52 protein-coding genes and 1 pseudogene are annotated in these 55715 nt (G+C 68.8%); 39 read left to right on the forward strand and 14 right to left on the reverse strand.

Features of this window, described 5'->3' with window-relative positions; genetic code table 11:
- Window positions 1-170: 170 nt before the first annotated feature.
- On the forward strand, window positions 171-566 hold the full coding sequence (locus tag IEW13_RS03445; RefSeq protein ID WP_188549546.1) for a type II toxin-antitoxin system VapC family toxin: 396 nt from the start codon (window positions 171-173) through the stop codon (window positions 564-566).
- Window positions 567-873: 307 nt separating this feature from the next.
- On the opposite strand, the gene IEW13_RS03450 is transcribed toward IEW13_RS03445, so the two are convergent.
- Window positions 874-1506 (reverse strand): NAD(P)-dependent oxidoreductase, encoded by a 633-nt coding sequence (locus tag IEW13_RS03450; RefSeq protein WP_188549547.1) that lies wholly within the window; start codon window positions 1504-1506, stop codon window positions 874-876.
- A 63-nt stretch (window positions 1507-1569) separates the two neighbouring features.
- On the reverse strand, window positions 1570-2166 hold the full coding sequence (locus IEW13_RS03455) for a TetR/AcrR family transcriptional regulator (RefSeq protein ID WP_188549548.1): 597 nt from the start codon (window positions 2164-2166) through the stop codon (window positions 1570-1572).
- Window positions 2167-2269: 103 nt separating this feature from the next.
- Between IEW13_RS03455 and IEW13_RS03460 the strand changes: the two genes are divergently transcribed.
- The gene (locus IEW13_RS03460; RefSeq protein ID WP_188549549.1) at window positions 2270-3052 is read left to right on the forward strand and encodes an SDR family NAD(P)-dependent oxidoreductase; all 783 of its coding nucleotides are present in this window, start codon (window positions 2270-2272) and stop codon (window positions 3050-3052) included.
- Window positions 3053-3114: 62 nt separating this feature from the next.
- On the opposite strand, the gene IEW13_RS03465 is transcribed toward IEW13_RS03460, so the two are convergent.
- Window positions 3115-3339: a DUF433 domain-containing protein gene (locus tag IEW13_RS03465; RefSeq protein ID WP_188549550.1), complete on the reverse strand. Its 225-nt coding sequence runs from the start codon at window positions 3337-3339 to the stop codon at window positions 3115-3117.
- A 328-nt stretch (window positions 3340-3667) separates the two neighbouring features.
- Between IEW13_RS03465 and IEW13_RS03470 the strand changes: the two genes are divergently transcribed.
- From IEW13_RS03470 to IEW13_RS03510, 9 genes and pseudogenes are all read left to right on the forward strand, one after another.
- Window positions 3668-4096, forward strand: a complete 429-nt coding sequence (locus tag IEW13_RS03470; protein ID WP_188549551.1) for a DUF1801 domain-containing protein — start codon at window positions 3668-3670, stop codon at window positions 4094-4096.
- 106 nt (window positions 4097-4202) lie between these two features.
- Window positions 4203-4547, forward strand: coding sequence for a hypothetical protein (locus tag IEW13_RS03475; RefSeq protein ID WP_188549552.1), 345 nt, complete (start codon window positions 4203-4205; stop codon window positions 4545-4547).
- Window positions 4548-4636: 89 nt separating this feature from the next.
- Window positions 4637-4786: pseudogene (locus IEW13_RS17325) on the forward strand (HigA family addiction module antitoxin); the annotation flags it as partial.
- Window positions 4787-4935: 149 nt separating this feature from the next.
- On the forward strand, window positions 4936-5364 hold the full coding sequence (locus IEW13_RS03485) for a hypothetical protein (protein ID WP_188549554.1): 429 nt from the start codon (window positions 4936-4938) through the stop codon (window positions 5362-5364).
- Between the two features lie 61 nt (window positions 5365-5425).
- Window positions 5426-5764, forward strand: a complete 339-nt coding sequence (locus IEW13_RS17865) for a P-loop NTPase family protein (protein ID WP_188549555.1) — start codon at window positions 5426-5428, stop codon at window positions 5762-5764.
- Between the two features lie 89 nt (window positions 5765-5853).
- Window positions 5854-6348, forward strand: coding sequence for a GAF domain-containing protein (locus IEW13_RS03495; protein ID WP_188549556.1), 495 nt, complete (start codon window positions 5854-5856; stop codon window positions 6346-6348).
- Window positions 6349-6584: 236 nt separating this feature from the next.
- Window positions 6585-7373 carry a GOLPH3/VPS74 family protein gene (locus IEW13_RS03500; RefSeq protein WP_188549557.1) on the forward strand — a complete coding sequence of 263 codons (789 nt, stop codon included), beginning with the start codon at window positions 6585-6587 and terminating at the stop codon, window positions 7371-7373.
- Window positions 7374-7844: 471 nt separating this feature from the next.
- On the forward strand, window positions 7845-8198 hold the full coding sequence (locus IEW13_RS03505; RefSeq protein WP_229744913.1) for a DUF1801 domain-containing protein: 354 nt from the start codon (window positions 7845-7847) through the stop codon (window positions 8196-8198).
- 248 nt (window positions 8199-8446) lie between these two features.
- Window positions 8447-8791 carry a VOC family protein gene (locus tag IEW13_RS03510; protein WP_188549559.1) on the forward strand — a complete coding sequence of 115 codons (345 nt, stop codon included), beginning with the start codon at window positions 8447-8449 and terminating at the stop codon, window positions 8789-8791.
- A 211-nt stretch (window positions 8792-9002) separates the two neighbouring features.
- Here the strand turns inward: IEW13_RS03510 and IEW13_RS03515 are convergent, their stop codons facing one another.
- A complete protein-coding gene (locus IEW13_RS03515; protein ID WP_188549560.1) occupies window positions 9003-9650 on the reverse strand; it encodes a class II aldolase/adducin family protein in 648 nt (215 codons plus the stop codon).
- Window positions 9647-10888 (reverse strand): 3-oxo-tetronate kinase, encoded by a 1242-nt coding sequence (gene otnK / locus IEW13_RS03520; protein WP_188549561.1) that lies wholly within the window; start codon window positions 10886-10888, stop codon window positions 9647-9649. The genes IEW13_RS03515 and otnK overlap by 4 nt, the downstream gene beginning before the upstream one ends.
- Window positions 10889-11021: 133 nt before the next feature.
- On the opposite strand from otnK, the gene IEW13_RS03525 reads away from it, so the two are divergent.
- The 4 genes from IEW13_RS03525 (at window position 11022) to IEW13_RS03540 (ending at window position 16148) form a co-directional block, all read left to right on the forward strand.
- Window positions 11022-12428: a homoserine dehydrogenase gene (locus IEW13_RS03525; RefSeq protein WP_188549562.1), complete on the forward strand. Its 1407-nt coding sequence runs from the start codon at window positions 11022-11024 to the stop codon at window positions 12426-12428.
- Entirely contained in the window at window positions 12421-13806 is a 1386-nt protein-coding gene (locus IEW13_RS03530) for a GntP family permease (RefSeq protein ID WP_188549563.1), read from the forward strand. The genes IEW13_RS03525 and IEW13_RS03530 overlap by 8 nt, the downstream gene beginning before the upstream one ends.
- Window positions 13807-13925: 119 nt before the next feature.
- Window positions 13926-14735, forward strand: coding sequence for a DeoR/GlpR family DNA-binding transcription regulator (locus IEW13_RS03535; protein ID WP_188549564.1), 810 nt, complete (start codon window positions 13926-13928; stop codon window positions 14733-14735).
- A gap of 402 nt (window positions 14736-15137) precedes the next feature.
- Entirely contained in the window at window positions 15138-16148 is a 1011-nt protein-coding gene (locus IEW13_RS03540) for a DUF808 domain-containing protein (RefSeq protein WP_188549565.1), read from the forward strand.
- On the opposite strand, the gene IEW13_RS03545 is transcribed toward IEW13_RS03540, so the two are convergent.
- Window positions 16099-16506: an META domain-containing protein gene (locus tag IEW13_RS03545; RefSeq protein WP_188549566.1), complete on the reverse strand. Its 408-nt coding sequence runs from the start codon at window positions 16504-16506 to the stop codon at window positions 16099-16101. The genes IEW13_RS03540 and IEW13_RS03545 overlap by 50 nt on opposite strands.
- A 182-nt stretch (window positions 16507-16688) precedes the next feature.
- On the opposite strand from IEW13_RS03545, the gene IEW13_RS03550 reads away from it, so the two are divergent.
- The 3 genes from IEW13_RS03550 to IEW13_RS03560 all read left to right on the forward strand — a co-directional run bounded on the left by IEW13_RS03550 (window position 16689) and on the right by IEW13_RS03560 (window position 21959).
- The gene (locus IEW13_RS03550) at window positions 16689-18650 is read left to right on the forward strand and encodes a S1 family peptidase (protein ID WP_188549567.1); all 1962 of its coding nucleotides are present in this window, start codon (window positions 16689-16691) and stop codon (window positions 18648-18650) included.
- 209 nt (window positions 18651-18859) lie between these two features.
- Complete coding sequence (locus IEW13_RS03555; RefSeq protein WP_188549568.1) at window positions 18860-20959, forward strand: M14 family zinc carboxypeptidase; 2100 nt, start codon at window positions 18860-18862, stop codon at window positions 20957-20959.
- 235 nt (window positions 20960-21194) lie between these two features.
- On the forward strand, window positions 21195-21959 hold the full coding sequence (locus IEW13_RS03560; RefSeq protein WP_188549569.1) for an SIR2 family NAD-dependent protein deacylase: 765 nt from the start codon (window positions 21195-21197) through the stop codon (window positions 21957-21959).
- A 303-nt stretch (window positions 21960-22262) separates the two neighbouring features.
- Here the strand turns inward: IEW13_RS03560 and IEW13_RS03565 are convergent, their stop codons facing one another.
- The 3 genes from IEW13_RS03565 to IEW13_RS03575 all read right to left on the reverse strand — a co-directional run bounded on the left by IEW13_RS03565 (window position 22263) and on the right by IEW13_RS03575 (window position 25003).
- The gene (locus tag IEW13_RS03565; RefSeq protein ID WP_188549570.1) at window positions 22263-22832 is read right to left on the reverse strand and encodes a protein-L-isoaspartate O-methyltransferase family protein; all 570 of its coding nucleotides are present in this window, start codon (window positions 22830-22832) and stop codon (window positions 22263-22265) included.
- 151 nt (window positions 22833-22983) lie between these two features.
- Entirely contained in the window at window positions 22984-23454 is a 471-nt protein-coding gene (locus IEW13_RS03570) for an Hsp20/alpha crystallin family protein (protein ID WP_188549571.1), read from the reverse strand.
- Window positions 23455-23818: 364 nt separating this feature from the next.
- The gene (locus IEW13_RS03575) at window positions 23819-25003 is read right to left on the reverse strand and encodes a M20 metallopeptidase family protein (protein WP_188549572.1); all 1185 of its coding nucleotides are present in this window, start codon (window positions 25001-25003) and stop codon (window positions 23819-23821) included.
- A 371-nt stretch (window positions 25004-25374) separates the two neighbouring features.
- Between IEW13_RS03575 and IEW13_RS03580 the strand changes: the two genes are divergently transcribed.
- Window positions 25375-26055 (forward strand): PRC-barrel domain-containing protein, encoded by a 681-nt coding sequence (locus IEW13_RS03580; RefSeq protein ID WP_188549573.1) that lies wholly within the window; start codon window positions 25375-25377, stop codon window positions 26053-26055.
- 19 nt (window positions 26056-26074) lie between these two features.
- Here IEW13_RS03580 and IEW13_RS03585 read toward each other — a convergent pair whose 3' ends face one another.
- The 3 genes from IEW13_RS03585 to IEW13_RS03595 all read right to left on the reverse strand — a co-directional run bounded on the left by IEW13_RS03585 (window position 26075) and on the right by IEW13_RS03595 (window position 28087).
- A complete protein-coding gene (locus IEW13_RS03585) occupies window positions 26075-26605 on the reverse strand; it encodes an O-acetyl-ADP-ribose deacetylase (RefSeq protein ID WP_188549574.1) in 531 nt (176 codons plus the stop codon).
- An 80-nt stretch (window positions 26606-26685) separates the two neighbouring features.
- Window positions 26686-27294 (reverse strand): hypothetical protein, encoded by a 609-nt coding sequence (locus IEW13_RS03590; RefSeq protein ID WP_188549575.1) that lies wholly within the window; start codon window positions 27292-27294, stop codon window positions 26686-26688.
- A 115-nt stretch (window positions 27295-27409) separates the two neighbouring features.
- Window positions 27410-28087 carry an arsenate reductase/protein-tyrosine-phosphatase family protein gene (locus tag IEW13_RS03595; RefSeq protein ID WP_188549576.1) on the reverse strand — a complete coding sequence of 226 codons (678 nt, stop codon included), beginning with the start codon at window positions 28085-28087 and terminating at the stop codon, window positions 27410-27412.
- 84 nt (window positions 28088-28171) lie between these two features.
- On the opposite strand from IEW13_RS03595, the gene IEW13_RS03600 reads away from it, so the two are divergent.
- From IEW13_RS03600 to IEW13_RS03640, 9 genes are all read left to right on the forward strand, one after another.
- A complete protein-coding gene (locus IEW13_RS03600; protein ID WP_188549577.1) occupies window positions 28172-29254 on the forward strand; it encodes an NADH:flavin oxidoreductase/NADH oxidase in 1083 nt (360 codons plus the stop codon).
- Between the two features lie 55 nt (window positions 29255-29309).
- Window positions 29310-30077 (forward strand): MBL fold metallo-hydrolase, encoded by a 768-nt coding sequence (locus tag IEW13_RS03605; RefSeq protein WP_188549838.1) that lies wholly within the window; start codon window positions 29310-29312, stop codon window positions 30075-30077.
- A gap of 293 nt (window positions 30078-30370) precedes the next feature.
- Entirely contained in the window at window positions 30371-32143 is a 1773-nt protein-coding gene (locus IEW13_RS03610; protein WP_229744914.1) for an ABC transporter family substrate-binding protein, read from the forward strand.
- Between the two features lie 131 nt (window positions 32144-32274).
- Window positions 32275-33816, forward strand: a complete 1542-nt coding sequence (locus IEW13_RS03615) for an ABC transporter permease subunit (RefSeq protein WP_188549579.1) — start codon at window positions 32275-32277, stop codon at window positions 33814-33816.
- Window positions 33813-34892, forward strand: a complete 1080-nt coding sequence (locus tag IEW13_RS03620; protein WP_188549580.1) for an ABC transporter permease — start codon at window positions 33813-33815, stop codon at window positions 34890-34892. Before IEW13_RS03615 ends, IEW13_RS03620 begins: the two co-directional genes overlap by 4 nt.
- On the forward strand, window positions 34889-36682 hold the full coding sequence (locus tag IEW13_RS03625) for an ABC transporter ATP-binding protein (RefSeq protein ID WP_188549581.1): 1794 nt from the start codon (window positions 34889-34891) through the stop codon (window positions 36680-36682). The genes IEW13_RS03620 and IEW13_RS03625 overlap by 4 nt, the downstream gene beginning before the upstream one ends.
- Window positions 36683-36889: 207 nt before the next feature.
- Window positions 36890-38848 carry a translational GTPase TypA gene (typA, locus tag IEW13_RS03630; RefSeq protein WP_188549582.1) on the forward strand — a complete coding sequence of 653 codons (1959 nt, stop codon included), beginning with the start codon at window positions 36890-36892 and terminating at the stop codon, window positions 38846-38848.
- Window positions 38848-40206, forward strand: a complete 1359-nt coding sequence (locus IEW13_RS03635) for a PIG-L family deacetylase (RefSeq protein WP_188549583.1) — start codon at window positions 38848-38850, stop codon at window positions 40204-40206. Before typA ends, IEW13_RS03635 begins: the two co-directional genes overlap by 1 nt.
- A 146-nt stretch (window positions 40207-40352) precedes the next feature.
- The gene (locus tag IEW13_RS03640; protein WP_188549584.1) at window positions 40353-42053 is read left to right on the forward strand and encodes a VanW family protein; all 1701 of its coding nucleotides are present in this window, start codon (window positions 40353-40355) and stop codon (window positions 42051-42053) included.
- Window positions 42054-42151: 98 nt separating this feature from the next.
- Here IEW13_RS03640 and IEW13_RS03645 read toward each other — a convergent pair whose 3' ends face one another.
- The gene (locus IEW13_RS03645) at window positions 42152-43363 is read right to left on the reverse strand and encodes a GNAT family N-acetyltransferase (RefSeq protein WP_188549585.1); all 1212 of its coding nucleotides are present in this window, start codon (window positions 43361-43363) and stop codon (window positions 42152-42154) included.
- 99 nt (window positions 43364-43462) lie between these two features.
- Here IEW13_RS03645 and fdxA point away from each other — a divergent pair, with 99 nt between their 5' ends.
- The 3 genes from fdxA to IEW13_RS03660 all read left to right on the forward strand — a co-directional run bounded on the left by fdxA (window position 43463) and on the right by IEW13_RS03660 (window position 46605).
- Window positions 43463-43789 (forward strand): ferredoxin, encoded by a 327-nt coding sequence (gene fdxA / locus IEW13_RS03650; protein WP_188549586.1) that lies wholly within the window; start codon window positions 43463-43465, stop codon window positions 43787-43789.
- On the forward strand, window positions 43786-44943 hold the full coding sequence (dapC, locus tag IEW13_RS03655) for a succinyldiaminopimelate transaminase (protein WP_188549587.1): 1158 nt from the start codon (window positions 43786-43788) through the stop codon (window positions 44941-44943). The genes fdxA and dapC overlap by 4 nt, the downstream gene beginning before the upstream one ends.
- A gap of 369 nt (window positions 44944-45312) precedes the next feature.
- Entirely contained in the window at window positions 45313-46605 is a 1293-nt protein-coding gene (locus IEW13_RS03660) for a citrate synthase (protein WP_188549588.1), read from the forward strand.
- Between the two features lie 284 nt (window positions 46606-46889).
- On the opposite strand, the gene dapD is transcribed toward IEW13_RS03660, so the two are convergent.
- Window positions 46890-47837 carry a 2,3,4,5-tetrahydropyridine-2,6-dicarboxylate N-succinyltransferase gene (gene dapD / locus IEW13_RS03665; protein ID WP_188549589.1) on the reverse strand — a complete coding sequence of 316 codons (948 nt, stop codon included), beginning with the start codon at window positions 47835-47837 and terminating at the stop codon, window positions 46890-46892.
- Window positions 47838-47876: 39 nt separating this feature from the next.
- Here dapD and dapE point away from each other — a divergent pair, with 39 nt between their 5' ends.
- The 8 genes from dapE to exaC all read left to right on the forward strand — a co-directional run bounded on the left by dapE (window position 47877) and on the right by exaC (window position 55703).
- Window positions 47877-49025 carry a succinyl-diaminopimelate desuccinylase gene (gene dapE, locus IEW13_RS03670; protein ID WP_188549590.1) on the forward strand — a complete coding sequence of 383 codons (1149 nt, stop codon included), beginning with the start codon at window positions 47877-47879 and terminating at the stop codon, window positions 49023-49025.
- Window positions 49022-49825, forward strand: a complete 804-nt coding sequence (locus IEW13_RS03675; protein WP_188549591.1) for an LOG family protein — start codon at window positions 49022-49024, stop codon at window positions 49823-49825. Before dapE ends, IEW13_RS03675 begins: the two co-directional genes overlap by 4 nt.
- Window positions 49822-50706, forward strand: coding sequence for a dihydropteroate synthase (folP, locus tag IEW13_RS03680; RefSeq protein WP_229744915.1), 885 nt, complete (start codon window positions 49822-49824; stop codon window positions 50704-50706). Before IEW13_RS03675 ends, folP begins: the two co-directional genes overlap by 4 nt.
- Before the next feature lie 65 nt (window positions 50707-50771).
- Window positions 50772-51134: a DivIVA domain-containing protein gene (locus IEW13_RS03685; protein WP_188549592.1), complete on the forward strand. Its 363-nt coding sequence runs from the start codon at window positions 50772-50774 to the stop codon at window positions 51132-51134.
- Window positions 51118-52338 (forward strand): putative hexosyltransferase, encoded by a 1221-nt coding sequence (locus IEW13_RS03690; protein WP_188549593.1) that lies wholly within the window; start codon window positions 51118-51120, stop codon window positions 52336-52338. The genes IEW13_RS03685 and IEW13_RS03690 overlap by 17 nt, the downstream gene beginning before the upstream one ends.
- Before the next feature lie 164 nt (window positions 52339-52502).
- The gene (locus tag IEW13_RS03695) at window positions 52503-52673 is read left to right on the forward strand and encodes a DUF3117 domain-containing protein (RefSeq protein WP_188549594.1); all 171 of its coding nucleotides are present in this window, start codon (window positions 52503-52505) and stop codon (window positions 52671-52673) included.
- A gap of 67 nt (window positions 52674-52740) precedes the next feature.
- Window positions 52741-54057 (forward strand): GAF domain-containing protein, encoded by a 1317-nt coding sequence (locus IEW13_RS03700; RefSeq protein ID WP_188549595.1) that lies wholly within the window; start codon window positions 52741-52743, stop codon window positions 54055-54057.
- A 122-nt stretch (window positions 54058-54179) separates the two neighbouring features.
- Window positions 54180-55703, forward strand: a complete 1524-nt coding sequence (gene exaC / locus IEW13_RS03705) for an acetaldehyde dehydrogenase ExaC (RefSeq protein ID WP_188549596.1) — start codon at window positions 54180-54182, stop codon at window positions 55701-55703.
- Window positions 55704-55715: the final 12 nt, after the last annotated feature.

Below are 55715 nucleotides of genomic sequence, written 5' to 3' on the forward strand. Positions count from 1 at the left end.
CGAATACGAGACCATCATGAACCCGGCCGTGAGCCTCGCGGCCTGACACCCCCAACTGTCACCTAAATGTGCGGCAGTCCCTGCCGTGGCCCGAGATTGTCGACGGGCCTCGTTATGCGTCCGAGGACGTCGACGCCTTGCTCGACGAGATGAAGGGCGAGCACTGATCCGTGGGCATTGTCTATCTCGACTCTTCGGTGGCGTTGCGGACAATCCTCGACGTTCCCGATCGTGTGCGACTGCAGGGGTGGATGGATGGGGCCGATGCGGACTTCGTATCGTCGCGGTTGCTGCGGACCGAGGTAGTGCGGGTGCTGCGACGCGACGAGAGGTCGCTGGCAGGCGCGGAACCGCTGTTCAGTCGCGTCGGGTTATTCGACATCACTCGTGAGACGCACACGGTTGCGGAGTCGATCGAACGGCACATTAAGACACTCGATGCTTTGCATCTTGCTACCGCTTTGTTGATTGGAGAATCGGTAACGGTCGCGACTCATGACGTGAATATGAAAGTGGCGGCTGAACGTCTCGGACTCGATACCGTCGACCCCGTGGCGTCCAGCTGACCGACCTCGGGTCGGGTGGGGTGAGCGTGGGACCACCTCAGACGTTGCTCTGTGCCTGAACTCGGTGGAATTCCGCTTCAACGTCTGAGCTGACCTCAGCGGGGCTGTGCTGTTACCAGGTCATCCAGCCCTGCGTGCCCTGTTCTTTCTGTGAGGCTTTCTCGTAGTCGTGCTGCTTGAGGGTTTCACGTGCGGTACGACGGCGTAGACGGGTGAGGCGCTTGCGATTCTCCGCGCTCTCTTTTGACATCTCCCGGTATGGGGACCGTTTCTCCGTATGAGCCATGTTCTCCAGGATACTGATGCTTCATTTCGCGGTGAGGACAGCGATGCGTTTGTTCCAGGTGGTGGTGGTCGCGGCAGTCAGGAGGAAGTCGGCGACGTCGGTCCGGGAGATTCGGGGCATGCCTTTGATCTTGTCGATGTCATCGAGATTGGTGGCTCTGACTTGTTTGGTGCCCGGGCCCTTGGTCAGCACTCCGGGGTAGGCGATTGTCCAGTCCAGGGTGGAGGCGCGGAGGAGCTGTTCTGCGCGGGCTTTGTCACGGAACACCTCGGGTGCAGCTCGGTAGCCCAGGCGCATCAGCGAGGAGACCTTGGAGTAGGACTCGCCCACGCCAAGGGCCGACTGCCACACGATACGCTGCAGGCCAGTACGGGTCGCTGCGTCGATGACCGCTTGCGTAGCATCGTGAATGAGGCTGTCCGGTCGGCGAGTGTTCCCGACTCCGAGGGTGCTGATGACCGCATCGGTTCCAGCCCCGGCGTGGGTGATCGCCTCGGTGTCGCGGACGTCGCCAGAAACGAGCTGGAGGCCCTCGCGTGCGGGGAGTTTCTGCGGGCTCCGCACCAGTGCGACCACTTGATGGCCAGCAGCGGTGGCGGTGTCTGTGAACAGCGTGCCGGTAGCGCCCGTGGCACCGAGAACGAGAAACTTCATGTGATTCCTTTTCTATGGAGATGCCAACGCGGGCCCTGTTGCCGCGCCTTCGTCGCAGCTCTCTCAGCTCCCTGCTGCCTCGGTGATGCCCTGTGCCCAGGCTGCGGCCGTTGAGCTGGCGAGTTCGCTGATCTGTGTGTCGGGCACTAGATGCTGCATGTTCTCCCCGATCGCGAGGGTGGCGGCACCATGGGCAATTGACCAGAGTTCGGCTGAGTATCGCCGGATGGACTCTGTCCGCTGCAAGTGATGGGCCAGTGCAGCTTCAAATCGCTCTTGGACCCGGAAAGTCTGCTGGAGCAGATCGGAGTACTTGGACTTGTCGATCCCGTGCGCGAACATCATTTCGAACCGGGCGGGGTCTTCGCGTGCGAAGCGCACATACTCGGCGGCGATGCGCGCTGCTGTATCCGTGAACGTCTGCGTAGCGGGCAGGTTCTTGAATCGTTCTTCCAGCTCAACGAAGCCTGCTAAAGCTGCTGCGGCAAGCATCGCGTCACGATCGGGGAAGTGACGGTAGGGAGCGGAGGACGAAACCCCGACGCGCCTGGCGGCCTCGGACACGCTGAACCCCCGGGTGCCGCGCTCACGCACCAGTTCCGATGCAGCAGCCAACAGTGCGTTGCGCAGGTCGCCATGGTGATAACCACGTCCAGACATTGCCGAACCTCCTATGTTGCAGTCTCTCATTGCCGTTCTACTCTAATGTGTAAGGTTCTCACATTGAGGGCGGCGACCGCACTGGCTGAAACGAGAGGTTCATATGAAGTACGAAGGGACCACAGCCCTGGTAACCGGGGCGAGCTCAGGTATCGGCGCCGAATTCGCCCGTCGCCTGGCCCAGAAAGGAGCCGATGTCGTCGTTGTAGCGCGGCGGGCAGAGGCACTCGAAGCGCTGGCCGAAGGCATTCGTGCCTCCACTGGCAGGCGGGTGCACGTCGTTCCACTCGACCTGTCAGCTGAGCGAGCTGGTTATGTTCTGGCCGAGCATCTTGCGGGAGCGGGCATCGCGGTCGACACCGTCATCAATTGTGCCGGGGTCGGGGTGACTCGCAGCTTCGGCAATTGCGCAGACGAGGAGATCCAGCGGCAGTTGCGAGTCAACATCAACGCCGCAGTCGACATCTCCCATGCTTTTCTCCCCAAGCTCCTGGAGTCTGGAAAGGGCGCACTGGTCAACGTCGCCAGCCTGACCGCGTATATGCCGGTGCCAGGAATGGCTGTATACGCAGCGTCTAAGGCATTTGCTGTGCGGTTCACCGAGGCGCTGGCTTACGAGATGCGCTCAACCGGCCTCATTGTCATGGCGTTGTCGCCTGGACCTACGGCCACGGAGTTCTACAGCGCCTCCGGCACTTCCGAGAGCGGAGCGCGGTTCCAAACTCCTGAGGATGTCGTCACCACAGCGCTGCGCGCCCTGAGCCGAAAGAATCCGCCGCGCAGCATCATCTCTGGAGGGCTCAACCGCTGGATCAGAAGACTGGTGGCAACGTTGCCGACATCAGCTGTGCTGCGCCTGATAGAGGCTCGCCCAGCTCAGCCATAGGCGCAGCCTCGGCGGCCAGGCGGGGTGGAAGCTGCGCGTCAACAGGAACCGCATGGTGCGCCTCAGGCGAAGCATGACTTCCGGAGGTCCGGGCTCCGTAAGGCAGCCAGAAGGTCTTCGTGCTCCAGGTAGGGGTAGTCCTCAAGAACCTCATCGAAGCTCATGCCTGAGGCCAGAATCTCCCGTACGTTCTGTACCGAGGTTCGCGTACCACGGGCCGTCGGCTTGCCGTGCATGACGGCAAGATCAACTGTAATGTGATCCATCCGCGTGACCGCGGTTGCCATATGACGACGATACTCTCGCTGGTCCCTCCCTGGCAGTTTTACGGTGCCATGATGTCGGCGCCGGCTTCGGGCTCCGGCAACTTCTCCGGTCCAATGTGTAAGCCGGACCCCTCGACTCTTCCTATAAGTGACGGATATCTTCCTGTCTTGTGAAGACTTCCAGGCCACAGCCGACCCCGTTTGCACGTTCTGATGGGGCGGAGCGTTGCTTGCGGAGCTGCTAGGGCGCCCTGGCCGCGAGTTCTCACTGGCTGAGCTCGGTCGTCACACAGGTGTGAGCGGGCAGGTCGTAGGGGCCCAGCCACTGGGGGTCATAAGAGGAGGTTCAATGTCTGCCAAGCAGCCGGCCATGTCGCCGTCAGACACCCCGGTTGACCAGATGCTCGGCAAGGCCAGCGGTCCGCGGAGAGCTGAAGCTGACGAGCTTCTGGAGATGTTCGTCGAGGTCACTGGGGAGACCCCTGTTGTCTGGGCTGGACGGATCATCGGATTCGGCGAGTACACGTACCGCTATGAGAGCGGGCACTCCGGCAGGGCGCCGGTGGCGGCGTTCGCGGTCGGGAAGACGCACCACACGATCTATCTCGTCAGCGATTTCGCTGAGCGTTGGCCGGAACTCATGGAGAAGCTCGGGCACTACCGGGCGAGCAAAGCGTGTCTCTACCTCACGCGCCTCGCCCGCGTGGACGTGGCGGTCCTTCGAGAGCTCATCGAACGGTCCATGCGGGAGACCCTGCGGGGCGGGGTGGCCAGGTAAGCGGTCTGAGCCCTGCACGGCGACGAGGCTGGCGCGGTCCGGATGGGCGACCTCACACCGGACGTAACGACGCTGAATCACTGCCGCGCTGCCTATTGTTGTTCTCATGGTGACCGAACTGAGTGGAGTGACCTCGTGCCAGTGTGACCAGGAGTGCGCATGCGGGAACACGGCCGATCTCGTCCACGGCGGGACCGCGATCTGTGGTTGCTGCCTGGCCGACTGCCCCGATGTGCACGGCTCCGAGGGCAAGACCTGGCGGACCGGCTATCAGGCGCGGCTCGTGCCGTGGCGAGGTGGCTACGAACTCCACGTCGACGGTGTGGGCGTGACGCAGTGCGTCGAACGATCGGAGGCCGAAGCAACGGTTCGGGACTTCCTCGACTCCCTGGATCTTGAAGACGCCTGGACGGCGAACGTGACGGTGTGGGGTCCGCCGGAGCAGCGGTAGAAGTTCACCGCTTGCCGGGGCGGCGCCTGCTTCAGTTCTGAGGCTAGGGGCACGATCTTCGTTTAGAACGAAGCAGAACAACCACAGTCGTCACGCAGCACAAGCTCGCGGTGTCGATCGGTGTGCCGTCGCGGCGAATCAACGAGATCGCGCACGATGAGCGCCGGCTCACTGCGGACACCGCGCTGCCGCTTGCAAGATGCTTCGGGACTTCCCCGGAGTTCTGGCTCAGCCGCCAAGGTCAACAACTCGCCGGCGCCGGTATACCAGCGGTGTATTCTGAGCACTCGCGTATCCACCGCCATTCTCTGATGGGGTCATTGACGTGCCACGTTCTCAAGCACAGCGAGCATTCGAATCTGCTCTGCGACGTCCCGGGCAGCGGTGGGTGATCGTTTTCGTCATCTGCGCGCTGCTTCTGGCATTGCCTGCCTGGCTCTGGCTCGGTCAGCAAGGTCCACGGGAGCATCTGCTCGGGCACTCGCAAGAGACGACTGTGCAGGTCACCTCGGTCGAGAGAATGCGCAGTTGCGCGAACTCCAGCCAGCATCGATGGGCCGTCGAAGCAGCGTCAGCGCAGGCCGGTGCGCAGGAGGGCGTGCAGTGGGAACGGTGTGCCACCAGTGCACTGGAGACGGGTGACGTTCTGACGGTCTGGGTCACGCCGAGCGGATTCGTCGCCGAAACGTCCGCGACCACGAACCGGGTTCTGTTCGGCGCATCTGTCATAGGGATCCTCACCGTCGTGATAGGAGCCGGCGTGATCGGCGCGCGCCGGCAGAAGCGGCTGCCGGAGACGACACCCGGTTCCCGGTGAGATACCCCCGGCGCCACCCGCAACGGCTCATGACGTGGAGAGAAGACCTGAAGGAGATGCCGTGAAACGTTCGCGCGTGCATGTCATAGGCGCCAGTGGTTCAGGCACGACGACCCTTGCCAGGGCTCTCGCCGATCATTGGGCCGTCCCCCATGCGGACGCCGATGAGTACTTTTGGGTGCCGGCCGTGCCACCGTTTCGTCAGAAGCGACCGGAGGAAGCGCGGCGATCGCTCATGCGGGAGGTGTTCGTGCCGCGCGAGGCGTGGGTGCTCTCTGGATCGATGCTCGGGTGGGGCGACACCGGCAGCACCGAGCCGTCCGGCGAGCACACAGTAGTGCGGGAACAGGGCGTCTCCATCGGTGGGGTAGGCGTTGAGGCGGACGAGATCGGCCGGTGACATACCGGCCTGGGCCAGTACGGCTTCGAGGTTGCCCGCCGCTGCGACTGCGCAGGCTACGGGACCATATACGGGAAGGGAGGGGCACGATGCCTGTTGATGACGAGGTGCCCGTGTTCCGGGCGCCCATGCGCTCGCGGGATGATTCCGTGCCGGAGGGGGCCGGTGTCGAACGCGGTCTGCAGAAAGCCCTCTGCGGCATAGGCGGGCGCCTGCCGCGGGTCCCGTCCTCGCTTGACGAGGCGGTCGGCCTGCTCGCCGATGAGTACGACGAACGGATGGCTCGGCGCCTGGAACGGTTCGCCAGCGTTCCCGACGGCGCTTATGTGTGGACGCGAGACGTCGACGGCGCGTACTGGCTCGGCCGCCTCGACGGCGCATGGCGTTACGACGCGAGCGAGGATGCCTGGGCCGCGGACCTGGTGCACGTGCGGCCATGCCGCTGGCGTGAGGAGCCCGTCGCTGAAGCCAGGGTGCCGGCCGCTGTGCGTGCCACCTTCGCCCGCGGAGGCCGCAACTGGCAGCGCATCCAATCCGCGCAGGCCTTCGCGGCGACGAAGGGCCTCTGGAGTTCGGAAGACTGAGCAATGGATGGCGCACAGCTGGCGGCGCGGCTCCGTTCGTCTTACAGAGCGGCTCCGTTCGTCATACAGATTGGCGGGATGAGCCGCCGGATCAATGCCATTGCCACCACCGCAGCCGTTATCGTGAAACATGTAGCCGGTTCGGCCGTCGCCGCGACTCCTGCAGCGGGGCGATGGTGAGGACCGGCCGTAAGGGCATCACCGGGCGCGCGACGACACGGAAGGGCTGATGCGCCGTGCTGATCAGCGAGGATCTGTTCCTGCTTCTGACCACCGACGAGGGCGGGAAGGAGCCGTGGACGTCCTACCGTGACTATGGGCTTGCCGCGGGACTGCTGGTCGACCTGACGCTCGCCGGATTCGTCGTCATCGACGCCGGCCGATGGAGTACGAAGGTCGCTCTCGCGCCGGAGGCGGACCCGGCCTCGCCGGCGCAGGCGAGTCTCCCGGCTGATGCGCCGCCCTTGACCTTCGGCGTGCAGGCTCTGAGCGGCAGGAAGCCCACCGCGGTGAACTCTCTCGTCACGGCGAGCTGGTTCAACCCCCGGGAGGCGATCGTGGAGAGCCTCGTCGCCCGCAACATCATTCACGTGCAGGAGAAACGGATGCTCGGGCTGGTACCGGAGAAGCATCCCACCGCCGACCCTCGCCCGGAAGCGGAAACACGCTCGCGGCTCGCCGGCGCGCTCGCGGGCCGCGCCGAAGCGCCCCACGGCGCGTTCGCCTGGGCGGGCACTCCTGGTGATCATGGGGGCGCCGATGCCGGGGTGGCCGTCTCCGACGCCGTGCTGCTGAGCATCCTCAAGGGGATGGGCGCCGCGCGGCATGTCCTGAAGACCGAAGCCGAGGCCGCCGGCCTGCGGGGCCGGAAACTGGATAAGCGCATCGATGAGATCGCCGGGCGGCTCTCCGCGGAGGCGCAGTCGGGCGGGAAAGCTGTGAGCGCTGCGATCGCCAGCGTGAACACGGCCGTGACTGCGGCGGTGATGGCAACCACGACCACCACCACGACGACGTCGACGTGAGCGCAACGGGCCGCGTCAGCGGCTCTCTTCTGCTGGGGGCGAGAGCGGGCGGTGCTGAGAGCATGCAGCGATGCGCGCCGCGGCCGTGTTCAGCTGATGATCCCGGCGTCGCTCGTGATCTGGGCGCCCGGTTGTAGCGTCGCCCGGGTGCCGTGGAAGAGGCGCCCGGTTGTAGCGTCGCCCGGGTGCCGTGGAAGAAAGGGTCGTCGTGCGTCTCGTCCGTCGTCAAAGGCCGATGGTCGCACGCCGGGCGGCGCGGAATGTCGTCTCCGGCCGGACAGGGCCCTCCGCGTGCTACCGTGGGCTCCGTGGCGAGCGAGCCACAGTCTGCGCTTCCAGGTGAACGACCACCTGAATCATCGCGGAGGGACCTGATCTCTTCAGGGCATGTCCGGATGGGGTGCTGCGCCTTGCGGCGCACCTACTTCATTGTGCCGATGTCACAGCATCGGCTGGCGAAAGGACATGAACATGACCGCGAAGGATGACAAGAACCTCCAGCAGGTCCTCAAGAAGATCGCCGGCATGCCCGAACCTGCCCGGTCCGTGATGCAGCGTATGCACGACCTCATCGTCGCGGCGGCACCGGAGCTTAAGCCGCGCATCTGGTATGGCATGCCGGGGTACGCCCTGTCCGCAAGCAGCCCGGTCCTCGTCTTCATCCGGAACGACGAGCTGATCACCCTGGGGATCAGCGAGAAAGCAGTGCTCGAGCCGGCCGGCGGCGAGGATGGCATGTTGATTCCCGCTGCCTGGTACATCGACGGGTTGGATGACGTCACCGAGAAGCGGCTCGCGGAAATCGTCCGTGCCGCGGTCGGGTGACGGAGCGCGGCGCCGCCCGCGGTCGTGATCGCCGCGTGGTTCCTCTCACGCGGTCGTGCTCATGGCCGCCTCGAGCCGGGTCGCGACATCGGCGGCCATATCGAGCCGGTAGCGCACCGCTGTCATATCGCCAGCGTGAGGTTCACCGACCAGGACCGTCCGGCCCTCGGATCCGATCAGATAGCGAGAACCGTTTCCTCGCAGGACGATCTGGGTGGCGTTCTCCAGCAGGGGCGAGAGCGCGGTGAATGGCCTACGACGTCCCCGGGCGCGATCAGCCCTTCCCCGGCGCGACCCGCCGGCAGCACGGCGTCACCGTGACCGACAGCCCGTTCTTCCTGTCCGTGCGCGGAGACTCCCTCAACGATGTCGGACAGTACTGGAACGGACTCGCCGACGGCGCCACCATCGTCGAGCCGCTGGCGTCATCAGCGTGGAGCGCCGGTTTCGGAATGCTGACCGACCGCTTCGGTGTCACCTGGAGCATCGACGTGGCCACCCCGCAGACGAGCTGGACGGCCTCGTCGGCCGACGTGGTCCCCGGCGCCCTACCGCCGGACGCCGGGGACGGCGGGCCGGGGCGCAGAGCGTGAGTCGAAGACGGAGAGGGCCGGCAGTATCCGGATCTCTGTGGACGAGCCTTTGAGACGGCACCATCAGGCGGAGAACGAATGGGAGGTGAGAGGGAAACTTATATGCGCGGAACATGCCGGGTAGCGCGACGGGCAAAGGCAGCTGGCTGAGTGTCAACCGTGCCCGGGGCGGCTCGCCTCGTCGGGCCGTGCGACGGATCTGTCCACCCGCTCACACCTCCCAGGGCGAGCCGTACTGTTCTGCGAGGGAACGCGCCTGCTCGGCGGTGAGCACATTGACCCGCTGCCCGGCGGTCAGGATTGCCAGCCGACTGGCCTCTTCCAGCTCGATCGTGGCGTCCACCGCCTCCTCGACCGTCCTCCCGCTCGTCACCGGACCGTGGTTCTGCAGAAGGACCGCCCGGAATGCCATCTCGTGCCGCTCGATCAGCCGAGCCTGGTCTGCGTCGCCCGGCGCCGCATAGGGGATGAGGGGTGCCTGGCCGACGCGCATCACGAAGTACGGCGTAAGCGGCGGCAGGGCGCTGTGCGGACGCCAGGCGGGAAGAAGCGATGCTGCGGCGGCGTAGGGCGAGTGCACGTGGACGACGGCGGCGGTCTGTGTCGAGCGCCGGTAGAAGGCCAGATGAAGAGGGTACTCCTTGGAGGGGCGCGGCCCCTTGATGAGGGCACCGTCCAGCCGGAGCACCGTCAGGCCGTCCGGGTCGAGCCGGTCCAGGGCGGAACCTGTCGGGCTCAGGAGAATGTCATCCCCGGCGCGCGCCGAGATGTTGCCGGAGGAGCCCGGGCTCAGGCCCGCGTCGACCAGTCGTTTTCCAGCTGTCACGAGCGCCTGTGCCGCCTCGTGCGTATCTGTCATGACAGTGCCTCCCATGCGCTGGTGAAGAAATCAGTGCCGCCGAAGTTGCCGGACTTCAAGGCAAGGGCGACGGGCTCGCCGGAGGCCGTCTCTGCGACCGCCCAGCTCACACCCGGTGCGATCTGCGTGACGATGCGCAGCTGGCGGATGCCGAGCGCTTGGACCACGCTGCCGGAGGTCTCGCCACCGGCGACGATCACCGATCGCGTGCCGGCAGCGACCTCGGAGACCACGACGTTCGCCAGCAAACGCTCGATCGCGGCCGCACGCGCGGCGTGCGCGTCGTCATCGCCCAGGTCGTCCAGGCTGTCCGTCGCGTAGACCAGCACTGGGGCGTCGGGATCGTCGGCTCTGCGCTGACCTAGCCATCGCCGCAGCCGTCCAGCCTCATCGTCCTGCCTGATATCCACCTTCCACGCGGGCATTCCGGTATCCAGAGCGTGACGGATCTGTTCGCGGCTGCGCTGCGAGGCGCTGCCGCAGACGATGAGCCGTCGGCCCGAGGTGACACCCGGTGGGGGGCTCGTTGCCGTGCCCGGGCCCGGCAGCCCGAGGGCGAGGCCAGAACCTCCGCTGACCAGCACGTCGTCGCGCACCGCTCGCGCGATGACGCCGAGGTCGTCGTTGCTGATCGCATCCACCACGATGGCACGCGGGCTGGTCGTGATCCCGGCCAGCGCGGAGCTGAGCACCTCAACGCCGCCGCGTACTGCCTCGTGGCTCACCCAGGAGACAGGAAGACGGCTCTGCGCCGCCAGCAGGGCGCGGACATCGGATTCGGTCATGGGGGTGAGAGGGTGGTGCCGCATCGGGCTGGCACTCAGCAGCTGATCGCCCACGAACAGGTGGCCCTGGTACACGGTGCGCCCGGTGTCGGGAAATGACGGTACGACCACGGCACGCGGCGCGCTCAAGTCATCGATGAGCGCGTCGAGCACCGGCCCGATATTCCCCTCCGACGTGGAATCGAAGGTGGAGCAGTACTTGAAGTAATAGCGCTGCGCCCCGGCACGCTGGAGCCAGCGCAGGGCGTGCAGTGACTCGCCGATGGCTTCCGCCCTGGGTGCGGTGCGGGTCTTCAGAGCGATCACCGCGGCGTCGATGCCGGTGAGTGCATGGTCTTCCGCTGATACGCCGGTGAGCACGGCGGTACGCCACCCGGCGGTGGCCAGATTGCCGGCCAGGTCCGTCGCCCCGGTGAAATCGTCGGCCACGCATCCCCAATGGAGCGTCGTCATCGTGATCGGCACCTTCCTCACCTGCGTGCATATGGCGGTGTTGCCATATGTGATACTTTCGACGTGTTGTGTGATTATTCTATACAACATTGTGACCGGTGCTCGACCGGCAACGACGCCAGAAGGGAGCCCAGTGAACCTCGAACACCTGCTCGCGGGGCATGAGCCGCAGACTGTCCGATACGCGCTCACCGGCGCCAACGGCGGTTACGCTCGCACGCTCATCGCCCAGACCGCCCGTACGCCGAGGGTGGCGGCGAGCATCCTGTGCGACCTGGACCCCGAGGCCGCCCGCGCCGCCGCCGTCGATGCCGGACTGCCGGCTCACGAGGTGGTGGTGTGCAGCAGCGCCGATGCCGTCCGGCAAGCGGTGAGTTCCGGCCACACGGCCGTCGTCGCCGATGCCGCCCTCCTGGACCCGTCCCACTACGACATCCTCGTCGAGGCCACCGGCAACCCCGGGTTCGGTCTTGCAGCCTCGCAGGACGCGCTGCGCTCCCGGCGGCACGTCGCCATGGTCAGCAAGGAGGTGGATTCCGTCGCCGGAGTTCACCTGGCCGGACTGGCGCGGGACCATGGCGTCGTCTACACCCCTGCCAGCGGAGACCAGCCCGCCAATCTCATCGCGCTCGTCAGCTGGGTGCGCACCCTCGGTCTGGAGATCGTGGCGGTGGGCAAATCCAGTGAATACGACATCGTCTACGATCCCGAGACCGGCGTGGCCACGCAGTTGCATGACCGAGTCGAGGCTCCGGATCTGAAGGCCCTGCTGGAACTCGGCGATGACCCCGTCGCCACGCTCGGAGCCCGCCGGGCCGCGCTGGAAGGACTACCGGTAGGCGCCACCGCGGACTACTGCGAGATGGCAGTCGTCGCCTCCCACACCGGCTACCGGAGCGACACGGAGCCGATGCACTACCCGGTGGCCCGGATCGACGAACTCGCGGAGATCTACTCCATGCGCGAGGACGGCGGCCTGATCGGTCTTGGCGGCGGGGTCGTCGACGTGTTCAGCGCCCTTCGCCTGCCCGGCGAGCCGTCCTTCGCCGGCGGTGTCTTCGCCGTCGTCCGCACCCACGATCCCGAGACCTGGACCGTGCTGCGGGGCAAGGGGCACGTGGTCAGCCGTGATGGGCGGTACGCGTGCATCTATTTGCCGTACCACCTGATGGGCGTGGAGACGCCCGTCAATCTGCTCACCACGGTGCTGCTGGGCGTCGGCTACGGGGACCCCGAGCCGGGCCGCGCAGCGCTGCTGGCGGGACGCGCTGTCCGCGACCTCGCCGCCGGCACGGTCCTGGACATGGGCGGGCACCACCATGACGTCGCCGGTGTGCGCGCGATCCTGCTGAACGCCGCCGATGTACCTCGGAACGCTGATCCGGCACCGCTCTACCTGGCGGCGCACGCAACGCTGGCCCGCGATGTCGCGGCCGGCGCACTCATCACCCTGGACGACCTCACCGGATACTCCCCGGAGCTGCTGCAGGCATGGCGCGCGGGAGAGTCGTTGGCAAAGGAGCACATCCGCGATGTCTGATCTGTTCATCCTCATATCGTTCGCTGTCGCGATCGGAGTGCTGGTGCTCCTGATCGCACGGTTCAAGGTCCACCCCGTCTTCGTTCTCTTCGCCGTGGTGGCGGCTCTTGGCCTGCTGTTCCGGCAAGGAGGCTCGGGCACCCCGGAGATGATCACCGAGGGTTTCGGCAACACGATGGCCAGCGTCGGCCTGCTGATCGTCTTCGGCTGCGTCCTGGGCCGCGCGCTTGAGCTCAGCGGTGCGGCGCTGCGCATTAGCGAGGCCGCCGAGCGGTCGCTGGGCACGGGCAAGAAGATCCCGTGGGGGATCGCGCTGGCTTCGTGCGTCATCGGCGTCCCGGTCATCGCCGACACCGTCGTGATCATGCTCATCCCGATCGTTTCCGCCATGGCGATGCGCACCAGGGAGAGCATGATGAAGCTCGGCCCGATCCTCTACTTGGGCGCTTATGTGATGACCTCGCTCGTTCTGCCTGGTCCGGGCCCGTTGGCTGCCGCCGGCGCACTTGAGGTGAACCTCGGGCAGGCCATCCTCTTCGGCGGTCTGGTGGGGCTCTTCGGCGTCGCTGTCGGCACGTTCTACCTCACCCGTATCACCACCTATGTGGCGCCCAAGCCCGAATTCGTCGAGTCGATCGCGGCCACCGCCGAGGGCGGGGGCACCGCGACCGCGGGGCAGGGTGACCGTGCCGTGGGGGCCTTCACCGGTCGGCCCTTGAACCTTGGTGCCTGCCTGCTCCCGGTGTTCCTGCCGATCACGCTCATCATGATCGACTCGGTGCTCGGCCCGCTGCTGGCGGAGGGCACCATGCTGGCAGAGTTCATCGGCTTCGTCGGCTCACCGGTGGTCGCCCTGGCGCTTGGCCTGATCAGCACGCTGCCTCTGTTCGGCCGCGAATGGGCCACTAAGCGCGTGCTCAATGACATGTTCGAAGAAGGTCTGCGCACCGCCGCGTTGCCGGTGATCCTCACGGGTACCGGCGGCGCCCTGGCGCTGCTCATCCGCAATACCGAAGTGGCCGAGCGCATTGCGGCTGGGATCGAAGCCTCCGGCATCCCGCCGTTGATCGTGCCCTTCCTGGTGGCTGCCGCGATCAACACGATCACGGGCTCGAACATCCTGGGCATGCTCACGTCCGCTGCGATCATGGCGCCCCTCGTCGACACTCTCGGCGTCTCGGCGCTGGCGGTGTACCTGGCTTGCGGTACGGGCGCGCAGATCTTCAAGCACGCCAACTCCTCGGGATTCTGGGTGACGACGACCCTGTCCAATATGACAGTCGGTCAGGGCATCCGGTCCATCGGCGTGGCGACCTCGCTGTCCGGCATCTCCGGGTTCCTTATGGTGCTGGCGCTGTACTATCTCGGTCTGATCTGACCGGCTAGGTCCAGTGGCCCCGGTCTGAGCGGTTTCAGCTGAGGCCCGCCCCCCGCCAGTCGGCCGCCGTCCTGGCGCGGGGCGCCGCTACGCCAACCGGGGAGGAGGAGAATGCCAGTATGGCCAGTATGGAACGCCCGCCCCTGATTCCCGACCAGCGCCGCCAGAAGATCATGCGGCTGCTCGCCACGCACGAGGTGCTCAGCGTGCACCAGCTGACCGAGATGCTCGGCGTGTCCCATATGACGGTGCGCCGGGACATCCAGGAACTCGAGCGTCAGGGCCGCGCGGTCAGCGTCACCGGCGGCGTCCGGTCGGCCAAGGGGCTGAACATCGAGCCCAGCTTCGATGTGAAGCAGGACATCGACCAGCAGGAGAAGGCCGCCATCGCGGCGGCATGCGCGCCGATGCTCCGGAACGGAGCCTGCTATTACCTGGACGCCGGGACGACGACGGGCGCGCTCGTGCCGCATCTGCGCGAGCTGGGTCGCGTCACGGTGGTGACGAATGACTTCTCCACCCTGGCGGCGATGACCGGCGACGCATCGATCACGGTGATCCACGTCGGCGGCGTCCTCGACCACGCCAACCGCTCCAGTGTCGGACCGCTGGCAGCGCGCACCCTGCGTGAGCTGGCGATCGATATCGCGTTCATCAGCGCCACCTCCTGGGATCTGGCGCACGGCGTGACGATCCCCAGCAGTGAGAAGATCGAGGTCAAACGCGCGGCGATGGACTCGGCCGCCAGATCGGTCCTGATGTCCGCCAGCAGCAAGTACGGCCTGTACTCGCTCTACCGTGTGGCCGCGCTGTCCGAGTTCGATGTCATCGCCACCGACGCAGGTCTGCCGGAGGTCGCCGCGGAAGGGATCCGCAACCTCGGCGTGGAGCTGCGGAACGCCGACGGCGCGGCTCAGCTGGGGGACTGAGCGGCCCGGCTGCGGGACTGAGTGACTGGGCTATGGAGCTGGGCGGCCTGCCTGCGGGACTGACGGTGCAGCTGCGGAACCGGCACCAGCCCAGGCAGAGCGACCGGATCGCATTGGTGCTGGGGCCGCAGCCGGAGTGGCAGGCACGGTTGCGGGATCTGCGCACGCAAGACGGCCTTGAGCGCATCCCGCCGCCTGGTCTTCCTTCCCGGCATTCTCTCCGGATGGCGGGAGCTGCATCGGGTCTTGCGTGTCGTACGCTCATGCCATGCAGAGCGACCACGGCAGCGCGCGGCACCCTCGCCGCCCGCGCATCACGGGTGTCCCCGGACTCGACGGTGACCCGGCCGGCCTGCGCCCGCACGGTGCCGGCGGCGCGTGCGCGCGGGGGACGGGCGTCCGATGAGCGGCGGGCTGATCGCGTTGCTGGACGATGTCGCGGCGATGGCGCGGATGGCCGCCTCCAGCGCGGACGACATCGCTGCGGCAGCAGGGCGCGCCAGTGCCAAGGCCGCCGGTGTCGTCGTCGACGATGCCGCCGTCACGCCACAGTACGTCCGTGGCGTCACCCCGGCGCGGGAACTGCCGATCATCAAGAAGATCGCGTTCGGATCGCTGCGGAACAAGCTCGTCTTCATCCTGCCGGTAGCGCTCATCCTCAGCCAGTTCGTCCCGTGGCTGCTCACCCCCATTCTGATGCTCGGCGGGGCCTACCTGTGCTTCGAAGGCGCGGAGAAGGTCTGGGGCAAGCTCAGGGGACACCACGCGGAGAAAGAGGAACCGAGCGTCCTCCAGGGACCCGAGGCGGAGAAGAAGGTGGTCTCCGGCGCGATCACCACCGATCTGATCCTCTCGGCGGAGATCATGGTGATCTCCCTGAATGAGGTCGCCGACCAGCCGTTCCTGCCGCGGGCGATCATCCTCGTCGTGGTGGCCATCGGCATCACCGTCCTGGTGTACGGCGCCGTCGGGCTGCTGGTGAAGATGGATGACATCGGCCTGGCGCTCACCGCGCGCGAGTCCCGCGCCACCCAGCGGACCGGCCGCCTGCTGGTGGCCGCGATGCCGCGGGTGCTCGACCTCATCTCCGTGGTCGGCACCTTCGCGATGCTGTGGGTGGGCGGGCACATCCTGCTGGTCGGAATGGACGAGCTGGGCTTCCACGCCATCTACGCGCCGGTCCACTCCCTGGAGGAGGCAGCACACCACGTCGCAGTCGTGGGGGCCGCGCTGTCATGGCTGGCCGGGACGGTGTCCTCGCTGATCCTGGGATTCATCCTGGGCAGTGCGCTCGCCGGCGCCGTGCATCTGCTTCCGTTCGCCCGCCTGCGCGGGCACCGAGCGCGCGAGAGCGCGTTCGGGGTCACTGCCCGTCGTAGCGGAGGGTGCCGATCTGCTCGCCGGAGGAGTTGAAGACGGCCATCTCCTCGCCATTGGGTTCGAGGGTGCGCACGCCGTGCAGCCAGGTGTCGACGCCCGGGCAGCCCTTCAGGGTGCTCACGAACGAGGCCACCGTGATCGTGGTGCCGTCGACCTCATACTGCGAGGCGATGCCATTGCAGCCGTCGCTGCCACGGACCGTGCCATCCTCGTGGAGGACCAGATGGGGGGTGCCCTCCTCATCGGACACCCAGCGGCCCGTGATCGGCTGACCCATATCGTCTCCTCCTGGTGTGACCTGGGGATTCGCGCAGGCGGCAAGGAGCGTTCCCAGTGCCAGGGCGCCGATGGCGGTGGTCCGGAGGAATGCGGTGCGCGCCGTGCTCATCATGCGTCCACCCTACGTTCCTTGTCGTCACGAGTCGACAACCCGAAGCGGTGAGGCCAGCCAATCCGGGGGTTCTCACGAGTTTTGTTCATAAAGATCACATAACGCTTTGTCCTCCTACCCATGTCAGGTTAGGGTCGGATCGGTTGTCTGCAGCCCACATCGAAAGAGAGATTGAACTCAAGATGGAGAAACGCCACATCAAGCGGCCCCTCGCCATGGGCGCCGCGGCGGTCCTCGGCTTCGGCGGTGCACTCATCGCCGCCCCGGGCTTCGCCGATGATAAGGACCTGGCTCCGACGCACGGAGTTGAACTCGAAGCCTTCGTGAAGGACCTCGCCGCGGAGAACGACGAGGTCGTTGGCGGCGGTCGTGACGTCGAGGGCAATGTCGTCGTTTACACGCTTGCTGGTTCAGGAGAACCGGAAGCGCTCGATGCTTACGAAAACGTCGAAGTTGTGGAGCTGAAAGACCGGCTTCAGGCCTACGCCTCGACCGATGTCGTCGGTGGCGCGGGATACGCCATCACCAATGAGGCCGGCAGCATGGCCGGTGTCTGCTCCGTTGGTTTCCCGGCCTGGTCGCCTGAGGGCGAGCCCGCCGTGTTCACTGCGGGACACTGCGACACTACTGAGGGCTTCCGGAACACGTACCTCACCGCGCCGTCCTCCGACCGCGAGGGTGCGGATGGCACGCTCGCCCCGCAGCCCAGCGATGCCGGCCCGCTCGGCCCGTTCGGCTTCACCCAGTTCGGCGGCCCGGGCGGCAGCGCCGGCGAGAACGAGGACCCCAACTCGATCGACTTCGCCATCGTCGATGTGGACAACCCGGACCTGACCCTGCACCCGCAGGTGACCGGCTGGTCCGATGAGGCGCGTGACGCCGATGATCTGGCCTCGGACATCGCCACTAACATCACCGGTATCGCCGATCCGGAGGCCGGCCCGGTCGCCAAGAGCGGTCGCACCACCGGTTACAGCGAGGGCACCATCGAGCTCGAAGAGGGCTGGCAGCAGGTCGCACTCAGCCCGACCGACGCCCGCTGGGTGCACGGCTTCGGTGCCGTGGACATCCTCGGCGCGCCGGGCGACTCCGGTGGCGCCATGTTCCAGGGCGAGACCGCCGTGGGCGTCGTCTCCGGCGGTGGCGAGACCAGCGACGGGCAGCAGATCATCTGGGGTGCCCGGCTGCAGGACGCTCTGGAGATCACCGCTGCCGAGCACGGTGGCTACACCATCCAGCGCTTCCTCGAGGCTCCTGAGCTGACCTCTCACTCCGAGGGTGACGAGGTCGAGGTCGGCGAGACCATCAGCGGTACCGCTCCGGCGAACACCACGCTGAACCTCGCCTACAACCCGAACACCACGCTGAACCTCGCCTACAACCCGGAGGCCGAGATCGAGGTCGGCGCGGACGGCACCTGGTCCTACGAGGTCGAAGCGCCCTCGCAGGTCCCCGGCGACTACGACTTCACCCTGCAGGCCGTCGACGGCTTCAACGAGTCGGCCGTGACCACGGTCAACCTGACGGTGGTCGAGGCGAGCCAGGAGCCGACCCCGACTCCGACGCCGACCGAGGATCCGACCACCCCGACGCCGACTCCGACGCCGACCGAGGATCCCACCACCCCGACCCCGACCCCGACGGACGATCCCACCGAGGCTCCGGTCGAGCGTGAGCTGGCCATCCAGCCTGAGCGCATCACCGCCGAGGACTTCGTGGACGCCGAGCAGGGCGTGACCATCGGTGCCCGTGGCTTCGACGAGGGTGAGACCGTCACCCTCGAGGTCGTCGCCGGCCCGGAGTCCGTTACCGGCATCGAGCTGACCGAGACCGCCGACGAGAACGGCGCAGCCTACTTCTCGGTCTACGGTGTGAACGCCTCCCAGCCCGAGGTCTACATCGGTGACTACGACGTCGAGGTCACCGGCGCAGGCGACGGTGAGCGCGGCGCCGACCCGCTGACCGGTTCCTTCTCCGTGGTCGCTTCCGACTCCGGTGACGGCGAAGGCGAAGGCGGCGGCGAGAGCGAGCTGCCCCGCACCGGTGCCGAGCTGACCGGTCTTGGGGCCGGCCTGCTCCTCCTGGTCGCAGGTGCCGCCACGGTCTGGATGACCACCCGCCGCAGCACCGACACCAAGGCCTGACTTGATCGGGTCGCGGTAACGCGATAACAGCAAAGGGCCCGGGGAACGCGAGTTCCCCGGGCCCTTCTGCATGCCCGCGGGCGGAGTGCGAGCGAGAGCGGCGATGGTGGCGTGTCATGTGTCGGTTGATTGCCGGATATTGCGGAACCTGAGCCTCAGCTGTGAGCAGCCTCCTAGTGTGGGAACACTCCCACTGATGAGAGGACACCATGACGAAGCACCCCAGACCTCGCCATGCCCCGCGCCTGGCCGCAGCCGCCACAGCGGCAGCACTCGGGCTCAGCGGCGCCTTCGCTGGCCCGCTCGCCGCCGTCGCGCAGCCGGGCCCGGCCCAGGACGACCCGGTCCTGCTGACGCTCTCCGCCACGGATCTGGCCGCCGCTGAAGACGCGGTGCCCGGACTCGACGTAATCGCCGGCTCCGGCAGCGACGTCGTCGTGCTGGCCGATCCGCAGACCGAGGAGGCGCTCCGGGATGAGGGCGTCACGCCGCTGCGCGCGCAGTCCTACAGCGAGTCCCTCGGCGGGCAGACATCGACGACGACCTTCACCGCCGAAGACGGCGGGGACTACCCGCTGCCGGAGCGCCTGAGCGGGAACGACTACGAGACGTTCTTCGGCGGGTACCGCACGGTCGAGGCGTACACCGAGTACGCGCACGATCTGGCCGAGGCCTACCCCGAGCTGGTGGAGCTCGTGGACTTCGGCGATTCCTGGCTCAAGACCCAGGGGAGGGGCGGGCACGATCTGCTCGCCCTGCGCATCACGGCGGATGTGGCCGAGCAGCCGGCTCCGGATGACGCGCAGGAGGGCAAGCCGCGCTTCGCCTTGATCGCGCAGGCCCACGCCCGCGAGATCATCACCAGCGAGATCGCTTGGCGATACGCCGGTGAGCTGCTGGACGGCTACGGCGCCGATGCCCAGGCCACGGTGCTGCTGGACAGCACCGAGGTCTGGATCAACTTCCAGAACAACCCCGACGGCATCCAGATCGTCGAGGACGCGCTCACCGGCGAGGTCCCGACCACCGAAGACGGCGATGCCGCCCCGCCCTACACCTCGCAGGCCTGGCAGCGGAAGAACCTCAACGACAGCGAGTTCGAGCCCACGAGCGATGTCTGGGTCAGCCAGCAGCCGGGCGTGGACCTCAATCGGAACTGGGGTTTCCACTGGGGTGAGGCCTCCAGCAGCACCAATCCGACCGCGGCCTCCTACCGGGGCACCGCTCCGCACTCGGAGCCGGAGGTGGATGCGCTGGCCGAGCTGCTGCGGGACCTGTTCGGCGACTTCCCGGCCGAGAACGACACCCCGGCGCCGGACGACCGCAAGGGCACCTATGTGAACCTGCACTCGTACTCGGACTACGTCATCTACCCCTACGCCTATGACGCCGAGGCGGAGGTGCCCAACCTGGAGCCGATCAAGGCGAACGCCTTCCGGCAGTCCTACGCGAACGACTTCGCCACGGGCAAAGCCGGCGAGATCCTGTACGACAACTCCGGCAACGACATCGACTGGATCTACTCCCAGCTGGGCGTACCGGCGTACACCTATGAGATCGGCACCGTGGAGACCGGCGGGTTCTTCCCCGCTTACGACCGGGTGGACGAGTTCTGGGGTCAGGTGGCACCGGGGATCCGCTTCGCCGCCGAGGCCGCCTACGAGCCCTACACCGCCTCGCTGGGCGCGGTGGTCTCCGAACTGGACGCCGAGCGCCAGGACGACGGCTCGATCTCCATCTCCGGCACCGCCACCGACGCTGCCTACGGCAACGACCCCAGCTCCCTGGAACGCCGGCCGGAGGAGACCGCCGTGGAAGCGGTCGAGGCCGCCGTCGCGGAGGACCGCAACAGCATCGGTGAGACGGTACCGCTGAGCCTCGACGGCGAAGGGATCACCGTCGGGTACTCCGGCTCCGTCGCGCTCGACGAGCGCACCGCAGCCGCGGGGAACGTGTTCGTCCGCGCTCAGAACGGCAGCGGCCAGTGGGGTCCGTGGCAGGCAGCCTTCGTGGAGACGTTCGAGTTCGAGCCCACGCCCTCGCCCACGGAGCCGGCCGAGCCCACCGATCCGGCCGAGCCGACTGAGCCGACTGAGCCGACCGAGCCCACTCCGGCGCCGACGAGCGAGCCCGGGCCGGACGAGACGGACGCGCCCTCGCCCGGTGGCGGCCCTTCGGACGAGGCCGGCGGCGACCGCGACGGCGCCCTGCCGCACACCGGAGCAGAGCTGACCGCGCTCCTGGCAGGTCTGCTCCTGCTGGCTGCCGGTACCGTCGCAGTCTGGCTGACGGTCCGCCGGCGGACCTGAGCCGATACGTCGTGCGGTGAGCGCGCCTGCCACCGCGGCAGACGCACGCCTTAAGGGCCCCGGGTTGAGCGGAAGCTCTCCCCGGGGCCCGTAGCGCCTCCGGCGCGCGTTCCGGGCCCGTCGCCGGGGCTGTTCCTGCGAGACGACGGCGGATGGAAAGGCGGCGCACGGAAAGACGGGGCGGTGGCACCACGGCAGGCTGCGACGGGGTGCCACCGTGACGCAGACTGGTGGCATGAGCACGGAGAGCGCACGACTGCGCGAGATGATCGGCCAGGCCGGACGGATCGTCGGTTTCACCGGGGCCGGGGTGTCGACCGAGTCCGGCATCCCGGACTTCCGCTCGCCAGGTGGGATATGGACCCGCTACGACCCCAGGGATTTCGAGTTCTCCCGTTATGTGGAGGACCCCGAGGTGCGCCGCCGGTCCTGGCAGATGCGGCGCGAGTTCTTCGCCGCCGCCGCGCAGCCGAATCCCGCCCATCTGACCTTCGCCCGGCTGGAGCGCGAAGGCAGAAGCCCGGGCGTCATCACGCAGAACATCGACGGCCTGCACCAGGACGCCGGTTCGCGGACCGTACTGGAACTGCATGGCACCGCGCGTGAGGTGGCCTGCATCGGCACCCGCCCGCAGCACGGCGTGCCGCGCGGATGTGGCTGGCGCGCTCCCTGGGAATGGGCGAGCGAGCGGGTCGAGGCTGGCGACACCGATCCCGGCTGCCCGCAATGCAGCGGCCTGGTGAAGTCCGCGACGATCTCGTTCGGCCAGATGCTCGACGAGGAAGTTCTGGAGCGAGCGGCTGCCCTGGCGAGATCAGCCGATCTGCTGATCGCCGCCGGCTCTTCCCTCCAGGTTCATCCTGCGGCCGGAGTGCCGTTGGAAGTCCTGCGCGGAGGCGGCCGCCTGGTGGTGCTCAACGACGAGCCGACACCGCTGGACGATGCAGCCGCGCTCGTCGTCCGCGGACGGGCGGGGGAGGTGCTGGGCGCGGTTGCCTAGGCACCGATGACGGCGCCGGTTTCCGGGGAAGCTCGCCAGGCCCGCGAGGAGCCCGCAGGGCCGAGGGACTCCGCAGGAACGAGGTGCTGCAACCGAGCTCGCGGGAATAAGGCGCTGCAGGACCGAGGGACCCGCAGGAATAAGGTGCCGCAGGACCGATCCCGCGGCAAGAGCCCCACCGCTCCGCCGAAGAGGCGAACGCTCCGCCGACGGTGGCAGCCTCCTTAAGTCGATGAGGGGAAGCTCCGCAGGCGAGAGCCGCGCCCTCAGTCGATGCGAGCCTTGCAGACGGGAGCCGCGCTCTCACTCGATGAGGGGGACGAAGGAATACCGTCCGTGCGTGGTGATCTCCAGGTCAAGGGGTGCGCCCTGCCTGCTGCCCAGGCGGCGCACCCGGTGCATCATCCCGTTCCACGGGCCGACCAGGACGCCTCCCGGCGCCAGCTGACTGAAGAGCTCGCTGGGAGCGCGCCCCGCCATGGCCGAGACGAGGATCCGGTCGAAGGGCGCTTCGCCGGGCACGCCCAGCACGCCGGGCTCGGCCTGGAGGATGCAGTCGGCGCCCAGTCCGTAGCCGGCCGTGTTCCGCCGGGCTTCGGCCACTAGTTCCGGTACGCGCTCAACGGCCAGCACGCGCCCCCCGGGCCCGGCCAGCCGGTGTAGCAGGGCAGTCGTCCATCCGGAACCGCAGCCCACATCGAGAACCCGGTCGCCCGCTCGTACCTCGAGGAGTTCGAGCATCCTGCGCACCGTCGACGGCTGGGAGTTCGTCTGCCCGTGCCCGATCGGCACCGGTGCGTCCTCGGCCGCTCTGTCCCTCACCTCGCGCGGCAGGAAATGCTTGCGGGGCACTTGGCGGAGCAGATCGTCCATGCATATCACGTCCCTTGCCTCCGGCCCCGTCGCGCCTCCTCGCGGATGCCGGTGCCGGACGCGAACGAGGGCCCACCTCCATGGTGAGCCCTCGTGCCGGCGTCTGTCACGCCCTCCGCTGCGGAAGCAGCCGGCCGGCGATACGCTCGCCTCAGGCGTTGATCTGCTTGGCGGAATCGCCCCCGTCCTTGCTGCCGACCGCCACCTGGATGCGCTGGGGCTTCTCCGAGGCGTAGACCCCGCTGACGCGTACCGTCAGGACCCCGGCGTCGTAGTCGGCCGAGACCGCCTCGGACCCGACGTCGGCCGGCAGCGTCAGGGATCGCGAGAAGCTGCCGTAGCGGACCTCGCGCATGCCGCCTTCGGTCTCATGCTCGTTGCGGCGTTCGCCGGAGACCGTCAGCGTGCGTCCGGACAACTCCACCGAGACGTCCTTGGCAGGATCGACGCCCGGCAGATCCACCCGCATCACCAGGTCCTCGTCGTCACGGTGAACATCCACGGCGGGGACGAACCCCGGGCCGCGACCGTTCCCCGACTCGAACAGGGGGGTCCGCATCGCACGGAATACGTCGTCGAAGAGCGAAAGGGGATCGATACGGGTCAGAGTGCTCGTTGCCATCATTACCAGCTCCCTTCCTTGGGTCTCATCGATCGTCCGACCCCGGGTGCTTCGCTGCCCGGGGAGGCCTTGCACCTCGCACAACCGAGGATAAGGGAGGATTATTCCCAAACTTGCGCCGGGATCGCTCAACTTATCGGAGTTGATCGGGCGCGCTGCGTTCGTGGGCGCCATTAGTGGATGCCATACGCGGGCAGGCGCCCGCCTGTGGCGCTCAGGACCGGCCGCGCCGGCTTCCCTCTCCGCCCGTTCAGATGCGCCAGATCCCCGGTTGCGCCGGCTTCCATTCAGATGCGCCGACGCATCGGCTCTCCATCCCCGGGTCTGTCGTCGTCGGCCTCACATGGCGTGGTGCCGCTCCCGGTCAGCCGCGGGCGAGTCGTTCGATCGCCAGCCGAGCCAGCGCGGCGGCCTGGATGGGCAGCGCGGCATCGTCGAAGACCACTTCCGGGGAGTGGTTCCACGCGAGGTTCTCCGGGTCCAGGCCGGCCGGGCTGGCGCCCATGAACATGAAGGTGCCGGGCACCTCCTGCAGCACGAAGGAGAAATCTTCGGACCCCATCATCGGGTTGACCAGGGGAACCAGCTTGTCCGCGCCGAACTCCTCGCCCAGCTGCTCGGCAGCCCAGGCGGTCTCCGCGGCGTCGTTTACCGTGACGGGGTAGTTCACCGCGAAGTCGACTTCAGCGGAAGCGCCGAATCCGGCGGCGATGCTGGTCGCCAGGCGGGTCGCCTCCTCCTCCATCCGGCGGGTGGACTCGGCGGAGAGCGTGCGGACCGTCGCGCCGAGGGAGGCGGAGTCCGGGATGACGTTGTGCGCCTCGCCCGCCCGCAGCCGGGTGATCGTCAGGACCACCGGGTCGAAGACGTCGAAGCGGCGGGTGACCATGGTCTGCAGCTCGGAGGCAATCGCGACCAGCGGCGCGACCGGATCGACGGCGTCCTGAGGGCGGGAGCCGTGCCCGCCGCGGCCGCGCACCGTGATGGTGAGTTCGTTCGCCCCGGCCATCAGCGGCCCCGGACGGTACTCGAACTGCCCGAGCGGTCCGGGGAACACATGCAGGCCGTACGCCGCGACGGGTTTCTGCCCGGCCACCTCCAGCAGGCCTTCTTCGAGCATGTACCTGGCGCCGGCGAAGCCCTCCTCACCCGGCTGGAACATGAAGACGACGCTGCCGGCAAGCTCCGCCCGGCGCCCGGAGAGAAGCTTCGCGGCCCCGACCAGGCCGGTGACGTGAAGATCGTGGCCGCAGGCGTGCATATTGCCGTTCGTGGCGGCGAAATCCAGGCCGGTGTTCTCCGCCACCGGCAAGGCGTCCATGTCCCCGCGCAACAGCACCACCGGGCCGGGCCGGGCACCTTCGAGCACAGCCACGACCGACGTCGTCGAGGTTCCGGTCACGATCCGCAGCGGCAGCCCCTCCAGCGCCCGGAGGATCGCCGCCTGCGTCTGCGGAAGCTGCAAGCCGATCTCGGGGATCTGGTGCAGTTCGTGCCGCAGCGCGGTCAGCTCCGGGGCGAGGGTCTGGGCGTCCTGCGTGAGACTCACGTGCTCTCCTGCTTTCGGTATCGGGGCCCGGACGGGGTCCGCCGGGACAGGACGCCGAGGCGCCCGGGGTTCATGGTTCACTCCAGGGTAGCCGTCGTCCCGGGCGGAATCGGTCTGTACCGGACCGGGCGCACGCCCTTCCTGCCGGCGCGCACCCTTGCCCGGCCGCGCTCCAGCGGGGCCTCACGCGGCACGCCCGCCGCAGGAGCGGCCCTGCCGGTGGGCGCGCCCCCGCGTGTGACCTGATGTGACCTGAGTGGTGGTTGCGGCGGGGAACCGGCACGAGGGTCAGAGCCGCGCGCATGTGGGACCCGAGGGGTCGTCCGCGCGGCAACGGGGCCTGGCGTCCGGGCGCTGTTACCGTTGGGTGAATGAAGAAGATCGAGCATGCCGTCATCACGGGGCTGCTGGGATCCAGGGTGATCGGCCCCAGCGGCGAGGAACTCGGTATCGTGACCGAGGTGTTCGTCGACGCCGCGTCCCGTGAGCCGACATTCATCGAGGTGGACCTCGGGGATTCCGCCCGTCAGCCCGGCAAGACCCTGGTGCCTGCCGCCGGTCTGCAGCTGGGTACCGGGACGGTACGTTCCCCGTATTCTCGTGCGACGCTCGCCGCTGCGCCGGCCTCGGCCGACCGGCTGAGCCCGGAGGACGAAGCGCGGGTGCTCGCGCATTATGAAGGGCAATCGCGGCCGTCCGCCGGCGACGCCGTCAGGGAGGACACCGGCTCTTCCGCCTCTGCCGGTACCGAGTCGCGGGCGGAGGAGCCCGGTTCTGCCGGCACGGAGGCGCTGAGGCAGCAGACCGGGCCTGCTGGAGCGGAGTCGCCGGCACAGGACGGCAGACCGGACGCCGATGCCGCAGAGCAGAGCCCTGGCGCCGAAGCGCAGGAGCACGGGACCCGCGCAGCGGCACCGCCGGCCGGTGCGGTAGGCGAGGCCCCGCCCGTGGCGCAGGCGATCGGTGCGGATGATGGGACGGCTGTCGCGGGCGGTGGGACGGCCGAGGGTGAAAGCACTCACCACCGGCGGGCGGAACCAGAACAAGGCTGACGTCGCCTGCGCTCCTTGCTCAGTCCTCGCCTTCGTACTCGAAGACGTTCCGGAACACCTCGGTGGTGCCGGCATCGTGCAGGACGAACCTGACCTCGTCCAGATCGCTCCAGCCGTCGTGGGCCTCCCCGAGCACGGAACGGGCCACCCGGGCGACCTCCTCGGCGTCCCAGCCGTATGCGCCTGCGCCGACGGCCGGGAACGCGACGGTCTGGTCGCCCACCTGGACGGCGCGGTTGAGTGACTCACGGAAGCATGAGGCCAGCAGCGCCGGATCCGTCTGGCCGGCGTGGCGGTTGGGACCCACTGTGTGGATCACGTGATCGGCCGGGAGCTTGCCCGCCGGCGTCACCGCCGCCTGCCCGGTGGGGAGACCGTCGGGGTACTCCGCTTCCCGGAGTTCGCGGCACTCCCGCAGCAGCTTGGGGCCGGCGGCGGCATGGATGGCGCCGTCGACGCCCCCACCGCCCAGCAGAGTGGAATTGGCGGCGTTGACGATCGCGTCCACGTCCTGCTCGGTGATGTCGCCTTGGACGACTGTGATGCGCATCTGCTCCTCACTTGCTTGCTGCTGGCGGTGCGCTGGCGTCTGGAAAGGCTACCGTATCAACCTTCTTCCGGGGGTTCCGCTCAACCGTAGAGCTGGGCAAGCGTGAGGGCGAACACGGCGCCTCCGGTGACGAGCAGAACCGGCGCCGCCAGAAGCCCGCACCAGAAGGCGCTGGCCGCGGCCCGGGCGCGTACGGCGCGCCGGCTCGGCCCTGAGGCCCGGTCCCGTCGTTCTGCGCGGAACTGCATGACGGCTGCGGCCACGGCGGCCGCAGCCAGGGCGGCTCCCGCGATCAACAGGAATTCCTGCCCTGTGGGCCAGACGAGTGCGCCGATCGCCACGGAGAACCACAGCAGCACCCACGGCGTCGCGAAGCCGCTCCAGCGGATCAGGAGGCGGCGGGCGACGACGGCTCCGGTGACGCCGATGTAGAGCGTCAGCAGGGCGATGATGAACACCGGGGTCCAGTCCCGGGCCAGGCCGCGCCCGGCCGGGCCGCTGCCCCAGTGGACCACCGTGAAGCACAGCGAGGCGGCCGTCCCGAGAGCGGCGAGCCAGGAGAACACCCGCAGGACGAGCAGCCAGCGCGGTGAGGGAGGGTTGCCCTGCGCCCAGCCGGCCCACACCAGCGCGGCACTGTGGCAGACGAGGCTGATGAAGAACAGATCACGCACCAGGGAGAGATCCATGACTCCATTGTCCAGCAGCGTGACGGCACGGTAGACGTCAGTCCGCCCGCCGGTCGTCCGCGCCGGCGGGATGCGCGGTCGCTCAGCGACATCGCCGCGTAGGCGAGATGCGTCTTCAGTGCTGGGACGCGCGCAGCAGGATGTCCCGCAGGATGTCGAGTTCCTCGCGGAGAGTGCGGGCCACCTGCTGATAGAGCTCCGCGGAGCGGCGGTAGGGATCGGGCACGTCCGGGGCGGCGGCGCCGGTCTGGCGGTGCCGCGCGGCCACCGAGACGAGCTCGCGCAAGCGCCCGGCGACTCCGGTGGGAGGAGCGTAGGGGTCGTGCGGCAATGGCTGGAGCAGCAGGGTACGCGCGATCTCCGTGAACTCGCTCAGCAGGAAGGTCCGTGGCAGCAGGGAGGGATCCAGCTGCAGGATCCGCTGCCGGTGCTCGCGGGTCATCACCAGGATCAGGTCCTGCGCGGCCAGGAACCGCGCATCGGCGATCTGCGCGGTGTGCGCGGGGATCTCCGTGGCGAAGTCCGTCACATAGTGGCGGGCCATATGCGTCTCCAGGCCCGCGCCGACGACGGCCCCGGTGCCCGCGCTGGCGGTCAGCACCTGCCCTTCCAGGCTGGTGCCGGCGAGTACCCGGGCCAGGCCGTGCTCGGCGTAGGCGGACCGGCAGATGTTGCCGGTGCAGATGAAGGCGATGCGGAACTCCGGCGAGGTCTCGCGCCGGCGGGGCCGGACATCGTTGCGACGGCGGGAGCCGAAGAGTTCGGCGGCCTCAAGACTGAAACGACTGCTCACGTCTGCCCATGGTACGGGAGATAGGCTGACAGTGTGACCGGGCGCACCGCGCGTCCCCCCGACGTTCTGGCAAGGAGACTGCGAATGACGCTCTTCTCACCGCTCACCCTGCGTGGCACGGAGATCAGGAACCGGATCTGGCTGGCGCCGATGTGCCAGTACCAGGCCGTGGACGGGGTGCCGGGCGACTGGCACCTGGTGCACCTGGGCGCCCGCGCCCAGGGCGGATTCGGCCTGATCCTCACCGAGGCCGCCGCCGTCGTGCCTGAGGGCCGGATTTCGCCGCAGGACGCGGGGCTGTGGAACGACGCCCAGGCCGAGGTGTGGCAGCGGATCGTGTCGTTCGCGCACTCGCAGGGCGCCCGCATCGGCGTTCAGCTGGCTCATGCCGGGCGCAAAGCCTCGACGTACCGCGCGTTCCCGGGTGAGCCCAGTGGCAGCGTCCCGCTGGATGACGGTGGATGGGAGACCCTGGGCCCGTCGGCGGTGGCGTTCCCCGGCCTGCGCGAGCCCAAGGAGCTCAGCGCCGCGGACATCGCCGCGATCGTGACTGCTTTCGGTGAAGCTGCCGAGCGGGCCGAACGAGCCGGTTTCGATACCGTCGAGGTGCATGGCGCGCACGGCTACCTGATCCACGAATTCCTCTCCCCGCTGTCCAACCAGCGGGCAGACCGGTACGGCGGGCCGTTCGAGAACCGGGTGCGGCTCCTGCTGGAGGTCGTGGAGGAGATCCGCCGCCGCTGGCCCGACGACAAGCCGGTCCTGGTGCGCATCTCCGGGACCGACTGGCTCGAAGGCGGCTGGGACGCCGAGCAGTCCGCCGCCCTGGCGCCCTTGCTGAGTGAGCGGGGCGTGGATCTCATCGACGTCTCCTCCGGTGGCAACGCGCCGGCCGAGATCCCCCTCCGCCCCGGTTACCAGGTGCCCCTGGCGGCGGCGGTGCGCGCGGCCGGGGTGCCGGCCGGCGCGGTGGGCCTGATCGACCGGCCGGCGCATGCCCAGCGCATCCTCACCGAGGGGGACGCCGATGTCGTCCTGCTGGCCCGGGCGGCGCTTCGCGATCCGCACTGGCCTCTGCGTGCCGCGCATGAGCTCGGCTACGACTGGAGCCAGGCCCCGTGGCCGCCAGCGTATGTGCGGGGCCGCTGGGAGGCAGCGGCCCGCTGACCGGCGTCGCGGCGGGAGAAGCGACGAGAACGGACGAGGACGAGAGGGGACGATGATGGGCGCGGACAACCCTGGTACCGGCGATGTGCAGGCGAGGCGCTTCGGCGAGGTGGCGGTGCGCACGGTGGCGGTCTCGGAGATGGAGAACAACGTCTATCTGCTGACCGGCACCGCCACCGGGCAGCGGGTGCTCATCGACGCCGCCGACGAGCCGGAAGCGATCGCGGCCCTGGTCGCGGCCTCCGCAGATGACATCGCGGACCCAGCAGGAACGGCAGACCCAGTAGGCACGCCGGAGGCAGATGACGTGGCAGACGCGCGCGGCGCCGGGCGGGGTGACGGTCTGCACGCCGTCATCACGACGCACCGGCACTGGGATCATCATCGCGCGCTCGCGGCGGTGCTGCGGCAGCTGGGCGGCGAAGCCGGCGTGATGAACATCGCCGGGGTCGACGACGCCGACGCCATCGAGGAGGAGACCGGCACCACGGTCGATGTGCGTGCCGAGCACGGGGACGTCCTGGAGTTCGACGGCTTCGAGCTGTCCGTCATCGCGCTGCGCGGCCATACGCCCGGTTCCATCGCGCTGCTGCTCAGGCAGGACGGCGAGCCTCCCGTGCTCTTCACCGGCGACAGCCTCTTCCCCGGCGGGCCGGGGAAGACGTGGTCGGCGGAGGACTTCACCAGCCTGATGGACGACCTTCAGGAGCGCGTGTTCGGCGTGCTGCCCGACGAGACCCTCGTCTTCCCGGGCCACGGTGCGCCGACCACCCTGGGCGCTGAGCGCCCGCACCTGGGGGAGTGGCGCGCCCGCGGATGGTGAAACGTCCTGGGGCGAGCTGCCGGAGACGTCCCGGGGCGGATTGCGGGGTGCGGACGGCAGGTCCCCTTACACGGCGACGGCTTTCCCTTATGCGGCGATCGTTAACGTCAGATGACGCCGGGTAAAGAAAAGGTAACGGTTGCTTCTCACACTGCGAGACATCTCACATTCGGCGCTAGGGTCGGGGATCATCGCAGGCGGACTTGCGACGTCTGCGCATGCCCCCGAAGTCAAGAATGGAGACCCTAGTGCGATCGAGAACAGCACTCGCAGTGGGCGCCGGTCTGACCGGAATGGCCCTTCTGCTCAGCGCTTGCACGGCACCCGGCGGAGACGAGGAGAACGGCGGCGACGGCGGCGCCGGAAGCGTCCTGAACGTCGGCTGGAACGAGCCGTTCCGCAGCCTGAATACGGAGACGGCCAACGGCAACGCCGTGGCGAACGCCATCGTCACCTACCTGCTGAACGACAACTTCGTCTATTACGACGACGAGCTGGAACTGCAGCAGGGTGAGCTGGGCACGGTCGAGCAGGTCTCCGAGGACCCCCTGCAGGTGCGGTACACCTTCGCCGATGACGCCACCTGGTCCGACGGCACGCCCGTGGACGCGGCGGACATCGTCCTCACCTGGGCGGCCAAGAGCACCAACTACAACACTGGCGAGGGCAACCGCACCGACGACGGCGAGATCCAGGAGAACGAAGGCGGCGAGGTCTACTTCGACTCCGCGTCCCCCGGCTCGGCGCTCATCCAGGAGTTCCCAGAGATCTCCGAGGACCGCAAGGAAGTCACCTTCACCTACTCCGAGCCCTTCGCGGACTGGCAGATCGAGCTCGGGCTCGGCGCCGACGGCGTCGGCGTCCCGGCGCACATCGTCGCCAAGAAGGCCCTCGGCGAAGAGGACCCGGAGGCCGCCAAGCAGGCCGTCCTGGACGCCATCGAGAACGAGGACACCGAGGCGCTCAGCGAGATCTCGAACGTGTGGAACACCGGCTTCGACTTCACCTCGATGCCCGATGACGAGGACCTCCTCGTGCACAACGGCCCCTACCAGCTGGCCGACTTCCAGGAGGGGCAGTACCTGACCCTGACGAAGTCCGAGGAGTACAGCGGTCCGCGTGCCGGCAACATCGACACGATCACCTACCGGTACAACGAGGACCCGATGGCGATGGTCCAGGCGATCGAGAACGGCGAGGTGGACCTCACCCAGCCGCAGGCGACCGCGGACGTGCTGGCCGCCGCGGAGGCGATCGACGGCGTGAACGTCGACACCGACGACGGTGCCACCTACGAGCACATCGACCTCACCTTCGACAACAACGGCCCCTTCGACCCCGCGTCCTACGACGGTGACGAGGAGACCGCCCTGCAGGTCCGCCAGGCGTTCCTGAAGACCATCCCGCGCCAGCAGATCGTGGACACCATCATCGACCCGCTGAACCCCGGCGCGGTCGTGCGCGACTCCTTCACCCAGGTGCCCGGCTCGCCGTGGTACGACGAGATCGTCGCGAACAACGGTGCCGACGAGTACGCCGAGGTCGACATCGAGGGCGCCCAGGCGCTGCTCGAGGACGCCGGCGTCGAGGCACCCGAGGTGCGCTTCCTGTACGGCGCCTCCAACCAGCGGCGGGCGCAGCAGTTCCAGCTGGTCAAGGAGTCCGCTGAGCAGGCCGGCTTCGTGATCATCGAGGACGCCGACGACAACTGGGGCACGCGCCTGGGCGACGGCACCTACGACGCCTCGCTGTTCGGCTGGCAGTCCACCAACACGGGCGTGACCGAGCCGGACGCCAACTACCGCACCGGCCAGCAGAACAACTACGGGGGCTACTCCAGCCAGGAAGTCGACGACATCCTCACCGAGCTGCAGACCGAGCTGGACGAGGGCCGCCAGCTGGAGCTCTCCATCGAGCTGGAGTCGCATCTGCACGCGGACGCGTTCGGGGTCAACATCTTCCAGCACCCCGAGCTGCTGATCTACCGCGACCGGGTGCAGAACGTCAGCTCCACCGCGGTGTCGCCGACCATGTTCTGGAACTTCTGGGAGTGGGAGGTCTCCTGACCTCCATGTGAGAGCCGCCTCCTGACCGGCCCGGACGGTCCCCGACCTATAAGCGAGGGGACCGCCCGGACGGCGGGGGCGGCTCGACGCATGCACCCCACCTGTTCCTCCATGAACGCCTGAGGCCACCCATGATCAGATTCATCCTCCGGCGGATGCTCGCCTCCGCCGCCATCCTCCTGGTCTTGACCTTCGCGGTGTACCACCTGCTGGACTTCGCGATGGACTACTTCTTCGACCTGCGCGCCAGCACCTCGCCGAACATCGACCAGCTGTTCGAGAGCCGCCGTCGCCTGCTGAACCTGGACACTCCCGTCACGCTGCGCTACTTCGACTGGCTGGCCGGCGTCGGCGGCTGTTTCATCGGCCAGTGCGATCTCGGCACCGCCTGGGTCAGCGGCCAGGAAGTCACCTCCCAGCTGCAGGGCGCGATCGCCAACACGGTCAAGCTGGTCACCGCCGCGACCCTCATCTCCATCGTGATGGGCGTGCTCATCGGCGTGATCAGCGCGCTGCGCCAGTACACCGGATTCGACTACGTCATCACCTTCGTCTCGTTCCTGCTGTACTCGCTGCCCGTCTTCTGGGTGGCGGTGCTGCTGAAGCAGTACGGGGCGATCGAGTTCAACAACTTCCTGAACAACCCGGTGGTCAGCTGGCCGGTCGTGATCGTCTTCGCGGTGATCGCGGGCCTGTTCTGGATGGGCGCCATCGGCGGGGACGCCCGGCGTCGCGTGATCGTGTTCGCCTCGGCCACCGTGGTGACCTTCGCGGTCACCGCCTACGTCCTGCTCACCGGCTGGCTGGAGAGCCCCCGCATCGGCCTGATCGGCACCGCGCTGGTCTCCGCCGGCTTCGCCGTCGCAGTGACCTTCGCCTCCACCGGCTTGCGGAACCGCCGTGCCCTGGCTGCCGCGCTCATCACGGTGGTGGTGGGCCTGCTGCTCTACATGCCGCTGCAGAACCTCTTCTACTACGTGGAGATGAACATCCCGGCGATGCTGGGCCTGCTGCTCATCGCCCTGGTCATCGGCGCCGCCATCGGCATCGCCCTGCGCGGGCCGGACCGCAGCGCGAGCGCCCGCACCGGCGCGCTCACCGCGCTGCTGATGTCCATCGTGGTGTTCTGTGACCGGGTGCTGCAGGAGTGGGACCGGTACGTGGCGATGCCGCAGATCAACAACCGTCCCATCGCCACCATCGGCGCCGCGACGCCCAATCTGCAGGCGGACTTCTGGATGGGCATGCTCGACAGCTTCACGCATCTGCTGCTGCCGTCCATCGCGCTGATCCTGATCTCCTTCGCGCTCTACACCCGTTACGAGCGGGCGTCGATGCTGGAGGTCATGAACCAGGACTACATCCGCACCGCCCGAGCCAAGGGACTCACCGAGCGGACCGTGGTCATGCGGCACGGGCTGCGCAACGCCCTGATCCCGGTCACCTCCGTGATGGCGGTGGACATCGTGACCCTCATCGGCGGCGCCGTCATCACGGAGACCATCTTCGGCTGGTCGGGCATGGGCAAGCTGTTCATCGACTCGATGAACCGCAATGAGCTCGACCCCGTCATGGCCTATATCCTCATCACCGGCCTGCTGGCGATCGCCGCGACACTGCTCGCGGACTTCCTGTACGGCCTTCTCGATCCACGGATTCGGGTGACCTCATGACCACTTTCATCCCAGGACCACGGGGGCAGGGCGCGGAACAGCCCGGCGACTCCCAGGACTCCATCGAGACGAAGGACATCGCCGGGCTGTCCCAGGGGCAGATCGTCCTGCGCCGCTTTCTCCGGCACAAGGGCGCCCTGGTAGGGCTCATCACCATCGCGTGCATCGCACTGTTCTGCTACTCGGCCGTCGGCGTCGGGCCGATCCCCGGGTGGTGGCAGTACAACCACTACAGCAGCAACCCGGTGCTCAACCCGCAGGGTGCGCCGACCATGAGCCTGCCGGCCTGGCTGGGCGGCGACGGCTTCGCCATCGGGCAGCATCCCTTCGGCCAGGACGACATCGGCCGGGACAATTTCGCCCGGGTGATGAAGGGCACGCAGATCTCCCTCATGGTGATGGTCGTCATCGGCGTGGTGGGGCTCGTGATCGGCTCCGTCATCGGCGCCCTGGCCGGCTTCTACCGCGGCTGGCTGGACAACGTCCTGATGCGCATCACCGATGGCTTCATCATCCTGCCCACCCTGGTGGTCGGCGCGATCCTCGGCAAGATGGTCGGCGGCGCGAGCGCGATCGCCCTGGCCCTGGCTCTGGGGCTCATCCTGTGGCCGACGCTCGCCAGGCTGGTCCGCGGCGAGTTCCTCGGCCTGCGCGAGCGGGAATTCGTCGATGCCGCCCGGGTGACCGGTGCGAGCGATCTGCGGATCATGCTCAAGCACATGTTCCCGAACTCCATGGGCGTCATCATCGTCAACACCAGCCTGCTGATGGCGCAGGCCATCGTGCTGGAGACGGCACTGAGCTTCTTAGGCTTCGGCATCACCTCGCCCGATGTCTCCCTGGGCCAGCTGATCAACGAGTATCAGAGCTCCTTCGCCACCCGTCCCTGGCTGTTCTGGTGGCCCGGCCTGTTCATCATCGTGATCGCGCTGTGCATCAACTTCGTCGGCGACGGTCTGCGCGACGCTTTCGACCCCCGGCAGAAGCGGGTCCCGAGTAAGCGCGTGATGGATCGCGCCGCGCGCCGGAACGCCAAGACCGCCGGCGACGCTGCCGGGAAGGGAGCAGCCTCGTGAACACCATCCTGACCGTGCGGGACCTGGGCGTGGAGTTCTGGGTGGGCGACGAGTGGTTCACCGCCGCCGAAGGCGTGAACTACGAGCTGCGTGCCGGCGAGGTGCTTGCGATCGTGGGTGAATCGGGCTCTGGTAAATCCCAGACCTCGATGTCCCTGATGGGGCTGCTGCCGCGCAACGGGCGCGCCACCGGCAGCGCCAGGCTGGGCGACCGTGAGCTGATCGGTGCCTCGGAAGCGGAGCTGCGGCGGGTCCGCGGCAACGAGATCTCGATCATCTTCCAGGAGCCGATGACGGCGCTCAACCCGGTCTACACCGTGGGGTTCCAGATCGTGGAGACGCTGCGGGTGCACACCGATCTGGCGCCGCACGCCGCCAAGGAACGGGCGCTGGAACTCATGCGCCTGGTGGAGATCCCCGAGCCGGAGCGCCGGTTCGGGCACTATCCGCATCAGCTCTCCGGCGGCCAGCGCCAGCGCATCATGATCGCGCAGGCACTCGCCTGCCAGCCGAAGCTGCTGATCGCCGATGAGCCGACGACGGCGCTGGATGTCACGGTCCAGGCGGAGATCCTCAAGCTGATGCGCGAGCTGCGGGAGAAGATCGACTCCGGCATCATCCTCATCACCCACGATATGGGCGTGGTCGCGGATATGGCCGACCGGATCCTGGTGATGAAACGGGGCAAGGTGGTCGAGCACGGCACCGCGCAGGAGATCTTCACCGATCCGAAGGACGACTACACCAAGCAGCTGCTGGCGGCGGTGCCGCACCTGGGCGCGAGCTTCTCCGCAGCCGAGGCGCAGGAAGCCGCGCAGGCGCAGGAGGACGACTCGGCCGTACTCGTGGGCGGTGTCTTTGCCGGGGTGACCGAGGACGCGTCAGGCCCGGCGATCCCGCTGGAGTCGAACGAGCTGTTCCTACACGACTCGGTCCGCGGCACGCCGTCCACCACGCCGGCACTGGAGCTCAAAGGGGCCTCGATCGAGTACCCCAAGCAGGGCCGGGGACCGGCGTTCCGTGCCGCGCACGCCGTCGATCTGCGCATCGAGGGCGGCGAGGTGGTCGGTCTGGTGGGGGAGTCCGGTTCTGGCAAGACCACCATCGGCCGGGCTGCCGTCGGCCTCCTGCCGGTGGTGGAGGGCACCCTGGAGATCGACGGGACGGACATCGCCCGGCTGAACCGCAAGCGCCTGCGCGAGCTGCGCACACGGATCTCCATCGTGTTCCAGGACCCGGGCTCCTCGCTGAACCCGAGGCTGCCGGTGGGCGAATCGATCGGCGAGCCGCTGTTCCTGCACGAGGGGCTCAAAGGCGCCGCGCTGTCCGCCCGGGTGGAGAGCCTGCTGGACAGCGTCGAGCTGCCCCGCAGCATGCGCAACCGGTACCCGCACGAGCTCTCCGGCGGGCAGCGCCAGCGCATCGGCATCGCCCGGTCGCTCGCCCTGGACCCCATGCTGCTGATCGCCGACGAACCCACGTCCGCCCTGGACGTCTCGGTCCAGGTCCGGGTCCTGGAGCTGTTCCGGCAGTTGCAGGAGGAGAAGGGCTTCGCCTGCCTGTTCATCTCCCACGATCTGGCCGTGGTGGAGATGCTCTCGGCGAAGATCGCGGTGATGCGGCACGGGTATCTGCTCGAGCTGGGCTCGCCGCGTGAGATCATCTCGACGCCGCAGCACCCGTACACGCAACGCCTGCTGGCGGCGGTGCCGGTGCCGGACCCGGAGGAACAGCGTCGTCGCCGGACCGCGCGCGACGCGCTGCTGGAACAGGAGCAGACCGTTTCCTAAAAGCGCCCTCGCGTACCGCAGTGCCGTGCGGGGGAGCCGGTACTGCAGTACGCGAGGGCGGGAAGCCCGCCGGGCGTGACGAAAGCGGCGTCCCGGCCCGGCGGCGGGCGGCGGTCAGGCCGGGAAGGCCCGTCGCAGGGCGTGAAGGCGGGACGCAAGCGCGCGCTACACTTGAGGGGATATTCTTCGCTCAATCGAAAGCCCTTCATGACTTCGTTCAGCCCTGCCTCCGACGCTGCCTCCGCCGAGAACTCGGCTCGCCGCGCCGATCTGCGTAATGTCGCCATCGTCGCCCACGTCGACCACGGCAAGACCACCCTCGTCGACGCCATGCTCCGCCAGACCGGCGCCTTCGGCGACCACGGCGAAGTGGCCGAGCGCGTGATGGACTCCGGAGACCTGGAGAAAGAAAAGGGCATCACGATCCTGGCCAAGAACACCGCGGTGTTCTACACCGGTCCTTCCGCCGAGCGGGCCGGTGCCCCGGATGGGATCACCATCAACGTCATCGACACCCCGGGTCACGCCGACTTCGGCGGGGAGGTCGAGCGCGGCCTGTCCATGGTGGACGGCGTCGTGCTGCTGGTCGACGCCTCCGAGGGCCCGCTGCCCCAGACCCGTTTCGTGCTGCGCAAGGCGCTGGCCGCCAAGCTCCCGGTCATCCTCGTGATCAACAAGACCGACCGCGCCGATGCGCGCATCGACGGCGTCGTGGAGGACACCCAGGACCTGCTGCTGGGCCTGGCCTCCGATCTGTCCGACGAGGTGCCGGACCTGGACGTCGACGCGGTCCTTGACGTGCCGGTGGTCTACGCCGCCGCGCGTGTGGGCAGGGCCTCCCTGGAACAGCCGGCCGACGGCTCCGCACCGGAGAACCCGGACCTCGAACCGCTCTTCGCCACCATCCTGGAGACCATCCCGGCGCCGGCCTACAACCCCGACGGCGTGCTGCAGGCCCATGTGACGAACCTCGACGCCTCGCCCTTCCTGGGACGCCTCGCGCTGCTGCGCATCTACGGCGGGACCCTGCGCAAGGGGCAGAACGTCGGCTGGGCCCGGCGGGACGGCAGCGTCACGACGGTGAAGATCACCGAGCTGCTGGAGACCAAGGGACTCGAACGCGTCCCCGCCGAGGCCGCCCGGGCCGGTGACATCGTCGCCGTCGCGGGAATCCCCGAGATCACCATCGGCGAGACCCTCACCGACGCGGAGGACCCGCGCCCGCTGCCGCTCATCACGGTGGACGACCCGGCGATCTCGATGACCGTGGGCATCAACACCTCCCCGCTGGCTGGCCGCGAGAAGAACACCAAGGTCACCGCCCGCATGGTCAAGGACCGCCTGGACCAGGAACTGATCGGCAACGTCTCCATCCGGGTGCTGCCCACCGAACGCCCCGACGCCTGGGAGGTGCAGGGCCGCGGCGAGCTCGCCCTGGCGATCCTGGTGGAGCAGATGCGCCGCGAAGGCTTCGAACTGACCGTCGGCAAGCCGCAGGTGGTCACCAGGACCATCGACGGCGTCGTGCACGAGCCGATGGAGCAGATGACCATCGACGTACCCGAAGAGCACCTGGGTGCGGTCACCCAGCTCATGGCCGCCCGGAAGGGCACCATGGAGACGATGAGCAACCACGGCACCGGCTGGGTCCGGATGGAGTTCCGGGTCCCGGCGCGCGGCTTGATCGGCTTCCGCACCAAGTTCCTCACCGAGACCCGTGGCACCGGGATCGCCAACTCGCTGTCCGCAGGGTACGCGCCGTGGGCCGGCCCGATCGAGTTCCGCACCTCGGGCTCGCTCGTGGCCGACCGCGCCGGCGTCGTCACCCCCTACGCCATGCTGAACCTGCAGGAACGCGGCACCTTCTTCGTCGAGCCCACCTCCGAGGTGTACGAGGGCCAGGTCGTCGGTGAGAACTCGCGCGCCGAGGACATGGACGTGAACATCACCAAGGAGAAGAAGCTCACGAACATGCGCTCGGCCACGGCCGACACCTTTGAGAACCTCACGCCGCCGAGGAAGCTCACCCTGGAGGAGTCCCTCGAATTCGCCCGTCAGGACGAATGCGTCGAGGTCACTCCCGGGGCCATCCGCATCCGCAAGGTGGAACTTGACGCCAAGGAGAGGGCCAAGACGGCGGCCCGTCTGCGCCGCACAGGAGCCTGATGGCCACGGCGCTCTTCGTCCACGCTCACCCCGACGACGAGTCCATCGCGGCCGGCGGCACAATCGCGGCGCTGGCAGCGGCGGGCCATCGGGTGGTGGTGCTCACCGCGACGCGCGGGGAAGCCGGCGAGGTGATCGGCCCGCTGCGGGACCGCCTGGAGGGCGATCGCGCGGCACTCGCCGCCCACCGCGAGCAGGAGATCGCCGCCGCCATGCGCGCGCTCGACCCGCACGGCCGCGTCGAGCAGCGCTTCCTGGGCGAAGGCGCGCCCGGCGGTGCCCTGAGCGGTCTTGAGCCACGGCGATTCGAGGACTCAGGCATGGTCTGGGGCGCCGACGGGCTGGCCCACCCGGACCCGCACCGGCCCGCGGAAGCGCTGTGCGCGGCACCGGAAGATCTGCCGGCGCAGTACATCGCCGAAGTCATCCTCGCGCTGCGCCCGGACGCCGTCGTCACCGATAACTCCGGAGGCGGTTACGGCCACCCGGATCACCGCCGCGTCCATCAGGAGACCCTGCAGGCCGTCCGGCTGGCCGACGAACGCGGCTGGCGGACCCCGGCGGTCTACCTCATCGATCCGCCGCGCGAGGCGAGCCGTGACCGGTTCGATCCCCGGCGGAGCGGATTCGCCGAGACCGGGTTCCGCCCGGCCGAGTCCATCCCCGCGGTGGACCCCGACGGCCCGCCCGAGGTGGTGGTGGACATCTCCGCCCACCGGCAGGCGAAGGCCGCCGCGATGGCGGCGCACGCCACGCAGGTCCAGGTGCGGGGGGAGTTCTTCGCGCTGTCCAACGGCGTCGGCCAGCACCTCGCGGACCGCGAGTACTACTCGGCCTGGCGCCGGCCCGCCCAGCGGGAACCGGGCACGCTGCTCCCGGCCGAGGGTATGACCGCGCGTCCAGCCCGTCCCTCACGATGGGCCATGCCGGTCGGTGTACTGCTCGGGTTGATCGCCGGGGTGATGGGCAGCATGCATCACCTGCACGCCTACAACCTGGGCACGATCCTGCCGGCGCTCGACGGGACCCTGCTGCCCTGGGGCGTTCTGCTCTCGGGTCTGCTGGCCGTCGCGTCCCAGGTGGCGGTAGGGACATGGGGCCGCAGCATCGGCGCGATCGTGCTGTGCGGGCTGAGCACCTCCGCGGTGTCGTTCCTGTTGTCGATGCCGGGTCTGGCCCCCGGCGGGGATCTCGTGATCACCTCATTCGCCCGCAGCCTGGCCTGGCTCTACCTGCCCCTCATCTCGGCCATCCTCCTGGCGTTCTTCCTGCCCAGGCTCTGGTTGCCGAGGCCGGGCCGCGATCGCTCCTCGCAGCCTGTCGTCGCATCCGGTGATCGGCGCGACACCGGCCGGTGACCAGCGCGAAGGCAACGGAATAGCCGCCCGATCGTTGCGGATTCGTGACGGCATGTCACAGGATCAGGCGGTCGCGGCCCCCTGTCGCAGCGCTACCATCACCAGAGGACGCACAACCCTCGACACGGAAAGACCTGACGCGCACAGTGGCCACGAAAGCAGACTCCTCCACGCCCTCCTCGAAGAAGGGACGGGTCTGGTTGTGGTCGGTTCTGGGCGTCGTCGGCGCCGCAATCGCCGCGTACATCGGCGCCGTGCTCTTCACCGGCAGCCAGGCCGGCACCGGTACCACCGTCGCGGGCCTGGACATCGGCGGCATGAACGAGGAGCAGGCGCTCGCACTGTTCCAGGAAGAGCTCGCCCCGCGCGAGGAGAGCACGCTGGAGCTCACCGCCCGGGACACTCAGGCGGAGGTCACCCCCGCTGAACTCGGCCTGAGCTTCGACGCGCCCGCCACCGCCCGCCAGGCGGCGGGCATGAGCTGGGACCCGCGGGTGCTATGGGATCGGCTGAGCGGCGAGCGCGAGGTCGAGCCGATCGTGCACGCCGAGGAGGACTACCCGGCGCAGCTGAGCGAGCGCACCGAGGGGCTCTCCGCCGATCCGGTGGACGCCGGCATCGTCTTCTCCGAGGACGGCCAGCCGGAGGTCACGCCCGCCGAGACGGGCTACCACGTGGACCACGAGACCGCTGCCGAGGCGCTGCGGACCGGCTGGCTCACTGCGGACGGCTCCTTTGAACTGCCCGTCGTCGACGAGGCCCCGGCCGCCGACGACGACGCTGCGGCCCGTGCCCTGGAAGGGATCGCCGAGCCGGCCGTGAGCGCAGAGGTCGTGATCGATGCGGAGGGCCAGGAACTCACCGTCAGCCCCGAGGTGATCGCCGCGACCCTCGGGTTCGAGGCGCGCGAGGGCGAACTGGTGCCGGTGTTCGACGCGGAGGCGCTGCGCGAGCGCGCGTTGGAAGACAACCCCAATATAGGCGAACCGGCCCGCGACGCGGGTTTCCGCATCGAGGACGGCTCCCCGGTGGTGGTGCCCTCTGAGGACGGTGACTCGGTGGAGGCCGAGGACCTCGCGCAGGAGGTCTCCCGCGCCATGCTCGCGGACGAACGCACCGGCAGCGTCGAGCTGAAAGTGCTCGAGCCGGAGTTCACCACTCAGGACGCGGAGAACCTGGACCTGAGCGACACGGTCTCCGAGTTCTCCACCCCGTACAGCTCCGAGCCCAACCGGGACAACAACCTCCGCGTCGCCAGCGAGAGCGTCTCCGGCACCGTGCTGATGCCCGGGGAGCAGTTCAGCCTGAACGCGACACTGGGACAGCGCACCGCCGCCAACGGTTACCGCCCGGCCGGAGTGATCTCCGGCGGGCAGATGCGCGAGGACTACGGCGGCGGCGTCTCCCAGGTGTCCACCACGCTGTTCAACGCCGCGTTCTTCGCCGGGTTCCAGCTGGACGAGCATCAGGCGCACTCCCGCTGGATCTCCCGCTACCCGGAGGGCCGGGAGACCACGCTGGACTGGCACTCCATCGATCTGAAGTTCACCAACACCTCCGATCATCCCGTGGTGATGCACATGTGGCTCGGCGGCGGTCAGGTGCACGCCAAGATGTTCGGCGTGAAGACCGTCGACGTGGAGGCGGGCAAGTCCGAGCGCTTCGCGTACACCTCGGCCAGCACGGTGCACGAGGACGATCCGGAGTGCCGGCCGCAGGCGCCGCAATCGGGCTGGTCCGTGACGATCTACCGCACTATCAAGGAGGCCGGCAGCGACGAGGTGGTGTCCGAGGACCAGTTCACCACCGTGTACCGGCCGGTCAACCGCGTCATCTGCGAGGACTGAGCCCGGCTTCTGAGCCCGGGCCTTTGCTTCCGGGCTTGTGCGCTAATTCCACGTGAGATCACGCGGAATTAGTGCACAGGCCCGGAAACAGGAGTTCGCTAGCGAATGCGGTAGTGGTATCGGTGATGCTTGGCGAAGCCGAGCGAGGCGTAGAGCCTGGCGGCCGGCTGGTTGCCGGCCTCCACCTGCAGCGCCATCGAGCGGATGCCCAGGCCCAGGGCATGAGCGGCGGCTGCCCGGGTGAGCGCCCGCCCGGCGCCCCGGCGACGCATATCAGGGCGCACTTTGACTGAACTGAGCACGGCCCACCGATGGGACACCGCCAGTCTGGCCACTCCGACGATGGAGGTGCGCCCGTCCGGATGCACCCCCAGCGCCGCCAGGAAGTACTGCGCCGGCGCGGAGGTGTACAGGGCGGCACGCGCCTGGCGTTCCTCCTCCGGCGCCTCTGCACCCGCGGTCGCATCCAGGAATGCCGGGGGCAGCTCCTCGCTGACGGCGAACCGCAGACGCGGCTCGGCCAGCGCTGACGCCGATGTGGCCCCTCCGGAGATCTCCGCCGTCGCGGCGGTGGCCACCACGACCGGCGCGACGATGTTGAAGCCGTCTGCCTCCAGCCGGGCATCCACCTGTGACATCCAGGCGGCGGTGTCAGCGGAAGCGGTCTGGCTATCGCTGCCAGGAGCGGGATCACTGCCGGCCCCGCTCCGGACCTGAGCTCCGGGTGCGGCCCCACCGCTAGCCTCGCCACCGGCCCCACCACCGTGGACGGACGCGCCACCGGCCCTGGCATCGGGGACGGGCGCGGGGGATCCTGGCGAATCCTCCGGCAGGAGCACCGTCGCCGCCGGGGGCAGCTCGCGTGCCTCGTACCATGCCGTCATCGCATTGATCGCGGCGTCGAGGTCGAGCCCGGGATCGTCCAGCAGCAGCGCCGAGTTCGCACGCTTGGTGACTCCGCCGTGGGCGCGGAGCAGCCAGCCGCGCAAGACCTCCCGATCCTCGCCGGAGGCTTCCGCCGCGGCATTGTCCCGGTGCAGCCAGACGCTTTCGCGCGGGACCCAGGTGGAGGCCAGGATGCGCTGGAGGTCCCGCACGCCGATCGTCTTGTGGGCACTGCCGCGGCGCTGCGGGGCGGGCGGTACCTCGTGGGCCAGCAGGATCGCCTCGTGTGGAACCGCGACCGGGCCGCGCCGGGTAGCCACGGTGACGCCGGCATCATCGACGGCAGTGACCTCGCCCAGTGCATCGGCGGGGCCGTCCTCACGCTGGTACCTGATGACGACTCGAATGCCGACTGAGAACTGCACGACCTGGATACCCGCCTTTGTTCGCCGAGGTGCTCGTGAAGAGTAAGCTTGGGTCAGGAGCGAACCCGCAGGCAATTCTAGAGGAGTGGCTTAACCCCCATGACGTACGTCATCGCGCAGCCGTGTGTGGATGTGAAGGACAAGGCGTGCATCGACGAATGCCCCGTGGACTGCATCTACGAGGGGGAACGCTCGCTGTACATCCACCCGGACGAGTGCGTGGACTGCGGCGCCTGCGAGCCGGTCTGCCCGGTCGAGGCGATCTACTACGAGGACGACGTTCCCGACGAGTGGCAGCAGTACTACAACGCGAACGTCGAGTTCTTCGACGATCTGGGATCGCCCGGCGGCGCCGCCAAGCTCGGCAACACCGGTAAGGACCACCCCATCATCCAGGCCCTCCCGCCGCAGAACCAGGACGCATGAACGCCCGGGCCTCCGCCGGCTTCCCGCCCGGACTCGGACTGCCCGAGTACCCCTGGGAACAGCTGGCTCTCTACCGGCAGAAGGCCTCAGCCGTCGAGGGTGGCCCGGTGGACCTGTCGATCGGCACTCCCGTAGACCCCACCCCGGAGGTCATCCAGGCGGCGCTGGCGCAGGCCGCGGACGCCCCGGGCTACCCCACCACCGCCGGCACCCCGGCGCTGCGCCGTGCCATCGCCGGCTGGTATGCCCGGCGCCGCGGCGCCGAGCACATCGATCCCGAGCGCGGCGCGATGCCGACGCTGGGATCGAAGGAACTCGTCGCCTGGCTGCCCCTGCTGCTGGGCCTCCGCGACCGGGACGTGGCCTTCCCCCGCGTGGCCTACCCGACCTACGCCATCGGCGCCCGCTTGGCCGGCCTGCACGGCCGGGCCCTGGATGTCGCGGATGTGCTGGCCGGAGCGCCCCTGGACGACGTGGCGCTGCTGTGGATCAACTCCCCGGGCAATCCGGACGGCTCGGTCCTGAGCGCCGGCGAACTCCGGGAACTCATCGGGCGCGCCCGCGCCGCCGGCACCGTGATCGCCTCCGACGAGTGCTATGCCGAGCTGGCCTGGCCGGACGCCGAGGGCGTGACGCCAGAGGTGCCCTCGATCCTGGACGACCGCGTCACCGGCGGGGACTACACCGGGCTGCTGTCGGTGTACTCCCTGTCCAAGCAGTCCAATCTGGCCGGATACCGCGCCGCGTTCGTCGCCGGAGACCCGGAACTGGTGGCCGATCTGACCAACAGCCGCAAGCACGCCGGCATGATCGTGCCCCGGCCCGTGCAGGAGGCGATGACCCAGGCGCTCCAGGACGAGGCTCATGTGACGGCGCAGAAAGAGCGCTACCGTGCCCGTCGTGCGGTGCTCAGGCCCGCCGTCGAACGCGCCGGTCTGCGGATCGATCACTCGGTGGCCGGTCTCTACCTGTGGTGCACCCTGGGGGAGGACGCCTGGACGACGCTGGACCGCCTGGCTGAACGAGGCATCCTGGCCGGCCCGGGCGCCTTCTACGGCACCGGCGGAGAACAGCATGTACGGCTCGCGCTGACCGCCTCGGACACCCAGATCGCCACGGCTGCCGCTCGCCTGGACGCCGCGCCGCTGCGCTGAGCAGTCCGCCGGCGCAGCGTCAGTGCCGTACCCCGGGGGTCCGTCCTGCGCGCGGCGCGCATCGGTCCGCCACCGCCGGTCCCCTCTGCGGTCGCCCCGGTACCAGTACTCCTCTGGTGCCGGTCTGGTCCCTCGCGCGGGCCGTGGGAGAGGCCACGCCTGAATCCGCAGTCCGACGACAGACTGATTTCCCGATTCGCGGGAAGCGGCGGTAACGTTCCTTTGTGATTGCTGTCAGGCTTTCCTCATGATCTTTGTGAGTGTCCGATATCGTGAGGGCGTATCGGCCGGCCGCATCGCCCGCCATGGCTACGGAAGCCGTACCGGCACCCGCGATGAGACCGGCCTGCCAACCGACAAGGAGTACATATGACGGAGACCAGCAAGGCTCGACTTCAGGTGGCCGATCGTGACCTGGAGTTGCCGTTCGTGGATCCCGTGGAGGGCAATCGCGGGCTGAACATCTCCAAACTGCTCAAGGAGACCGGCACGGTCACCTACGACCCCGGCTTCGTCAACACCGCTTCCACCAGGTCCGCCATCACCTACATCGACGGCGATGCGGGCATCCTGCGCTACCGCGGCTACCCGATCGAGCAGCTGGCGGAGAAGTCCTCCTATGTGGAGGTCGCCTATCTGCTGCTGCACGGCGAACTCCCCACGGCCGAGCAGCTGGCGACCTTCGAGGGCCGGGTCTCCCGGCATACCCTCCTGCACGAGGACCTGCGGCACTTCTTCAACGCCTTCCCCTCCGACGCGCACCCGATGCCGGTGCTCTCCTCCGCCGTGGCGGCGCTGTCCACCTTCTACCAGGACACCAAAGAGCCGTTCCATGAAGACGTGGTGGATCAGGCCACCGTCCGGCTGATCGCGAAGCTGCCGACCATCGCCGCTTATGCCTTCCGGAAGTCCCAGGGCCTGCCGACGGTGTTCCCGGACAACTCGCTCACCCTGGTGGAGAACTTCCTGCGGATGAGCTTCGGCTTCCCCTCCGAGCCCTATGAGCTCAACCCGATCGCGGCGAAGGCGCTCGACCAGCTCCTCATCCTGCACGCCGATCACGAGCAGAACTGCTCGACCTCCACGGTCCGGCTGGTCGGCTCGGCGCACACCAACCTCTTCGCGTCCATCTCCGCCGGCATCAGCGCCCTGGCCGGCCCGCTGCACGGCGGCGCCAACTCCGCGGTGCTGGAGATGCTGGAGGGCATCAAGGCCGAGGGCGGCGATGTCGCCCGCTTCATGGAGAAGGTCAAGAACAAGGAGAGCGGCGTCCGCCTGATGGGCTTCGGCCACCGGGTCTACAAGAACTACGATCCGCGCGCCACCATCATCAAGAAGACCGCGCACGAGCTGTTCGAGAAGATGGAGATCCACGACGAGCTGCTGGATCTGGCCCTGGAGCTGGAGGAGATCGCCCTCGGCGACGACTACTTCGTCGAGCGCAAGCTCTACCCGAACGTGGACTTCTACACCGGCCTGATCTATAAGGCCCTGGGCTTCCCGACCAAGATGTTCACCGTGCTGTTCGCGATCGGACGCCTTCCCGGCTGGATCGCTCAGTGGCGCGAGATGATCAACGATCCGGAGACCAAGATCGGCCGCCCGCGCCAGATCTACACCGGTTCCGGCGAGCGCGACTACGTGACCGTCGAGCAGCGCTGACGGCCCTGCGCACCTCGCCGGCGCGCAGCCGGCTGCCGCGATAACCCACGGCTGTTTCGAGTTCCCACCGCTGATCTTCAGCGGGTTTCTCACGCAGTCGTGGGTTCTCGCTGCTACAACGGTCCGCCGATGCGGTGCTTCCCTCGTAGGTCCGATACTCGTCGTAGGCGCCGGAAGCGAAGCGGCCCGCCCGGGCATGTCCCCGGGCGGGCCGCTTGTCAACGGTGAGAGATGCGTGATGCCGCGTGAAGCCACGGTCTGCACCGCATGTAGATAGACCGTGGTCAGTGCAGGTCGGGGTTGAGCTCCACCGCCGCGCCGGTCCGGCTGAGCGCCTCGATGGCGCCGGTGGCGGAATTCCGCCGGAAGAGCAGGTTCGGCACACGCGAGAGCTCGATCGCCTTGACCGTCCGCTCCTGCTCACCGTCCAGCACGCGGACCTTGGCGCCGGCGGTGACGTAGAGGCCCGCCTCGACGATGCAGTCATCGCCGATGCTGATCCCGACGCCGGCGTTGGCCCCCAGCAGCGACCTCTCGCCGATGGCGATCTTCTCGGTGCCGCCGCCGGAGAGCGTGCCCATGATCGAGGCGCCGCCGCCGACGTCCGAGTTGGCTCCCACGACGACGCCCTGGGAGATCCGGCCCTCCACCATCGCCGGCCCCAGCGTGCCGGCGTTGAAGTTCACGAAGCCCTCGTGCATGACGACCGTGCCCTCGGCCAGATGGGCGCCCAGCCGCACCCGGTCGGCGTCGCCGATGCGCACGCCGGAGGGCACCACGAAGTCCGTCATCCGGGGGAACTTGTCCACGCCGTACACGGCGAGCGTGCCGTCACGGGCGATCAGGCGTGCCCGGGCGGTCTCGAAACCTTGCGGGTCCACGGCACCGGCCGAGGTCCACACCACGTTGTTCAGCTGACCGAACAGGCCGGTCAGGTCGATCTCATTGGGCCGCACCAGCCGGTGGGAGAGCGCGTGCAGGCGCAGGTACGCATCGGCGGCGCCCTCCGGCGCCTCGTCGATCGCCACGGTGGTGGCCACCAGGCGGGCGGAGGTCCCCCGGGCGGAGTCCTCGCCCTCCAGCGGTCGCAGCTCGCCGGCGGCGGGGGAGTCCAGGGTCTGGCCGGCGTCGGGGGAGCCGACCAGTGCCGGGGAGGGGTACCAGACGCTCAGCACGCCGGACCGGCCCTCCGTGGCGATGCCAAGGGCAGTCAGATAGCGGTTCTCAGTCATGCCCTCAAGCCTAATGGAGCCTGGCATAGGCTAGGGACCATGGTGATCACGCCCATCAACGGCATAGACGACACAGACGGCACAGGTGACGCTTCTCACCCCCTCATCCCGCACCTCGGCGATCCCGTGGCACTCACCCGCGCGCTGTGCGACATCCCCTCCGAATCGGGGCAGGAGGGCGCCCTCGCCGATGCCGTCTTCGAGACGCTGGAGCATCTGTCCGCCCGGGGTCCCGGCCTGCAGATCCACCGCGACGGCGACGCGGTCGTCGCCCGGACTCAGCTGGGCCGCGCCGAACGCGTCGTCATCGCCGGGCACCTGGACACCGTGCCGATCCAGGGGAACGTGCCGGCCCGCTGGGAGTCCGACGCCGCCGGCGAGCAGATCCTGGTGGCCCGCGGCGCCTGCGATATGAAAGCCGGCGTGGCCATGCAGCTGAGCGTGCTGCACCGCGTGCCCGAGCCCTCCCGCGATGTCACCCTCGTCTTCTACGACCACGAGGAGGTCGCCGCCGAGCTCAACGGGCTGCGGCGCCTGGCTGAACGGCAGCCCGATCTGCTGCAGGGCGATTTCGCGGTGCTGGGTGAGCCGACCAGCGCCGGGATCGAAGGCGGCTGCAACGGCACCATGCGCGTGGAGGTGCGCACCACGGGAGTGCGGGCGCACTCCGCCCGCGCCTGGAAGGGCGTGAACGCGATCCACGCCGCGGCCCCGGTGCTGCAGCGCCTGGCGGAGTTCGAAGCGCCGGCGGTGGAGGTCGACGGCCTCGTGTTCCAGGAGTCGCTCTCGGCGGTGGGGATCCGCGGCGGCGTGGCCGGGAACGTCATCCCGGATGAGTGCGTCGTGACCGTCAACTACCGTTTCGCCCCGCACTGGGACGCCAGCCGCGCAGAGACGTTCCTCCGCGAGTTCTTCGCCGGCTGGGAGGTGACGGTGACCGATGCCGCCGAGGGCGCCCGGCCGGGTCTCGACGTGCCCGCGGCGGCCGATTTCGTCCGCGCCATCGGCGGCACGCCGGCGGCCAAGGTCGGCTGGACCGATGTCGCCCGGTTCTCCGCCCTGGGCATCCCGGCGGTCAACTTCGGGCCGGGTGACCCGTTGTTCGCCCACAAGGAGGACGAGCACGTCAGACCCGGGGAGATCCACCGGGCGGTGGAAGCACTCTGCAGCTGGCTGGAGGACGCATGACGGACGAACACGTCTACCGCAAGGGGCCGATCGAGCTCAAACGGGGGCAGGTGCCCGCCTCCACCTCGGACGCGCGCCTGCTCGATTCGGCGGGCGGCGCGGACTGGGCGCACTCCGACCCCTGGCGCGTCCTGCGCATCCAGGCCGAGTTTGTCGAGGGCTTCGGCTCGCTGGCGGAGCTCGGTCCGGCGATCTCGGTCTTCGGCTCGGCCCGGCTGAAGCCCCGATCGCCCGAGTACGAGGCGGCCCGGCGGGTCGCGGCCGGACTGGTGCGCGAGGGGTTCGCCGTGATCACCGGCGGCGGCCCGGGAATCATGGAGGCCGGGAACAGGGGCGCGGTCGAGGCCGGCGGCACCTCGGTGGGCCTGGGGATCGAGCTGCCGTTCGAGCAGGGGCTCAACGAGTACGTGGACCTCGGCATCAACTTCCGCTACTTCTTCGTCCGCAAGACGATGTTCGTCAAATACGCCCGCGGTTTCGTGGTGCTGCCCGGCGGCTTCGGCACCCTGGACGAGCTGTTCGAGGCGCTCACCCTGGTCCAGACCGGCAAGGTCACGGGTTTTCCCATCGTGCTGCTGGGCTCCGCTTTCTGGGGCGGGCTGATGGACTGGATCCAGGAGCAGCTCCTCGGGCTGGGCACCATCTCCGCGCCCGACGCCGAGCTCCTGCAGCTCACCGACGACCCCGAGGAGGCCGTCCGGCTCATCGTCGCGGGTCAGGCGGGCTTGGATGCGGAGGACGCCGCCCGGCAGGCGGTGGCGCGCCGGGAAGGCACCCCGGACGGGCGCGCACGCGGGTGACCGGGCGGCTGGTCCTGGGCGGCCGCGAGTGGACGCCCGGCAGCACGGTCGTGATGGCCGTGATCAACCGCACGCCGGACTCGTTCTTCGCTCCCGCCCGGGGCCTGGACGACGATGCCGCCCGCCGCCAGTTCGAGGCCGCGGTGACCGGCGGGGCGGAGATCGTCGACATCGGCGGTATCCGCGCCGGACACGGACCGGAGGTGAGCGCGTCCGAGGAGATCGGCAGGGTCGCGCCGTTCCTGCGCTGGGCCCGGGACCAGGACGCTCGCGTCGTCCTGAGCGTCGACACCTGGCGCGCCGAGGTCGCCCAGGCGCTGGCGGGGGAGGGCGCCGATCTGATCAACGACACCTGGGCAGGCGCCGATCCGGAACTCCTGCCCGCGGCCGCGGAGCTGGGCCTGGGCCTGGTGTGCTCCCACACCGGTGGCCAGCGCCCGCGCACCGACCCGCACCGGGTCTCCTACGGCGCGGTCAGCACGGCGGTGGTCGACCAGGTGGCGGAGTCCCTCGCCGCCGCCGCTGCCCGCGCCGTCGACGCCGGCATCCCGGCCGAGAGCGTCCTGGTGGACCCGACGCACGACTTCGGCAAGAACACCCGGCACGGGCTGCTCCTGCTGCGGCACACCCGGCGGCTCGCCGCCCTCGGGCACCCGCTGCTGATGGCGCTCTCCCGCAAGGACTTCATCGGCGAGGCCCTGGATCTGCCGGACCCGGCGGCCCGGTTGGCCGGGACTCTCGCCGCGAGCGTCCACGCCGCGGCGCACGGTGCCATGGTGTTCCGCGCCCACGACGTCGCGGCCACCCGGCAGGCCCTCGACATGCTGGCCATGATCGAGGGACGGATACCCCCGCGCCGCTCAGTGCGCGGGCTCGCCTGACCGGCCTGGCCGGCCGGGAACGCCGTCGATCGCCCCGCCTCAGCCCGGTGCGGTAGCCTGCCACTATGGAGCTGTGGATCATCATCGGCGTCTGCGCCGCGGTCTTCGCCATGGTCATCGCCGTGGCCGGCGCCTACAACCTGATCCCGGGCGGCATGCCCGAGCCCGAGCGCACCGGCGAGGCGACTCCCGGAGCCCGGCTCCCGGAGGACTTCCGGGCCGACGACATCGGCGCGCTCACCTTCACCCGCGAACTGCGCGGATACAACATGACGCAGGTCGACGCCGCGCTGGCGGCCCTGCGCCAGCGGATCGAGGAACTGGAACAGCAGCCCGCCGCCGAGAGCGCAGGACCCGTGGCCGAGGGCGACGCGGACGACGCGAACGATATGGAACCGCAGCCAGCCGCCGATGACCGGCGCGGCTGACCGCGGACAGGGCAGGAGCCTGACCGCCGCCGCCCCGCTGCGGCCGGTGGAGACACTGCTGCGCAGGCCGGTCTGGCAACAGGCGCTGCTGGTCTACGCGCTGACCGGACTGGTGACCCTCGGGTTCTTCTCCGTCGCCCTGCGCACGCAGGGCCGCAACCCATGGACCGGGGACGAGCGGCCCACCCTCATCGAGTTCCTCAACTTCTGGGACGCCGGCTGGTATGAGCGCATCGCCACGGACGGCTATCCCGCGGTCCTGCCCACCGGCGCCGACGGGCAGGTGCTGCAGAACGCCTGGGCCTTCTATCCGCTCTACCCGCTGGCGGCCGGGGATCTGTCCGCGCTGACCGGGATGGGCTTCGGCGCCGCGGCAATCGTCGTCTCCGTGCTGGCCGCCGCCGCGGCGAGCATCGTCGTCCTGGTGCTGTTCCGGGGATTCCTGCCGCCGGCCTCCGCCCTGACCGGGCTGGCGCTCGTGCTGCTCTACCCCGCCTCGGCTGTGCTCATGACCGGGTACGCGGAGAGCCTCGGGCTGCTGTGCCTGGCGTTCGCGCTCTACCTCGTGCGCGAGCGCCTCTACATGTGGGCCATTCCGGTGGTGGGACTCATGTGCCTTTCCCGGCCCATCGGCGTCGCCTTCAGCTTCTTCATGCTGGCCCACCTCATCCGCCGGTTCCGGCTCCGCGACGAGGAACCCTATCCCGCCCGGGAAGTCGTCTCCTCCTGGGCGCTGGGCGTACTGTCCTGCGCCTTCGCGCTGCTGCACCCTTTCCTGGCCTACGTGGAGACCGGCAGCCCCACCGCCTACACGGACACCGAGGCGGCCTGGCACAGCGGGCAGACGCTCATCGTGACGCAGTGGTTCGCCCAGGCCGAGAACCTGATGGGACCGGCCGGCTGGGTGGTGCTCGTCGCGCTGCTGGCAGGTCTCGGCTGGGTGCTCGCGGTGCCGGGGCGCCGGCTCGGTGCCGATCTGCAGTACTGGTGCGGCGCCTATGCGCTCTATCTGCTGTTGTTCTTCACCCCGCAGACCTCCACATTCCGCCTCCTGATCCCGCTCTTCCCGCTGCTCGCCCTGCTGGCGCTGCCGCGCGGCGCACTGGCGCGGGCGGGCCTGCTGACCGGCTTCGCGGCATTGCAGCTGCTGTGGATCCTGGCGTACTGGGTGCTCGGCGGGGTCAGCGTGGCGGGGCCGCCGTGAACACCGGACCACGGCGGCACCGCGGAGGGTTTCTCACGTGGCAGGGGCCACCTGCGGGGGTTTTCGTGGATAATGGAAGGACCTGCGCCGCCCCCGCCGGCCGCCCACGGCGGTCTGAACGTGCGGGGTGCGACGACCGCCGTGACCGGAAAGGACGCCTTCACATGGCAGCTCAGAAGCCCCGCACTGGAGATGGACCGCTTGAAGTGACCAAGGAAGGTCGCGGCAATGTGCTCAGACTCCCAGTCGAAGGCGGCGGACGACTCGTCATGGAGCTCAACGACGAAGAAGTCAAGGCACTCTACGATGCGCTTGAGCCCATCGTGAAGCGCTAAAGAGGGCTCTCCTTCACGGTACTTCCCCTGCGGCGGGCGGCCGAGTACGAGATGACCCGGAGGCCCGATGAGTCACACGGTCCCCGAGGACCGCGATCTGCTGCTCGCTCACGCGCTCCTGGACGACCGGCGCCCGGCGACGACGCCACCCGGACTCCCGGACGCGCGGCTCGATGACCAGCTGAGCGCGCTCCCCGGCGTGCGTGAGCTGGTGCGCCGCTCCTGGCGCCGCTCCCTGCTGCATCACTGCGATCCCGACCGGAGCCGGGCCCGGCCCGCCTTCGACGCTGCGGAACTGCGCAGCCGCCGGCAGGAGAGTCCCCTGCTCCCCGCTCTGCCGGTGCTGGACCGGCTTCTGGTCCAGCCCGCCACCGACACCGGACTGGTCGTCGCGGTCGGCGACGCCTTCGGCCGGCTGCTCTGGGTGCTCGGCGACGATTCCGCCCGCCGCCGGGCCGCCGGGATGGGCTTCGAGGCAGGCGCGGACTGGTCCGAGGAGTCTGTGGGCACCTCGGCGCCGGGCACGGCCCTGGCCATCGGGCAGCCGGTGCAGATCCGCGGACCGGAACACTTCAGCCGCACCGTCCACCCGTGGAGCTGCACCGCCGTCCCGCTGCGGGACCCGCGCACCGGTGAGCAGCTGGGCGTCCTCGACCTGACCGGCGACGAGAAGGCCGTGGCCGGTCACAGCATGGCGCTGGTACGCGCCGCAGCCGCCGCCGCCGAGTACGCCCTGATGGTGGAGAGCCGGCCGAGCGCCTTCCCCGGCGCCGTCGCGTCCGCCGCTTCCCCGCCCGCCGGGAGGCACGCCGGCGTGCAGGTCACCGGTCCGCATGCGGCGCTGATCGCCGGCGGGCGGCGGCTGGACCTGCGGCAGAGGCACGCGGAGATCCTCCTGCTGCTGGCCGAGGCACCCGATGGCCTGAGCAGCACCGTGCTGGCCGAAGCCCTCGGCGAGCCCGGCCACCCGCTGGCGGAGGTGACGCTGCGGGCGGAGATGGTCCGGCTCCGGAAGACGCTCGATCCGGTAGGGCTCGCCATCGGCTCCCGGCCCTACCGGCTGCCCGGCGGCATCGAGGTCGACGCCGTCCGGGCCCGGGAGGCACTGACTCGCGGGGACCTGGACGCCGCCCTGGACGATGTGCGCGGCGAGGTGCTGCCGGCCTCGAGTGCCGCCGGCGTGGTGGCACTGCGCTATGAACTCGGCGCGCAGCTGCGCCACGCTGTGCTGGAATCCGGTACCCCGGCGCAGCTGTGCCGGTACCTCGACCTGCCCGCTGCTGCCGAGGACACCGAGGCCTGGCGCCTGGCGCTCAAGCTCCTGCCGCCGGAGTCGCCCCGGCGGCCCGGCATCGTCGCCCACCTGGAGCGGCTGCACGGCTGAGCCCGGCAGCGCGGCCCGGATCGCCGGGCAACGTCCATGCAACCCGCCGGCGGTTAGCGTGACGGTACGCGGCGTGAGGATCAGCCCTCGCCGTGACTGCACGTGACGACGAAGGAGTTGGCATGACAGTCTATGCGCAGCCCGGACAGGATGGCGCCAAGGTCGCCTTCAAGAGCCGGTACGAGAACTACATCGGCGGCGAATGGGTCGCCCCGGCCGGCGGGGAGTACTTCGAGAACATCACCCCCGTGACCGGTCAGCCCTTCACGGAGATCCCCAGGTCCCAGGCCGAGGACATCGAGACGGCCCTGGACGCCGCGCACAAGGCGGCCCCCGCCTGGGGGAAGACGTCAGTGGCCGAGCGTGCCGCGGTGCTGAACGCCATCGCCGACCGGATCGAGGAGAATCTCGAACTGCTGGCCGTGGCGGAGACCTGGGACAACGGCAAGGCCATCCGGGAACCCCTCGCGGCGGACCTGCCGCTGGCGGTGGACCATTTCCGGTACTTCGCCGGGGTGATCCGCGCGCAGGAGGGCGGGATCTCCCAGATCGACGACAACACGGTGGCCTACCACTTCCACGAGCCGCTGGGCGTGGTCGGCCAGATCATCCCGTGGAACTTCCCGCTGCTGATGGCCACCTGGAAGCTCGCCCCTGCGCTGGCGGCCGGCAACGCCGTCGTGCTCAAGCCGGCCGAGCAGACCCCGGCCTCGATCCTGGTGCTGATGGAGCTCATCGGCGATCTGATCCCGCCGGGCGTCGTCAACGTCGTCAACGGTTTCGGGGTGGAGGCCGGCAAGCCGCTGGCGTCCAATAAGCGCATCCGCAAGATCGCGTTCACCGGTGAGACCACGACCGGGCGTCTGATCTCCCAGTACGCCTCGCAGAACATCATCCCGGTCACCCTGGAACTCGGCGGCAAGAGCCCGAACATCTTCTTCGACGATGTCGTGGCTCAGCAGGACGCCTACTACAGCAAAGCGCTTGAGGGCTTCGCCCTGTTCGCGCTCAACCAGGGGGAGGTGTGCACCTGTCCCTCCCGCGCGCTGATCCAGCGCGGCATCTACGACGATTTCCTGGGCGCCGGGATCGAACGGGTCAAGGCCATCCGGCAGGGCAACCCGCTGGACACCGACACCCAGGTGGGCGCCCAGGCCTCCAACGACCAGCTGCAGAAGATCCTGTCCTATCTGGACATCGGCAAGCAGGAGGGCGCCAAGGTCCTCATCGGCGGCGAGCAGGCTCATCTGGACGGCGACCTGGCCGGCGGGTTCTACGTCCAGCCGACCGTGTTCGAGGGGACCAACGATCAGCGGATCTTCCAGGAGGAGATCTTCGGGCCGGTGGTCGCCGTGACCTCGTTCGGCGATTACGACGAGGCCATCTCCCTCGCCAACGACACCCTCTACGGGCTCGGTGCGGGCGTGTGGAGCCGGCAGCAGAACACCGCGTACCGGGCCGGACGGGACATCCAGGCCGGCCGGGTGTGGGTGAACAACTATCACGCCTATCCGGCGCACGCCGCGTTCGGCGGGTACAAGTCCTCGGGCATCGGCCGGGAGAACCACCTCATGATGCTCTCGCACTATCAGCAGACCAAGAACCTGCTGGTGTCCTACGACGAGAACGAACTGGGCTTCTTCTGAGCGCCGCCGCGC

Origin of the sequence: Sediminivirga luteola, from assembly GCF_014639315.1 — a bacterium.
GTDB lineage: Bacteria > Actinomycetota > Actinomycetes > Actinomycetales > Brevibacteriaceae > Sediminivirga > Sediminivirga luteola.

Bases quoted from the DNA above. Each gene is read 5' to 3' on its own strand.
- IEW13_RS03515 (WP_188549560.1), bottom strand. From the start codon at position 9,650: ATGACAGATACGCACGAGGCGGCACAGGCGCTCGTGACAGCTGGAAAA.
- IEW13_RS03695 (WP_188549594.1), top strand. From the start codon at position 52,503: ATGGCAGCTCAGAAGCCCCGCACTGGAGATGGACCGCTTGAAGTGACC.
- dapD (WP_188549589.1), bottom strand. From the start codon at position 47,837: ATGACTGAGAACCGCTATCTGACTGCCCTTGGCATCGCCACGGAGGGC.
- IEW13_RS03560 (WP_188549569.1), top strand. From the start codon at position 21,195: ATGAGCACGGAGAGCGCACGACTGCGCGAGATGATCGGCCAGGCCGGA.
- IEW13_RS03615 (WP_188549579.1), top strand. From the start codon at position 32,275: ATGATCAGATTCATCCTCCGGCGGATGCTCGCCTCCGCCGCCATCCTC.
- IEW13_RS03495 (WP_188549556.1), top strand. From the start codon at position 5,854: ATGCCTGTTGATGACGAGGTGCCCGTGTTCCGGGCGCCCATGCGCTCG.
- IEW13_RS03600 (WP_188549577.1), top strand. From the start codon at position 28,172: ATGACGCTCTTCTCACCGCTCACCCTGCGTGGCACGGAGATCAGGAAC.
- IEW13_RS03505 (WP_229744913.1), top strand. From the start codon at position 7,845: ATGACCGCGAAGGATGACAAGAACCTCCAGCAGGTCCTCAAGAAGATC.
- fdxA (WP_188549586.1), top strand. From the start codon at position 43,463: ATGACGTACGTCATCGCGCAGCCGTGTGTGGATGTGAAGGACAAGGCG.
- IEW13_RS03550 (WP_188549567.1), top strand. From the start codon at position 16,689: ATGGAGAAACGCCACATCAAGCGGCCCCTCGCCATGGGCGCCGCGGCG.
- IEW13_RS03565 (WP_188549570.1), bottom strand. From the start codon at position 22,832: ATGGACGATCTGCTCCGCCAAGTGCCCCGCAAGCATTTCCTGCCGCGC.
- IEW13_RS03635 (WP_188549583.1), top strand. From the start codon at position 38,848: ATGGCCACGGCGCTCTTCGTCCACGCTCACCCCGACGACGAGTCCATC.
- IEW13_RS03700 (WP_188549595.1), top strand. From the start codon at position 52,741: ATGAGTCACACGGTCCCCGAGGACCGCGATCTGCTGCTCGCTCACGCG.
- dapC (WP_188549587.1), top strand. From the start codon at position 43,786: ATGAACGCCCGGGCCTCCGCCGGCTTCCCGCCCGGACTCGGACTGCCC.
- IEW13_RS03545 (WP_188549566.1), bottom strand. From the start codon at position 16,506: ATGATGAGCACGGCGCGCACCGCATTCCTCCGGACCACCGCCATCGGC.
- IEW13_RS03570 (WP_188549571.1), bottom strand. From the start codon at position 23,454: ATGGCAACGAGCACTCTGACCCGTATCGATCCCCTTTCGCTCTTCGAC.
- IEW13_RS03605 (WP_188549838.1), top strand. From the start codon at position 29,310: ATGGGCGCGGACAACCCTGGTACCGGCGATGTGCAGGCGAGGCGCTTC.
- IEW13_RS03690 (WP_188549593.1), top strand. From the start codon at position 51,118: ATGACCGGCGCGGCTGACCGCGGACAGGGCAGGAGCCTGACCGCCGCC.
- otnK (WP_188549561.1), bottom strand. From the start codon at position 10,888: ATGACGACGCTCCATTGGGGATGCGTGGCCGACGATTTCACCGGGGCG.
- IEW13_RS03475 (WP_188549552.1), top strand. From the start codon at position 4,203: ATGGTGACCGAACTGAGTGGAGTGACCTCGTGCCAGTGTGACCAGGAG.
- IEW13_RS03585 (WP_188549574.1), bottom strand. From the start codon at position 26,605: ATGCGCATCACAGTCGTCCAAGGCGACATCACCGAGCAGGACGTGGAC.
- typA (WP_188549582.1), top strand. From the start codon at position 36,890: ATGACTTCGTTCAGCCCTGCCTCCGACGCTGCCTCCGCCGAGAACTCG.
- IEW13_RS03590 (WP_188549575.1), bottom strand. From the start codon at position 27,294: ATGGATCTCTCCCTGGTGCGTGATCTGTTCTTCATCAGCCTCGTCTGC.
- IEW13_RS03535 (WP_188549564.1), top strand. From the start codon at position 13,926: ATGGCCAGTATGGAACGCCCGCCCCTGATTCCCGACCAGCGCCGCCAG.
- IEW13_RS03580 (WP_188549573.1), top strand. From the start codon at position 25,375: ATGAAGAAGATCGAGCATGCCGTCATCACGGGGCTGCTGGGATCCAGG.
- IEW13_RS03660 (WP_188549588.1), top strand. From the start codon at position 45,313: ATGACGGAGACCAGCAAGGCTCGACTTCAGGTGGCCGATCGTGACCTG.
- IEW13_RS03620 (WP_188549580.1), top strand. From the start codon at position 33,813: ATGACCACTTTCATCCCAGGACCACGGGGGCAGGGCGCGGAACAGCCC.
- IEW13_RS03555 (WP_188549568.1), top strand. From the start codon at position 18,860: ATGACGAAGCACCCCAGACCTCGCCATGCCCCGCGCCTGGCCGCAGCC.
- IEW13_RS03470 (WP_188549551.1), top strand. From the start codon at position 3,668: ATGTCTGCCAAGCAGCCGGCCATGTCGCCGTCAGACACCCCGGTTGAC.
- IEW13_RS03530 (WP_188549563.1), top strand. From the start codon at position 12,421: ATGTCTGATCTGTTCATCCTCATATCGTTCGCTGTCGCGATCGGAGTG.
- exaC (WP_188549596.1), top strand. From the start codon at position 54,180: ATGACAGTCTATGCGCAGCCCGGACAGGATGGCGCCAAGGTCGCCTTC.
- IEW13_RS03455 (WP_188549548.1), bottom strand. From the start codon at position 2,166: ATGTCTGGACGTGGTTATCACCATGGCGACCTGCGCAACGCACTGTTG.
- dapE (WP_188549590.1), top strand. From the start codon at position 47,877: ATGGTGATCACGCCCATCAACGGCATAGACGACACAGACGGCACAGGT.
- IEW13_RS03685 (WP_188549592.1), top strand. From the start codon at position 50,772: ATGGAGCTGTGGATCATCATCGGCGTCTGCGCCGCGGTCTTCGCCATG.
- IEW13_RS03510 (WP_188549559.1), top strand. From the start codon at position 8,447: ATGGCCTACGACGTCCCCGGGCGCGATCAGCCCTTCCCCGGCGCGACC.
- IEW13_RS03460 (WP_188549549.1), top strand. From the start codon at position 2,270: ATGAAGTACGAAGGGACCACAGCCCTGGTAACCGGGGCGAGCTCAGGT.
- IEW13_RS03465 (WP_188549550.1), bottom strand. From the start codon at position 3,339: ATGGCAACCGCGGTCACGCGGATGGATCACATTACAGTTGATCTTGCC.
- IEW13_RS03675 (WP_188549591.1), top strand. From the start codon at position 49,022: ATGACGGACGAACACGTCTACCGCAAGGGGCCGATCGAGCTCAAACGG.
- IEW13_RS03450 (WP_188549547.1), bottom strand. From the start codon at position 1,506: ATGAAGTTTCTCGTTCTCGGTGCCACGGGCGCTACCGGCACGCTGTTC.
- IEW13_RS03540 (WP_188549565.1), top strand. From the start codon at position 15,138: ATGAGCGGCGGGCTGATCGCGTTGCTGGACGATGTCGCGGCGATGGCG.
- IEW13_RS03610 (WP_229744914.1), top strand. From the start codon at position 30,371: ATGGCCCTTCTGCTCAGCGCTTGCACGGCACCCGGCGGAGACGAGGAG.